Origin of the sequence: Yinghuangia sp. YIM S09857 (assembly GCF_051388915.1) — a bacterium.
In the GTDB taxonomy this organism is placed as follows: domain Bacteria; phylum Actinomycetota; class Actinomycetes; order Streptomycetales; family Streptomycetaceae; genus Yinghuangia.
On record NZ_JBPKBH010000005.1, the window covers coordinates 492232 to 549902 of the forward strand.

Here is a 57671-nt window from a genome sequence, read left to right on the forward strand (position 1 = left end):
CGCGGCCCGGGCGGTGGATCCGGTGGCGATGCCGTCGTCGACCACGACGACGGTCCGACCGCGCACATCGGTCCGGGTGCGATCGCCCCGATAGCGCCGGGCGCGTTCCTCCAGCACCCCCAACTCGCGCTCCCGAACGGCGCGCAACTCCTCCTCGGTGATACGCATACTGCGGACCACCTCGTCGGCGACCACCATCACACCGTCCTCGCCGACCGCGCCCATGGCCAGCTCGGGCTCGAACGGAACACCGAGCTTGCGTACGAGACACACGTCCAGCGGCGCGTCCAGTTCCTCGGCCACCTCGGCCGCCACCGGCACGCCCCCACGGGGCAGCCCCAGCACGACGACGTCCTCGTCCCGCAGATGCTCCAGCCGGGCAGCCAGCTCCCGCCCCGCCTCCCGCCGGTCACTGAAGATCACCGCAAACCTCCTCAGGGCCAAATCCCCGAGGGTCGTCACCTCTCCAGTGTCACACCATGGGCCCCGCTGAGAGGACGGAGTTGGAGACGTTCGGTTCTTGTGCTCCTGCGCTCGGTGGGGTGGTTGAGGTGACCGTGCGGGTGGGGCCACGCGGGCTGCGCGTGGGGCCACGCGGGCTGCGCGTGGGGCCACGCGGGCTGCGCGTGGGGCCACGCGGGCTGCGCGTGGGGCCACGCGGGCTGCGCGTGGGGCCACGCGGGCTGCGCGTGGGGCCACGCGGGCTGCGCGTGGGGCCACGCGGGCTGCGCGTGGGGCCACGCGGGCTGCGCGTGGGGCCACGCGGGCTGCGCGTGGGGCCACGCGGGCTGCGCGTGGGGCCACGCGGGCTGCGCGTGGGGCCACGCGGGCTGCGCGTGGGGCCACGCGGGCTGCGCGTGGGGCCACGCGGGCTGCGCGTGGGGCCACGCGGGCTGCGCGTGGGGCCACGCGGGCTGCGCGTGGGGCCACGCGGGCTGCGCGTGGGGCCACGCGGGCTGCGCGTGGGGCCACGCGGGCTGCGCGTGGGGCCACGCGGGCTGCGCGTGGGGCCACGCGGGCTGCGCGTGGGGCCACGCGGGCTGCGCGTGGGGCCACGCGGGCTGCGCGTGGGGCCACGCGGGCTGCGCGTGGGGCCACGCGGGCTGCGCGTGGGGCCACGCGGGCTGCGCGTGGGGCCACGCGGGCTGCGCGTGGGGCCACGCGGGCTGCGCGTGGGGCCACGCGGGCTGCGCGTGGGGCCACGCGGGCTGCGCGTGGGGCCACGCGGGCTGCGCGTGGGGCCACGCGGGCTGCGCGTGGGGCCACGCGGGCTGCGCGTGGGGCCACGCGGGCTGCGCGTGGGGCCACGCGGGCTGCGCGTGGGGCCACGCGGGGTGCGGGTGGCGTGCGTCGGCAAGCGGTCGCAGGGCCGGGGGTGGCGGAGCCAGGGGGCGGAGCCGGGGGTCGCGAGGTCAGCGGTGGCGGGCGGCTTGGCGTAGGTCGCGGGTCACGGCGGCTTCGGTGCGGAGCTCGCGGACCAGGGTGCGGAGGAGTGCGCGGCGGTCGGTGTCGCCGCGGCGGAGGGCGCCGAGGGCGCAGGCGGCCATGAACGCCGGGGTCATCAGACGGCTCGGCTTGCGCACGCGCGAGTAGACGTCCAGCAGCCGCCGGGAGCCGTGCGGCTCGGTGGCGAGCATGCGCAGCATCTGCTCCTGGAGGGGGTTGACCGGGTCCGCCCGTGCGAAGCGGTTGGTCCAGTGGTAGGTCTCTCGGCACTCCGCGACCAGCCGGCGCTCCCACGCGCGTACGACCGCGTCCAGCCGGCCCGGGTTGCCGAGCACCGGTGCGGCCGCCTCGCCCAGCAGGCGGCCGAAGCGCAGTGCGTCGCGGATCCCCTGCGCGGTGACCGGGTCCTTGAAGTGCCCGGCGTCCCCGGCCAGGGCCCAGCCGGGCCCGGCGGACCTGCGGAAGTACGAGGGCTGTTCGACGGACGCCACGATCTTCGTCGCACGCGCGGCACCGGCAAGTCGCTTGGCCAGACCGGGGATCGAGGCCACGGTGCGGTCGTACTCGCCCTCCAGGTCGAGGCGGAACGCGTCCGCCCGCTCCTTGGGCGGCATCAGGAGGGCCAGCACGAGCCCGCCGTCGGTGGGGAACGCCGTGCCCAGCTCCCGGCCTTCGAGCCACATCGCGGCGGTACCGCGCCAATCGTCGTGCGGGTCCTCGTAGTAGGCGTAGTACCCGGCCCGCTCGTTGGCGTTGGACAGGTACGGGACGTCGACGCCGAGCAGCCGGGCGACCGTCGACCTCCGGCCGTCCGCACCGATCACCAGCGGTGCCCGCAAGGTGAGTTCGCCCTTGGCGCCGCGCTCGGCGGCCCGAACGCCGATGACGCGGCCGTCCTTCCCGCGCACGAGCGAGGTGACCTTGACACCCTCGCGCACCTCGGCGCCGGCCGCCCGCGCGGTCCGGACCAGCGCGAGGTCGAGCCCCGGCCGCCGCACGCACATGCCGTACGCGATGCCGTCCACGGGCGAGTACGTGCCCCGCACCTCGGCCCCGGGCGATCCGATGTACGCGTCGAAGTGCCTGGGCGGGTCCAGCTCTTCGACGCGGTCGAGGGCCCCGAGCCGGGCCAGTTCGGCGACCCCGCCGGCGAACAGCAGGTGGGTGGAGACCGTGTCGGACGGGAACCTGCCGGCGTCGAGGGCGACCACCCGGCGCCCGGCCTTGGCGAGGGCGGTGGCGGCGGCCGACCCGGCGCAGCGGGCCCCGACCACGATGGCGTCGACGTGCTCTTCGCTCACGGGATCCCCCTGAATCGCGTTGCGGGAACGTGCCGTTGCGGACGTGCGGCGATCGGATCCGGCCGGTCGTGCGGAGCGAACTCAACCGACAGATCCGTCGGTTCCTGTGACGCTAGACCCGGCGTACCGCCCCGGACAAGCCCCCGCGCACGGCTACGCTGAGCGCATGGCAGCCCTCCCGCACCCGGACCGTCCCTCGGCCGCGGCCCCCGCCGCGCCGCCCGCGGCGGTGCGGCGCCGCATGCCGGGTCCGGCGCGGCGCCGCCGGATCGAGGACGCCGCGCTGGCGGTGTTCGGCGCGAAGGGGTACGGGGCCGCGTCCATGGGCGAGATAGCCGAGGCCGCGGGCGTCACGCGGAGCGTGCTGTACGAGCACTTCGCCACCAAGCGCGTGCTGTTCCTGACCGTGCTCGGCGAGCAGAACGCGTCCCTGGTCGCGCACATGGGCGCGGCCATCACCGGGCGCGGCGGGCGGCACACGCGCATGCGGGCCACCGTGGCGGCGTACTTCGACTTCGCCGAGGCCCACCCGGTGGCGCGGCGGCTGCTGTTCGACCAGACGGACGAGGGCGACCCCGAACTGAGCGCGGTGCGCTGGGGGATCCGGCAGACGCGCACCCGTTCGGTGATGGCCATGATGGCGCACGACACCGAGCGCGCCGGTCTCGATCCTCGCTCCCCCGAAGCGGAAGTGCTCATCGAGCTGCTGATCAGCAGCCTGGACGGGGTCGCCCAGTGGTGGGCGCACCACCCGGACACACCGCGCGCGACGCTGGAGGCGATGGCCGCGAACGTCCTGTGGGGCGGCCTGGAGCGGCTGAACACCCCGGACGACACGCCGCCGGCGTTCTCCGACCTCGACTGAGCGGCGGCCGCGCAGGGGCCGCCAGAGCGGCCGGAACCCCTCCCCCACGCCCGGCGAGATCCACTGACGCTCCGTCAAAAACAGGCAACGGTACATCTCTTGACCCGCTGTACCACGAGCGCGATAGTCGGCTCTGCGTCCTGTCGACACATGTGTCGGTTAGCACCGGTCCACGACAGCACTCCCGCACTCCAACAGCCGCACGGCACCAGCGCGGCCGTGGTGACGGCCGCGTCTTCGGAGGTCGTAGGAGAGACCGCTAGGAGGCCCCGTGTCCACGCACGAGCAGCACCTCCCGCACCAGGAGCAACCCCCGCCCACCCGCCGCACGTTCGTCGCCGGGGCCGTGGGCGTCGGCGCCGCGGCGACCGGGATCGGCGGTACGGGCGCCCTCGCGGCCCCGGCGTTCGGCGCACCTCTCGTCGCCGCCGCACCGGGCCGTCGCGTGGCCGTCCTCGGCGGGGGCATGGCGGGCCTGACCGCGGCCCACGAACTGGCCGAACGCGGCTTCCAGGTCACCGTCTACGAGCGCAAGTCACTGGGCGGCAAGGCCCGCAGCATCCCTGTCCCCGGCACCGGCGCGGGCGGCCGTCGGGACCTGCCCGGCGAGCACGGCTTCCGCTTCTTCCCCGGCTTCTACCTCAACGTGCCGGACACGATGCGCCGCATCCCCTTCCCCGGCAACCCGAACGGCGTGCACGACAACCTCGTGGACGCGCCCGAGGCGATCTTCGCGCAGGCCGGACGCCCCGACAACCGACTCGTCCTGCCCAGCGGCCTCGACGACCTGACCCCCGAGGCGATCCGCGCCGCCCTCAAGACCATGGCGAGCGTCGCCGGGCAGGTGCCCTGGTGGGAAATCGCCTTCTGGGCCGAGAAGATGGTCGTGTTCTTCACCAGCGGCGAACTGCGGCGGCGCCACCAGTGGGAGTACATGCCCTACTCCGAGTACCTCCAGATGGACCGGATGTCGGAGGCGTACCGCAACATCCTTGTGCGGTCCTTCACTTCGACGCTCGTCGCGGCCAAGGAGAACGTCGCCAGCACCCGCACCATCACCATGATGGTGGAGATCTTCCTGTGGACCATGCGCGGCCGCGGCAACGACGGCGCCCCCGACCGCGTCCTGAACGGCCCCACCAACGAAGCCTGGATCGACCCGTGGCACACCCTGCTCACGTCCCTGGGCGTCGAGTTCAAGGTGGGCTGGACCGTCACCGGCCTCGACTGCGCGGGCGGGCGCATCACCGGGGCGCGCGTGACCGACCCCCGGGGCGACGCGGGGACGGTCGAGGCCGACCACTACGTGCTCGCCGTCCCGGTCGAGCGGGCCGTACCGCTGATGAGCCCCGCGCTGGTCGCCGCCGACCCCGCGCTCGGCCGCCTGCGCCGCCTCCGGACCGACTGGATGAACGGCCTGATGATCTACCTCAGGCGCCGGACGCCCGTCACCCACGGGCACCTGGCGTTCATGGACTCGCCGTGGGCCGTCACCGGGCTCACCCAAGGGCAGTTCTGGCGCGAGGACTTCGCGACCACGTACGGCGACGGCAGTGTGCACGACTGCCTGTCGCTCGACCTGTCCGACTGGGACTCCCCCGGCATCGTGTACGGGGTCTCCGCGCGCAAGTGCACGCCCCGGCAGATCGTCGACGAAGTCCTCGCGCAGATCCGGGACAACCTCGACGACGGGGCCTCGCTCGTCCCCGACTCCGCGATCCACTCGTGGTTCCTCGACCCCGGCATCACCGGATCGGGCACCCCGGCCGTCGCGAACGACGAACCGCTGATGGTCAACACGACCGGTTCCTGGGACGACCGCCCGGAGGCGACGACGCGTATTCCGAACCTGTTCCTGGCCGGGGACTATGTACGGGTCTCGGTCAACCTGGCCACCATGGAGGGAGCGAACGAGGCGGGGCGCAAGGCGACCAACGGCGTGTTGGCGGCGGCCGGTTCGGCGGCGGCGCCGGTCCGGGTCCTGGAGATGTACCAGGAGCCCGCACTGGCCGGCTTCCGGCGGGCGGACGACGTGCGCTTCCGGCTCGGGTTGCCGAACGCGTTCGACGTGCTGAAGCCGTACTGGCCGTGACATCCCGCCCGGGGTGACGGGATCCGACGGAGGGACTGGCGGACCGTGCCGGAGACGAAGGAGCGGCGGGACGCCGCGGGGACGGAGCCCCGGGTGCGGCATGTCGCCGTGATCGGCGCCGGGTTCGCCGGGCTGTGCATGGCGATCCGGCTGCGGCAGGCGGGCGTCCAGGACTTCACGGTGTTCGAGAAGGCCGACGACCTTGGCGGCGTGTGGCGCGACAACACGTACCCGGGCGCGGGCTGCGACGTCCCGAGCATCCTCTACTCCTACTCCTTCGCCCAGCACGGCCGTTGGTCGCGCAGCTTCCCGCTGCAACGCGAGATCCTGGCGTATCTGCGGCGCTGCGCCGACGAGTTCGGGCTGCACGCGCACATCAGGCTCGGCACCGAGGTGGTGTCCGCCCGGTTCGACGAGACCGCCGAGGTGTGGCGCCTGCGCACCGCGTCCGGGGACGAGCACGCCGCCCGCGTCCTCGTCTCCGGCGTCGGCCAGCTCAACCGCCCGCGCCTGCCGGACATCCCGGGCCTGCGGACCTTCACCGGCACCGCGTTCCACTCCGCAGAGTGGCGGCACGACCACGACCTCACCGGCCGCCGCGTCGCGGTGATCGGCACCGGACCGAGCGCGGTGCAGTTCGTCCCGGAGATCGCCCGGCAGGTCGACCGGCTCTTCGTCTTCCAGCGGTCCGCGAACTGGGTGGTCCCCAAACCCGACCGCGAGTTCGGACTGCGCGAGCTGACGCTGCGTGACAAGGTGGCGCCCGTACGGCTGTTCCTGCGGGGGCTCACCTATCTTCGGGCGGAAACAGTCATCTACTGGGCCATCAGGGGCGGCAGGCTCGCCAAGCTCGCCGAGTACGTAGCCCGCAGGCACCTCGAAAAGCAGGTCTCCGAAACGGCGTTGCGCGCCAAGCTAACCCCGGACTTCCCGATCGGCTGCAAGCGCATCCTGATCTCGGACGACTGGTACCCCGCGCTCGCCCGCGACAACGTCGAACTCGTCACCGAGCCGGTCGGCCGCGTCATCCGCACCGGCATCGACACCCTCGACGGCGTCCACCGCCCGGTCGACACGATCATCTACGGCACCGGCTTCCTGGCCACCGAGTTCCTCAAGCCGATCGACATCGTCGGCCGCGACGGGGTGGCCCTCCAGGACGTCTGGAAGGACGGCGCGGCCGCGTATCTCGGCATCACCGTGCCCGGCTTCCCCAACCTGTTCATGCTGTACGGGCCGGGCACCAACCTCGGCCACAACTCGATCATCCACATGATCGAGTCCCAGGCGGCGTTCATCCTCGCCAGGATCCGCGAGGGCGGCGTGCACGAGGTCCCGCAGGCCGCGTACGACCGGCACCAGGAGCGCCTGGCCGCCGCCGTCGACAACACGGCCTTCGCCGCCGACTGCAACAGCTGGTACAAGGACGCCGACGGCCGCGTCACCACCAACTGGGCGCGACGAACGCTGACTTACCGCCTGGCGACGCGACGCGGGTGACCGGGCGACCTGGCCACTGGGTGATCGGGTGATCGGGCCACCGGGTGATCGGACGACCGGGCCACCGGGTCACCGGGGCACCGGGGCACCAGGTCACCGGGGCACCAGGTCACCAGTGCGGGGACGGGTGGATGCGCGCGTCCGCACCCGTGCCCCGCACCGGCCGATCGGCCTACCCGGCGGGCTACTTGCGGCCGAACCTGAACGTGACGTAGCGGTCGAGCGCCTTCATCGTCCCGGGGCCGCGCTTGAACGTCGTCGGGTCGAGAGGGGCCGAGAAGCGCTTGCGGGTGACCGCCTGCGCGCGGGCGAACTCCTTGAGGCCGTCCTCGCCGTGCGTGCGGCCGAACCCGCTCTCCCCGACTCCGCCGAACGGCAGCCCGGGCACCCCGGCGAACGCGATCACCGCGTTGACGGAGGCCATTCCGGTGCGCAGCCGCCGGGCGATCTCCGCACCGCGGCGCGCGCTCCCGGCGTAGACCGAGGCGGACAGCCCGTACTCGGTCGCGTTGGCCAGGCGTACGGCCTCGTCGGCGTCGGCGACGGTGCGGACCGTGATCGTCGGCCCGAACGTCTCCTCGCACACCGCGGCACTGTCCTCGGGAGCGTCGACGAGGACCACGGGGTCGATGAACGGCGGCTTGACCGAGTCGACGCCGCCGACCACGGCCGTGGCGCCCTTGGCGATGGCGTCCTCGATGTGGCGGCGGACGACGTCGATCTGGCCGGGCATGGTCATCGGCCCGTAGACGCGGTCCTCGGCGTCGGCGCCGGTCCTGAGCTCGGCCGCACCCGCGCGGATGGCGTCGATGAAGGCGTCCTCCAGGCCCTTGACGACGTACACGCGCTCGATGCCGACGCAGGTCTGGCCGGCGTTGGCCAGGGCGCCCCAGAGCGCGCCCTCGGCGGCCTTCTCGACGTCGGCGCCCTCCGCGACGATCAGGGCGTCCTTGCCGCCGCACTCCATGAGCACCGGCGTCAGGTTCTGCGCACACGCGGCCATGACCTTGCGTCCGGTCTCCGCGGATCCGGTGAAGGCCACCTTGTCGACGCGCGCGGAGCACAGCTCCGCGCCGGTGGCGCCGAAGCCGGTCACGACCCGGAGGACGCCGGAGTCCGCGTCGGGGTTGGCGCGGGCGAAGGAGTCGGCGAGGAACACCCCGGAGCCGGTGGTGAATTCGCTCGGCTTGAACACGACGGCGTTGCCGGCGGCAAGGGCGTACGCGATGGACCCCATGGGCGTGAACACCGGGTAGTTCCACGGCCCGACCACCCCGACCACGCCGAGCGGGTGGTACTCGACGGTCGCCGTCTGGTTCATCATCGCCAGGCTGCCGCGCACGCGGCGGCGGCGCAGCACCCGGCCCGCGTGGCTCGCTGCCCAGGTCAACTGCTCCAGCGCGAGCAGGACTTCGAGGAACGCGTCGTCGCGCGGCTTGCCGTTCTCCTCGTGCACCAACTCGCACAGGGCGTGGCGGTCGCGGGCGATCTCCGCGGCCCAGGCACCGAGCCGCCGCTTGCGCTCGCTCGGCGTGAGCGCGGCCCACCACTCGGCGCCCCGGCGGGCCCGCGCGACGGCGTCCGCCACTTCGGGCACGCCGTCGACCGGGTAGCGGGCGATCTCGGCCCCGGTGGCGGGGTTGAGCGAGGGAAACGTTTCGCGCACCGGCCCGACCGTCGGCGACTCGATGGATGCGGTCATGACGTGGCCTCCTCGGATGCCGCGGTGGGGACGGACGGTCCGACGGGCACCGCGGTGCGCTCGTTGTCGGTGGCTGTGTCGGTGGTGGGGTCGGCCGCGGGGTCGGTTCCTGGGCCGTCGTCGGGACCGGGGGCGGGGTCGCCGTCGGGGTTGCCGGAATCGGCACTCGGCGCGAGCGCAGCCGCCGCGGCCGCATTCGCGCGCTCGCGCAGCAGATTCTTGTTGACCTTGTTCGCCGCGGTCAGCGGCAGTTCGGCGACGAACTCCACGGTGCGCGGGCACTTGTAGCCCGCGATGAGCGCGCGGGTGTGCTCGCGCAGCTCCTGTACGCCGAGTTCGGCGCCCTCGTGCAGCACGACGACCGCGTGCACGCGCTCGCCCCAGCGTTCGTCCGCCACGCCGACGACCGCGCACGTGGCGACGGCCGGGTGCGCGCCGACGGCGTTCTCGACCTCGGCCGAGTACACGTTCTCGGCGCCGGTCACGATCATGTCCTTGAGCCGGTCGACCACGGTCACGTAGCCGTCCTCGTCCATGAACCCCAGGTCGCCCGAGTGCATCCAGCCGCCGCGCAGCGCCTCGGCGGTCTCCTCGGGGCGGTTCCAGTAGCCGATCATGATGTGGTCGCCGCGCGCGCAGATCTCGCCGACGACGCCGCGCGGGACCTCGTTGTCCCCGGGGTCCACGATCCGGCACTCGTTGTGCGGCAGCGGACGGCCCGCGGAGCGCAGGCGGCGGGGGATGCGCTCCTCGTGGTCCTCCGGCAGCAACATGGTGACGAGGGGCGACAGTTCGGTCTGGCCGTAGGCCTGGCAGAGCCGCGCGCCGGGCAGCGCCGCCGAGGTCCGCTCCAGCAGCGCGTCGCTGATCGGCGAGGCGCCGTACGACAGGAAGCGGATGGAGTTCAGGTCGTGCTTGGCGAAGTCCGGGTGGTCGAGCACGATCTGCACCATCGTCGGCACCAGGAAGATCTCCGTGATGCGGTGCGCCTCGATGCCCTCCAGGACCGCCTTCGGCTCGAAGAACGGCAGCAGGACCTGCTTGATCCCCATCACCGAGGCCATCAGCCAGCTGCCGAAGCCCGCCATGTGGAACATCGGCGCGGCATGCAGCACCGCGGCGTCTTCGCCGTCGCGCAGGCGCGCGGTGGCCACCAGGCCGCCCATCGCGGACGTGAGCAGGTTGGTGTGGCTGAGCATGACGCCCTTGGGGAAGCCGGTCGTCCCGCCGGTGTAGAAGATGCCGGCGAGGTCGCCGCCGGTGTGCCCGGCGTCGGGGACGGGGCCGGACGCGGCGAGGAGGTCGTCGTACGCGAGCATGCCCTCGGGGGTGGGCCCGGCACCGAAGTGCACCACTGTTTCCAGGTGTTCGCTCAGCTCGCGCAGCTTCGGGACGATGGGGGCGAACACGTCGTCGACCACGAGCAACGTCGTCTCGGAGTCGTCGAGCGAGTACGCGATCTCGATCGGGCTCCACCGGATGTTGACCGGGTTCAGCACCCCGCCCGCCCAGATCGTGCCGGCCAGGACCTCGATGTAGCGGATCGAGTTGAGCGACAGGATCGCCACGCGCTCGCCGTCGCGGAGCCCGAGGGATTGCAGCGCCCCGGCACTGTGGGCGACGCGGTCGCGCAGTTCGCGGTACGTGACGGTCACGGCACCCTCGACGAGCGCGGGCTTGTCGGGGTTCTGCTGTGCGTGGCGGTGCAGAGGCTGAATGATGCCCATGAGCTCCCCTGATGAGGTCGGAAGAGGGAACTTGCGTGGGGCGGCAGGACCGCGTGGGGTCGTTCCACTAGCACTAGCGCTCGCTCAGCACAGCAAACCGCAGGCCGGACCTGCTGGCAACAGGCCCGGCCGGTGTGTCGTCGAAGCGGTTCAGCAGTCGCGCAGCAGCGGCGACTGGTTCAGCAGCTGACCGCGGACCGACGTGAACGCGCGGTACCTCGCGGAGTCCTCCGCACCTGCGGGGAACACCCCGACGCGATGGCAGTTCTGGAACGCCAGCTTCACACCGTGGTGCCGTTCCAGCGCACCGCGGATGGCGTCGCTGGCGAGCGCGCGCAGCAATTGGCCCCGCGCCTCCTCATTTGGCGGCGGCACCTGGTTGTCGGCGAACTCCCCGCCGTCGACGTCGAGCCGGACCACCAACTCGGCGACCAGGTCCCACGCGTAGGGCAAGGAGGTGCGGATACATTCGACGAATTCGGCTTCGTTGACGTCCCCGGCTTCGGCCTGCGCCAGGAGACCGGGCGGCACATCGAGCGACATACTGAACTCCCTCCCACCAACTGGCTTACGGGCCAGAAGGCTTGACTCACCGTAAGTCAGTCGGCACGGGATGTACCAGAGCCTCGGGACGGCCGGGCCGCGCAGGGGCCCTGCCGGGCCGGACGCCGGGCCACTGCGCCGGACCCGGCCGGGGGCCACAGCACCGGGCCACAGCACCGGGCCCGGCCGGGTCCGGCGCCGGCCGGTCCCGGACGGTGAGCGCGCGGGAGGCCGGTGTCGCCCCGCCCGTTAGGCTGACCCCATGCGTCTCGTCATCGCCCGCTGCACCGTCGACTACGCGGGACGGCTCTCCGCCCACCTGCCTTCCGCCCAGCGCCTGATCATGGTGAAGGCCGACGGGAGCGTGTCGATCCATGCGGACGACAGAGCGTACAAACCGCTCAACTGGATGAGCCCGCCGTGCACCCTCAAGGAAGAGGAAGGCACCTGGACGGTGGTCAACAAGGGCGGCGAGAAGCTGATCATCACGATCGAGGAGAAGCTGCACGACTCCTCGCACGAACTGGGCGTCGACCCGGGCCTGGTCAAGGACGGCGTCGAGGCCCACCTGCAAGAACTGCTCGCCGACCGCATCACCACCCTCGGCGACGGCTGGACCCTCGTCCGCCGCGAGTACCCGACCGCCATCGGCCCGGTCGACATCCTCTGCAAGGACTCCGACGGTGGCACCGTCGCCGTCGAGATCAAGCGCCGCGGCGAGATCGACGGTGTCGAACAGCTCACCCGCTACCTCGAACTCCTCAACCGCGACCCCCTCCTGGCCCCCGTCAAGGGCATCTTCGCCGCCCAGGAGATCAAGCCCCAGGCCAAGGTCCTCGCCACCGACCGCGGCATCTCCTGCGTCGTCCTGGACTACGACGCCCTCCGCGGCGTCGAGGACGACAAACTCAAGCTCTTCTGATCCGTGTCCCGCCGTCCCGCCCGCCTCGGCCGCGAGGTCCACAGCAGGGCGACGGACATCCCGACCAGCAGCGCCATCGCGCCCAACGTGAAGGCACTGCCGGTCACCTGCTGCAAGCCGTGCAGCCGCATCTCCCGGCCCTGCGCGTACGGCGCTTGCCACACCACCCCGCTGGGCACGGCCTGCCCCAGTCCCCCTCGGTGCACCGGCGGCGCGGCCGCGAGCAGGAACATGGCCGCGGGCAACGGCCAACGGTGCCTGCCGCGTTGGGCGTACGCGGCGGCGACCACGAATCCGGGGACGATCCACACCCAGTGATGCGTCCAGGAGATCGGCGAAACCAGCAGCCCGGTGAGCCCGCACACGGCCACCCCGGCCAGATCGTCGCCCCGGCGGTACAGCACCACCGCGGTCGCCAGGCCGAGACAGCCGACGACGGCCGCCACCAGGAACCACAGCGCCGAAGGGGGCGCCTCCGCGTGGGCGAGCCGGGCGAGCGCACCGCGCAGCGACTGATTGCCGGGGAAGGGCACCAGCCCGATGCGGCTGTTGTCGAGGAAGAGTCCGCCCCAGTAGCGGGCGGACTCACCGGGCAGCACCGCGAACGCCAGAGCCACGCTGCCCGCGAACGCACCCAATGCCGTCACCCCCGCTCGGACCCGACCCGTGAGGAACAAGTAGCCCACGAAGATCAGCGGGACGAGCTTCAAGGCGGCTGCCAGCCCGATCCCCACACCCTGGTACCTCGTCCCTGACGCCTTGGCCAGGTCGAACAGGACGAGAGCGAGCAACAGCAGATTGACCTGCCCGAACCGAAACGTCTCCTGCACGGGATCGGTCCACAGCAGAAGCGCGAACGTCGCCAGAGCCAGGCCCAGCCGAGTGCGCCGTTCGGCACGTCCCGCCATCGACCAGGACCACCAGGCGCACAGGAACAGCAGAACGAGGTTGCCGACCAGCGCCACGCCTTTGAGCAGGCCCAGGGGTATGACAGCCAACGGAACGAAGACGAGAGCGGCCCAGGGGGTATACGTAAAGGGCAACCCCGCGCCTCCCACCCGAACGTCGTAGAGGCCCCCGCCTCCCTCAAGCACCGCCTCGCCGCCCGCACGGTAGACCTTCAAGTCCCCCATCCACCACATGGCGTCGGGGCGCGTGAGAGCGAGGACGAGGTACGCCCCCAGCGACACAGCCGCCGACACAACCGCCACCCGCAGCAACCAAGGCCGACCGCCCGAGGCGGAACGCGGATCCGGAGCCGACGTCGGCACAGAAGCAGTTCGCGAAAGCGGCATCCTTGATCCAACCATGCGGATTCGACGACCGCCGTCGCATTGCCGCTGCGTTACGACGCGCTCTGCGCCCGGGCATCGGCGGAACGGCGGAACGGCGGGACTTGATCCGGCGAAGGCACTGCGGCGTCACTGCTCCCCCGGCTCGTTGAGCAACGAGACAGCACGCGACGCTCCCGCAGCGGCCGGCGTACGCGATTCCGAAGTTCGCAACAGAGTGAACGGAGCTGATGTGGCCATCGAGCGCTGCTCGCATCGCTGCTTCGCTGCTTCACCGGTTCGGCAGTTGCACGCGAACGACGATCAACTTTTCGGCTAATCACCGGATTTGCCCGTACCGGATCGCTGGAGGGTGGGTAGCCTGGTTTTCGGACAGGCGAGTTCGACCGAGGAGGGCCACAAGTGGCCGACGAGGCGCCCTCGTTGTTTTCCTGGCTGCGCAGCCAGGTACAGCGGCGGCCCAAGGGCGATGGGGACGACACACCGGGCTCGGGGGGCGGCCTCCGACTGTCCCGCGGCATGTGGATCGCGGTGGCACTCGCGATCGTCGTGGTGATCGCGGTCCTGACCTCGGGCAACGGCGGTACGCCCACGACCAACGCCGCGGACTCCGCTTCCCCGGACGCGGATTCGGCGGCGCCGGGCTCCCCGGGAGCCGGCTCCGGATCGCCGGACACCCAGGCGGGCCGCGCACCCGGCGACCAGTCCGGCGACGACGCGGGAGCACCGGGCGCGGCGTCCGCGACAGCCGAGCACGTCGCCCAGGGCAAGACCGCGTACACGCGCAACCCCCAGGGCCTGATCGTCCGTTCGTCCCCCGCGCACACCGGCGACTTCGTCGTGCGGATCGAGTACGACAACCCGGTCACGCTCATCTGCCACACCACGGGCCCGAAGGTATACGGCCGCAACGGCCTTGCCACCACGCTGTGGGACAAGGTCACCACACCGGGCGGCAAGACCGGCTACGTACCGGACGTATGGGTGCTGACGGAGGCCGAGGTCACCGAACTCGTCGCCCCCTGCTGAGATTTCAGCGATACGGCACGGGACCACCGGGCGGGCCACGGCGGTTGGCGCGCGAACGCAGGAAGACCCACGCGATCAGACCCAGCAGCACGACGCCGCCGACCAGCACCCCGACGACCGGCAGAAGCGAGTCGGAGCCTTCGTCGCCGTCCGACTGCGCGGCGCGGTCCGGCGCAGCCGGAGTGCCGGAAACCGGAGCCGGTTGCACGGACGGTACCGCGGAGGTCGGCGGCGCAGGGGACGCACTCGGCAACACGCCGCGCTTCCCGACGAGCGGATTGACGTCACGCGGCCCCGGATCCCCGGTCCAGTTGAGCGCATTGCGAGCACTGACGTTGCCGTAACCGAGCGCGTCGTTGGGCACCGGCCCTTCGAGCGGCTTGTTGGCGGAGTCGATGAGGACTCTGATGATCTGGTTCGCGGTGTATTCGGGATGCTGCGCCCACAACAACGCAGCAACGCCGGAGGTGAGAGCGGCGGACGCCGACGTCCCGTCGGCCAGACAGTAGCGGCTTGGGCTCGTGCAAGCCGCCGGTACGTCCTCCGCTGGGCCCGCGATCGAGATCCACGGCCCAGTCATCGCACCGGACCAGACGGTACCCCCGTTGCTGTATCCGCCGGTCCCTAGCACGCCTGGATAGGCGGCGGGGAACGGCAGCTCGGGCCTGGGCTCGGCGTTCAGGTTTCCGCCCGCCCCAACGATGAGCTTTCCGCGGCTCAAGGCGTATGCGTAGGCCTCGTCCGAAGCCGCGTTCCAGTGATCGACGCTGGAAATGTTGATGATCTTGGCGGAAGAGTCGGCCGCCTCGCGAATCGCCGCGTCGAAGGGAAGCGGCGGACCGCTAGAGGGAGTGTCGACGTTGTAGGAGACCACTCTGGCCTTGGGAGCGACGCCGAAGACTCCATGGCCGTTGAGGCCACGGCCCGTACCAACGATCAGTGAGGCGATGCCTGTGCCGTGCCCGTTGGGCTCATCGGTGTCGCCAGGGCCATAAGGTTCAGCGATGATCTGGCCCGAGAGATCGGGATGTGAAGCATCCACTCCGGTATCGATGACGGCAACGGTCACTCCTTGTCCCTGAGATGCCCGCCACGCCTCCTCGATCTTCCATTTGTCGAGATACCACTGCTTGGGACGAACCGGCTCCACGACCGCGTGGGCCGAAGTCACGGACATCGGCGCCGCGGTTGCCAGCAAAATGACCGTGGCTAATCCGCCCACAAGCTTGATTCGGCGTAGCGATCGCGAATGCACGCCTCAGCCAATCACCGGGGGCACCGCACCGCCTGGCGGCCCGCCGCCCCACGTCTCTTCGTCCTCTTCCAGGTAGTCGGCCCGCCGGCGGCGAGCACGTTCGTCCGCTCCTGCCGCCGCCCCAGTGCCCATGACACCCCCGATGGGACGGCTCGGATGTTGACCCGCAGTACCCGGTGCCGCCCCGGTCGAGTTGGCAGACGGCTGTCCGGTACCAGTACGCAGACCCGAGCCGCCAGGAGAGAACTGTCCCTTGCTCGCGGGTGCGCCCCCTGTGTTCCCGCCTACTACGCCCCCTGGGGCCCCGATGGGCGGGCGGGCACCCGCGCTCCTTCCAGTAGAGCCGACCGTCCCTGCCGGACCACCCGCTCCAACGCCACCCATAGGTACACCCGTGCGGGGGCTCGTCGTGGCACGTGCCTCACCGGCACCGGTCATCTGCCCGGGGCGTGCTGTTCCTCCCTCAACACCGCCTGTGCGCAGCCCGGATGGTCCCCCGGGGCGGCCGCCCGGGGTAGTTCCCGGACGGACCTGGCCACCGGTGCTGCCTCCCGTAATGGCCGGTGTGCTGCCACGCAGCGTCCCGCTCTTGGACCCACCCGGCCTGCCGCCAACTGGTCCCACGGTCGACGGAAGGTTCGCTACCGGAGAACCGCTTGGGTTGGGACCAGAGCCTGGCACCACTTGGCTCGGGGTGGGGGGCTGAACCCGCGAAACTCCCGGAGTCTGCCCCAACAGGTTCGATCCGGGTGGCAGGGTTCCCGAAGCAACCTGACCAGCTGTGACGACAGGCGGGGGGCCGGTGCTCTGCGGCGGCGGCCAAGCGCCCACCGACGAGTGCACAGGAGCGGTGTAGGGCGTGGCCGTTCCGCCCCCGGACGGCCCGCCCGCCAAAGATGTCTGGCTCGCCGCAGCGACACTGGCAGCGGCCGCGACTCCTGCCGCCCCACCAATGTCCTCCATATCGGTGGACGGCACCTTCCCGACTCTGATCATGTCCGGCGGGGGGCGGAACTGGGGTTTGGGCAATCGTCCGATCTCCTGTGCCGAGGCGATGTACGTCGAAGCCAGCGTGCGCAGTTGGGCCGCTGCCTCCAGCCTCGGGCCGTCGACTGCCGCCTTGGCCTGGTCGTGGGCCGTTACGCCGGTGACCGGGTCGAACATGCCGCCCGCCGTGGGGTTGTCCTCCAGCGCCTTCAGGACCGCGACGTCCTCCGGGGAGATCTTCGGCAGCGAGTTCTTCGTCTCGGTCAGCTTGTTCCCGGCGATCTCGATGCTGTGTCCGATGCCCCGTGTGAAGTCCGCCAGTTGGAAGCTGGACGTCACCAGATCGGACGTCCACGACTGGAACTGCTGGGCGGAGGACCCCTCCCACGCGACGTGGTCGGACTTCAGCTTCAGTCTCTCCGCGGCCTCCTGAATCTTCTCCGCCGCATTGGCCAGGCTACGGCCGACCCCGGCGACCTTCTCGCCCTGCCCCGGAGCGAGAAGGCCCAACAGTTGTTCGTGGGTCATGCCCTCGAAGTTCGTGTACTGCCAGTCCACTTGGCGTCAACTCCCCCGTCGAGAATTGCGGTCGTCAGCCGTCCTGTGCCGTGGAGCCCGCGGGTGTCACGGCCGGGGCGGGGGCCTGCGGCGGCGGTGCCTCCGCGTTCCACGGCCGCGAGCCGGGCTTGTCGCCGTACAGCAGCTTCGAGAGCTTCTGGCGTTGCTCGTCGTCCGCCTCCGCCGTCTTGTCGCCGATCATCTTGATCGTGAGCGCCAGTGCCTCCATCTGCCGGTGGAGCATGCGCAGGAAGTCGCTGATGTCGGAGGCCGCGAAGGCGAAGGTCAGGCCGATCGCGTACGCCTCGTTGAACCCCGTCCCGTGATCCGGACCGGCAAGGCTGATACCGCCGAACTTGCTCATCGCCCCGGTCTCGGTCAGCAGGTCGTCCAGAGCCGAGCGCACGCTCGTCTCGAACTCGGTGAGCGACGCCAGGTCCATCTTCAGCTTGTTGACGTACGCCTGTTCCGCAGGCGTCAGATACAAGGTGCTCGCCTCCCCCGTCGGAAGCATCAGTACCACGCGCAGCCGCGCACCTGGAGTCTAGCCAACCAGCGCGACGTTTCGGCGAATCGCGTCACGTCCCGACCGCGTCGGCGTCCACGTCAGCCAGTTCGGAACTGGTCGCCGTGGTCGGTGCGCTCGTGGTGGGTGTTGCGGTCGTCGGAGTGCTCGTGGCCGATGTGGGTGGGGTCGTCTTCGTGGACGAAGGCGGCGAACTCTCCGGCGGCGGGTCCTGGGTCGGCGGATTCACCGGTCCCGGTCCCGGCCCCGGGTTCTGGCCCGGCGGGGTGGCCGGTGGCGTGGTCGCACCCCGGGTGGTCGCCGTCGCGGACGGCGACTTGCTGGCCGGGGTGCTGCGTATGCCGCTCGGCGTGGCCGATTCAGATGCGCCCGTCGTGGCCGCCGCCGATCCGCGGCCGCCGTGCGAGGCCGGGGGAACCGGCGCGCCGTGGGGCGAACCTCCGTTCCCCACCGGCACGTCCGAGACGCTCACCGTCCCATCCGTGCCCGGACCGCCGCCGCTGCCCGGTTCGTCGCTGCCGAAGGCCACGACCACCGCGAGCGTCACCACCAGCACCCCGGCCGCGCCCAGCGTCATGACACCGCGCTTGCCCGCCATCGAGGCGGACATCGCGCGACGGCGCCCGAGCGCCGCGGACCCGAGGTCCGGGGCCGAGAACGCGCCGGGGCGTTCGCCCGACAGCACGAGGATGCGCCGGTCGGCGGCCAACCCCCGTTTGTCGGACGCGTCGCGCGACCGCATCGCCGCGGTCGCCTCCTCGCGTGCCCGCTGCACATCACCGAGACACAGCGCGAGTACGGCCAACTCGTGGCGGAACCACGCCTGTTCGCCCACCGCGCCGGACGCGGCGGCAGCCGCCGCGCCGATCTCCAGGCAGTCGCGCCACGCCTCGAACCGCAGTGCCGACGCGAACGCCGGTGCGGCGGCCCGCGCCAGCACCCGCACGGAACTCAGCTTGCCCAGCCGCTCGACCTCGCGCAGGCACGCGAGGATCACGTCCGCTTCCTCCGCGACCTGGACGGGCGTCACCGTCGGATGCGAGGCCCACCACGTGAAGTGCTGGATCGCCGCGACCGCCCACGAGGACGGGCCGCGCATCACGCCCACCGACTCGTCGACCACACCGCCGGCCAGGCGGTGGCGCCGGTTCTCGACCACGACCAGCCCCGCGGACACGAGTTCGGCCGCGGCACCGTGCGCGTCCACCGCACCGGTCAGCGCGGGCAGGTGCGCGGGATCGGGCAGGACGCCGTCCAGCGCCGCGCCGAGCCGCAGCACCTGCTGCGCCGGGCGCGACAGCAGCGGGACGAGTCGCGGGACGAAGAGCCGGGGTTCGCCCGGTGACGGCAACTCCGGTATGGGCAATCCGAATTCGTCGTCGAAGTCGGCCGCCGGCCGGACCACCCCGGTGCCGAGGCGCGCCAACAGCGCACCGGCCTGGGCGAAGCGGCCGGGATGCCCGTCCACCTCGAACCAGAGCGCGGCCGCCCAGCCCAGTTCCTCGTCGTCCAACTCCCGTCCGGCCGCCCGCGCGAGCAGGGCGAACGCCGCTTCCTGCGGGAGGCCGCCGAGAGTGATCTCGAAGAACGGCGTGTCCGTGCGTACCGCCGTCTCGGCGTCGGCGGAGGACTTCGACGCCACGAGGAACACGCATTCGGGCGCGATGCGCAGCAGTTCCTCGGTCTCGCCGGGCGACAGGTCGAGATCGTCAATGACCACCAACGCAGCGACACCGGACAGCAGTTCGGCCTGGAAGGCACGTGTGGGACGGTACCGCTCGCCGGTGAAGCACGCGTCGTGGAACTGCTGGAGCAGGTCGTCGAGCCCGCGTCCGTGGCCGCTCAGCACGACCACGCCGTCAGGCGCCCCGGCGGCGTCGCCGGACGCCAGGTATTTCAGCAGCGTGCTGCGGCCGATTCCGGCCGGTCCACCTACGCGAACCGATGTGCCCCGTGCGAGCAGTCCGCGCAGTTCCGCGATCTCGGCCTGGCGTCCCAGTGGCGGATACCCGGTCGACCGCGGCGCGACCGGCGCGCGGACCGGTACCGGTCGAGACGTCGCGGGCAGCGGCACAGCCTCACTGCCGTCCGGTCCGCCGACCGTCAAAAGGTGGTCGCCCACGGCCAGTTGCACGACGGCGTTGGGACCGGAGGGAACGGTGTCGTGCGCATACGCTCCGAACGACGGGCCCGTCGGCGCGCCCGAAGCACCCTTAGGTGCCTCGGAAGTTGGGGCCGTGCGCTCCCCACGCACCTCGTCACTTGCACCCAACTCGGGCTCAGGGACGGGCTGTTCATACATGTTGCCGTGGCCGTTCAAGCCATCCGGCGAGTGCCCGTTGGGAGCTGCCCCGTTCGACGCCTCCCCTTTCGACGCCGCCCCATTCGGCGCAGCCCCATTCGACTCTGCCCCGTCGGACGCGGCCCCGTTCGACCCGTGGCCATGGGACGCATGCCCGTTCGACCCGCCACGGCCATTCGGGCCGTGCTCGTCCCCCATGAACGAACCGGTACCGAACCGCTCGAACACCGGTCCGTCGGACGGTCGTTCATCGAACCACGAACGCCCGCGGAACTCCGGTCCACGCTCGTCCTCGTCGCTCTCGCCATCGTCGAACCGGGCCAGACGCCACGGGTATTCCACCCGTCCGGGCCGCCGTTCCCGCCGCGGCAACGGCGCGCTGTCCGGCGACCCGCGGCGGACACGCGACGTATCGATCTTCGAGTCGGTCGCCGGGTCGTCGCCGGTGTCGGACGCATCGGCGGCTGCGGCCTCCGCCGCACCGCCCGCGCCCGCATCCGAATCCCGGTAGGCATCCACATACGAATCCGCATCCGCATCGTGCGTGCGCGCGTCCTCGGCATCCTCCCCGTCCGCCGGCAGCCCCGACCCTCCGGCCAGGTCGCCGCCCAGCACGCCCGCGGGCCCGTCCGCCTCGACCGCCCGGCGCACCCGCTCGGCCCGGCCCATACGCTCGCCCCGTCGCGCCTCCTCCGCGGCCACGCCCTCTCCGGTGTCGAGCCCGTCGAGCGCGTGAAGCGCGTCGGCCGCGCCGACCGCCTCGACCGCCTCGACCGCCTCCGCAGCTACCGACTCGGCCGCTCCGTCCACGGGCGCGCCCTCGTCGCGCGTCCCGGTCGCGGCAGCGCCCCTGCCCTGCGGGGCCGGGCGTTCGTCCCCGACTCCCCGCGGGGTTGCGTCCATGACTCTCCTCAGTCCCCGTCGCGCTCGGTGCAACCGCCCCCTGCCGGAGTTCTCCCGGCCGCCCAGTCCGTACCGGGGGGTACGGCCTGAATGTGGATCATCAGTGTGCCGCGCCTCCCCAGTGGCCGCCACACCTTCTCAGCGTGCCATCGCGATGTGGCTGCGGTGCCGCCCGAGGCGAAACCTTCTCCCACTCTCCACAACGCGCGTAGCCGTATCCGGTCACCTGACCTGACAAATCACCACCAAAGCCGTCAACTCTCCTGAATCAACCGCCGACACAAGCGGACGCCGGACATTCTCACGGCAATCAAACGCTCGACTCAACCGGCACGCCGCATTCCGCTATGTCCACGGCGCCGAAACCCCGGGCGCAAGCGGACCTCACGCGGACTGCACGCGGACCAAACGCGGACCAGACTCGAACCGGCCAGAAACGCCGAACGGCGGCCCGCGCACGTTCCCAACCGTGGGACGTGCACGGACCACCGCGGCGTTCAAGCATGATCCCGCCGAAGGGACATCGGACGCCGGCGGATCCCGTCGCGCCCGCCGGCCCACCCAAGCCCCGCGCTCACACAGCCAGTTCGTTCGCCTTGCGGATCTCGGTGACGATGCGGGCCATGATCTCCGTGATCCCGAAGTCCTTGGGCGTGAAGACGGCCGCGACGCCCTGCGCCAGCAGCGCCGCCTCGTCCGCGGCGGGGATGATGCCGCCGACCACCACCGGGACGTCGTCCAGCCCCGCCGCGCGCATGCGCTCCAGGACGTCGGGGATCAGCTCCAGGTGCGAGCCGGACAGGATCGACAGGCCGACGCAGTGCACGTCCTCCTCGACCGCCGCCGCCACGATCTGCGCCGGGGTGAGCCGGATCCCCTGGTAGACCACCTCGAAGCCGACGTCGCGCGCCCGCACCGCGATCTGCTCGGCGCCGTTGGAGTGCCCGTCCAGCCCCGGCTTGCCGACCAACAGCCGCAGGCGGCCGCCGAGTTCCGCGCCGGTGGTACGCACCGACTCACGCACGGCGGTCAGTTCCGCCCCGCCCTCCTGCACGCCGACCACCCCGGAGACCCCGGTCGGGGCGCGGTACTCGCCGAACTCCTCGCGCAGCGCCCCCGCCCACTCGCCCGTCGTGACCCCGGCGCGCACGCACTCCAACGTCGCCGGCATGAGGTTCACCGCCGCGTCCGTGCCGACCGACTTCCACGCCCGCGCGTCCACCCGCAGTCGGTCCAACGCCGCGTCCGCGGCCGCCTGGTCGCGCCCGGCACGCCAGGCGCGGACCGCGTCGGCCGCCGCGGACTCCACCGCGGCGTCCGGCACGAAGATCGCGGTGTCCAGGTCGGCGGTCAGCGGGTTCGGCTCGGTGGTCTCGAACTTGTTGACGCCGACGACGATTTCGTCGCCCGACTCGATGCGCCCCCGGCGCGCCGCGTGCGAGGCGACCAACTGCGACTTCATGTACCCGGACTCGATGGCCGCGACCGCGCCGCCCATCGCCTGCACGCGGTCGATCTCCTCCTTGGCCCCGGCGACCAGTTCGGCGACCTTGCGCTCGACCACCACCGAACCCCTGAAGATGTCGTCGTACTCCAACAGGTCCGACTCGTACGCCAGAACCTGCTGGATACGCAGCGACCACTGCTGGTCCCACGGCCGCGGCAAGCCCAACGCCTCGTTCCACGCCGGGAGTTGCACCGCCCGCGCCCGCGCGTCCTTCGACAGCGTGACCGCGAGCATCTCCAACACGATGCGCTGTACGTTGTTCTCCGGCTGTGCCTCGGTCAGGCCGAGTGAGTTGACCTGCACGCCGTACCGGAACCGCCGGTGCTTCGGGTCCTGCACGCCGTAGCGCTCGCGCGTCAGTTCGTCCCACAGCTCGACGAAGGCGCGCATCTTGCTCATCTCCTCGACGAACCGCACGCCGGCGTTCACGAAGAAGGAGATGCGCTGCACGACCTCGCCCATGCGCTCCTGCGGCACCTGCCCGCTGTCGCGCACCGCGTCCAACACCGCGATCGCGGTGCACATCGCGTACGCGATCTCCTGCACCGGCGTGGCCCCGGCCTCCTGCAAGTGGTAGCTGCAGATGTTGATCGGGTTCCACTTGGGGATGTTCGAGACGGTGTACGCGACCGTGTCGGTGATCAGCTTCAGCGACGGCCCGGGCGGGAAGACGTACGTCCCGCGCGACAGGTACTCCTTGATGATGTCGTTCTGCGTGGTCCCCGCCAGCTTGGCGATGTCCGCGCCCTGTTCCTCCGCCGCCACCTGGTACAGCGCGAGCATCCACAGCGCGACCGCGTTGATGGTCATCGACGTGTTCATCCCCTCCAGCGGGATGCCGTCGAACAACTGCCGCATGTCGCCGATGTGCGAGACCGGTACCCCGACCTTGCCCACCTCGCCGCGCGCGAGCTCGTGGTCCGGGTCGTAGCCGGTCTGCGTCGGCAGGTCGAACGCCACCGACAGACCGGTCTGGCCCTTCGCGAGGTTGCGCCGGTACAGCGCGTTCGACTCCTTGGCCGACGAGTGACCGGCGTACGTGCGCATGACCCAGGGCCGGTCGCGCGCCGGCCGGTCGGGGGCAGCCTGCACGGGCTGGGAAGGCTGAGCTGAGGGCGTCTGGCTCGCCACGGGGGACCTCCGGGAGGGTTCCGGGCCCCGACGGCCGCGACGGCTACCGGCCCCGCACTCTCCGGGGTCCGGCGCGCGCCGCACCGGCGCGGCCCTGCTTACCTCGGAGTGTACTGACGGGTAACGCGCCTTGGGCAGGGTGTGTCCCGCCACATGTCAGGCGGCGACGGCGTTCTCCAGGATGAGGATGCGGTGCAGGCGGGTGATGACGAGGACGCGGTGCACGGGTGGTGTCACGCCGCGCAGGACGAAGCGGCGCTCGCGGCGGCCGGCGCGGCGGTGTATGGCGACCAGCAGGCCCAGGCCGGTGGCGTCGAGTGAGCCGACGCCGGAGACGTCGAGGACGAAGTCGCCGCCCGCCCCGTCCACGGCGGCGTGCAGGCGCTGCCGGACGTCGGCCGCGGTGTGGACGTCCAACGTGCCGCGCAGGTGCATTTCGCCGGCGTCGCCCCAGACATGCATGTCGCCTCCTCCGATCGGGGACTGCTCGCAGGGTCTCTCGTATTTCTTTGGAGTCCTCATCAGACCATCGGGGTTGCCGATTGCTCCGAATTCTTGAGGAAATTCACCCCTTTCAGCGACAAAGGCCGGTCCGGATTCATTCCCGGACCGGCCTTCGCCGACGTGTCGCCTACATCTCATCTGCCGCGGCGCGGTTCCGCGCAAACTGACCTTGCCAAAATCCCGGCAATCCCGGCAACCGAATAGATCGAAAAGCCGGACGGCCCGCGGGCGCGGCGACGAATATGGGTGACCGGTATAAACGACCCACGACGCGCACCGGGCCGCGGCTGCCCGAGCCGACCCGCGCCGAAACCCGAGCCGACGCCAGCGCGGCCCCACCCCGACGCCCGAGCCCACGCCAGAGCAGCCCCGCCCCGACACCCGTGCCCACGCCAGAGCAACCGCCCCGACAGCCCTACTCGTACGAGTAGAAGCCCTTGCCGCTCTTCCGCCCCAGGTCGCCCGCGGTGACCATGCGGTTCAGCAGCTCCGGCGGCGCGAACTTCTCGTCCTTGGTCTCCTCGTAGATGTTGCTCGTGGCGTTGCGCATGATGTCGACGCCGGTCAGGTCGATGGTCGCCAGCGGGCCCATCGCGTGGCCGAAGCCCAACTTGCACGCGACGTCGATGTCCTCCGCGGTCGCGACACCCGCCTCGTACAGGCGCACGGCCTCCGTCGTCAGCGCGGTGATCAGGCGCGTCGTGACGAAGCCCGCGACGTCGCGGTTGACCACGATGCAGGTCTTGCCCACGCCCTCGGCGAACGCCCGGGCCACGGCCAGCGTCTCGTCGGACGTCTTGTAGCCGCGCACCAGCTCGCACAGCTGCATCAGCGGCACCGGCGAGAAGAAGTGCGTGCCCACGACCTGCTCGGGGCGCGACGTCACCACCGCGATCTGGGTGATCGGGAGCGCCGAGGTGTTGGACGCCAGCACGGCGCCGTCCTTGGCCACCCGGTCCAGCTCGCGGAACACCTCCTGCTTGATCTCGATCTTCTCGAAGACCGCCTCGACGACCAGGTCCGCGTCCGCGACGGCCTCAAGGTCCGTGGTCACGGTGAGCCGCGCGAGCGCCGCCTCGGCGTCCTCCGCCGACATCCTGCCCTTGGCCACGAACTTCTCGTACGAGGACCGGATCCCGCCCTGCGCGCGCTCCAGTGCGGCGTCGGTGACGTCCCGCAGCGTGACCTCGTATCCGGCCTGGGCCGACACCTGGGCGATGCCGGCTCCCATGAGCCCGGCGCCGATGACGGCGATCTTCTTCGTCACGTCGAACCTCTCTCGTACATGCGAACGTGCCCCCGTCTCCGACGCGGCCGCCGATGCCGTCCGGCCGCGGTGACGGGCACTCCTCCTCGCGAGGGTAACGGCCACTCGATCGGCCTCCGCCGCTGGTCCCTCGCAGGCATGGTGCGGCAGTCTTTGGAGGGGAGGCGAAATGGACCGTTCGTACCTGCTCACGCCGCTGGTGGGCTGCGCCGTCATGGTGGTGATCGCGCTGCTGCTGCGCTGGGCGTTCGGGCGCGGGCACTCGCTCGTCCAACGCGTTCCGAAGCAGGGTACGGAGGACGACTACGGCCTGCTGGTCGCCGTCGCCGCCCCCTCCGACACGACCCACGGCCGGCGCCTGTGCCGCGCGCTGACCGCCGACGGGATCCGCTGCACCCTCGTCGAGACCACCGACGGCCTGCGCGTCATGGTGTGGCCGCCCGACGAGGAGGCCGCCAGGCTCGCGCTGACGCGCTATCCGGACTGACGCCCGCCGACGAGGGTCCACCCCCGCCTGACGGGCCGTCAGTTGGCCGTACGAGCCCCTCAGAACCGCGGTTCGGGCTCCGGCTCGCGCAGCAACGAGCCGCCCAGGGCGGTGATCTGGTCGACCAGGTCGTCGTACCCCCGGTCGATGTGGTGCACCCCGCTGACCAACGTCTCCCCGTCCGCGACCAGGCCGGCCAGCACCAGCCCCGCGCCCGCGCGCACGTCCGTCGCCAGCACCGGGGCGCCGGAGAGCCGCTCCACGCCGCGCACGATCGCATGGTGGCCGTCCGTGCGGATCGACGCACCCAGGCGCAGCAGCTCCTGGAGGAAGACGAAGCGCGCCTCGAAGATGTTCTCGGTGATCATCGCGTGCCCGTCCGAGACCGCGTTGAGCACCGCGAACTGCGGCTGCATGTCGGTCGCGAAGCCCGGATACGGCAACGTCACCACGTCGACGGCCCCCGGCCGCCGGTCCATCACGACGCGGAAGCCGTCGTCGGTCGCGGTGACCGAGGCGCCCGACACCGTCAGCTTGTCGAGGGCGATCTCCAGGTGCTCCGGCCGTGCGTTCCGCACCGTCACGTCCCCGTGGGTGACCGCCGCGGCCACCGCGAACGTCCCGGCCACGATCCGGTCCGGGACCGTGCGGTGCACGACCGGCGACAGGCCCTCGACGCCGTGGATCTCGATCGTCGAGCTGCCCGCACCGTCGATCTTCGCGCCCATCTCGGTCAGCATCGTGCAGATGTCGACGATCTCGGGCTCACGCGCGGCGTTGTCGATGACCGTGGTGCCCTTCGCCAGCACCGCGGCCATCAGGATGTTCTCGGTCGCGCCCACGCTCGGGAAGTCCAGCCACACCGGTGTGCCGACCAGCCCCTTGGGCGCCTTCGCGATCAGGTAGCCGTGCTCGTTCTCGACGGTTGCACCGAGCTTGACCAGCCCGTCTATGTGCATGTCGAGGCCGCGCGAACCGATCGCGTCGCCCCCCGGGAAGGCCACCTGCACCTCGCCGCAGCGGGCGAGCAGCGGCCCGAGCACGCAGATCGACGCGCGCATGCTGCGGACCAGGTCGTAGTCCGCCTCGTGACCCGGCGACGCCGGCACCGCGATGCGCAGCGTCCCGCTGGTCTCCCCCTCGACCACGCAGCCCAGGCGGCGCAGCAGTTCGCTCATGATCTGCACGTCGAGGATCCGGGGCACCTCCTCAAGGGTGGTCTCCCCCTCCGCCAGCAGCGCGGCGGCCATCAGTTTGAGCGCGCTGTTCTTGGCGCCCGTGATACGCACCTCGCCGGCGAGCCTCGCCCCGCCGGTCACCCGGAACCTGTCCATCACGGCATCGTAGGGTCTCCCAGGAGCCCCACCGAACACGTGTCGCAACCTGGTGACACCCCCGCGTTCGATTGCTGACACGCCGCGTAGGTTTGGGACATGGTCAATCTGACACGCATCTACACGCGCACCGGCGACGACGGCACGACGGCGCTCGGGGACATGAGCCGGACGTCCAAGAACGACCCCCGGCTCGCCGCGTACGCCGACGTCGACGAGACCAACGCGGTCATCGGGGTGGCGCTCGCGCTGGGGGCGCTGGAGGAGGACGTCGTCACCCTGCTCACCCGCATCCAGAACGACCTGTTCGACGTCGGCGCGGACCTGTGCACGCCCGTCGTGCCGGACCCGAAGTACCCGCCGTTGCGCGTCGAGGAGTCGTACGTCGACGCGCTGGAGGCGGCGTGCGACCGCTACAACGAAGAACTCCCCAAGCTGCGCAGCTTCATCCTCAACGGCGGTACGCCCGGCGCCGCGCTGCTGCACCAGGCCCGCACGGTGGCCCGCCGCGCCGAGCGCAGCACGTGGGCCGCGCTGGAGACGCACGGGGACACCATGAACGCGCTCACCGCGAAGTACCTGAACCGGCTCTCCGACCTGCTCTTCATCCTGGCCCGGCACGCCAACCGCGAGCAGGGGGACGTGCTGTGGGTGCCGGGCGCGAACCGCTGACTTTTTGGGCGGCTGAAGCACAAACTCCGCGGCTGTGCTCGTTCCTCGCTCCGCCGCGGAGTCCGCAATTCCGCCTTGGACCTGCCGCCACCTGCGGTCGCCGACGCTCCCTCCGGCGCCGCCAGGTCTACCTGGCACGCTGAAAGTGGGCCCGGGGCGTCAGGCCACGTTGACGCGTTGGCCGGGTGGGGCGGCTTCGAGCCAGGCCAGGAAACCCGTCAGGGCGTCCTCGCTCATGGCCAGTTCGAGCAGGACGCCGTTGTGGCTGCACACCAGCACCACCGAGCCCGCCAGCAGCGCCAACTCCTCCTGGCCGACGGGCAGCCGCCGCTCGATCACCACGATGTCGTGGCGCTCCAGGACGCGGCGCGGGCGCGGGGCGTACGAGAACACCCGGAACCACTCGATGCGGTCGCCGCTGTAGCGGGCGATGCCGAAGACCCAGCCCTTGCCGTGGTCCAGGGGCGCCGCGCGCGGCGGCTCGGCCGGGTCGCCGGGCTCCGGGGGCTGGGGTGCGGGCGAAGAACCGTGCCCCGCCGGGGGCGCGTCCGCGGCGGGAGAATCAGCAGCGGCGCCCTCCGGGACCGAACTCCCGGACGACGCCGCGGCGGGCCCCGCCTCCCCGGTGTCCGGGGAGGCGGCGCGTACATCTGGCAGACGGCGCAGCGAACAGTCGAACGTCCCGCCGGGACGCTGGATCAGTCGGCGCCGTACGGCGAACGCGCCGATGGCGGCGGCGGTCACCACGACGACGGCCAGGACGACCGTCAGCAGCACGAGGACCATCTCGTCAGACCTCCTCGTGTTCCGCGTGCGGGTCTCGGCCGACGCCTGGGTTCGAGCGTCAGTGCCCGACGCCTACGCCGGCCACGCGCAGGCGCGTGTCCGCCCGGCGCTCGGCGGCGAGGTCCTTCTCGTGACCGGCCCGCTCCAGAGCGCGCTGGGCACGGGCGACGTCGATCTCGTCGGCGAGCTCGACGATCTCCGCGAGGAGCGAGAGCTCGTTGTTCGCGTAGGAGACGAAGCCGCCGTGGACCGCGGCGACGATGGTGGTGCCGTCCGCCTGGCGGATGGTCACCGGGCCCGACTGGAGCACTCCGAGGACCGGGGTGTGTCCGGGCTGGATACCGGTGTCGCCGTCGGAGGTCCGGGCGACCACGATCGTGGCCTCGCCCGACCACACCTTGCGGTCGGCCGCGACCAGCTCGACGTGCAGCTCAGCCAACGTGGCTCCTCAGGTCGTACGGACGGACGCCGCGCGCCTGCCCGTGTCCCGCGCACCGGTTCTCCGGCGCGGGATGCTGTCAGAATATCGGTCCCGCGGACCCCGATTCCAACCGGGACCGCGGCCCCCGGGCCCGCCTGGGCGAATCCGGGTCGGTGGACCCGGTGTTGAACCCGGCGTCGGACCGGGTGTCGAACCCGGTTGCGGACCCCGCCGCGCAGGGCGAGGGACGGCCCGTACCGGACCGCCCCTCGCACCTCACGACAAGCCGCCGGTCCCGCTCAGCCCTTGGCGAGCTCGGCGATCTTCTTCTCCAGGTCGTCGAGACCACCCAGCATGAAGAACGCCTGCTCCGGCGCGTGGTCGTACTTGCCGTCCGCGATCGCGTTGAACGCCTCGATCGTCTCGGAGAGCGGCACGTCCGATCCGTCGAGACCGGTGAACTGCTTCGCGACGTGGGTGTTCTGCGACAGGAACCGCTGGATGCGGCGCGCACGGTGCACGACGAGCTTGTCCTCTTCCGAGAGCTCGTCGATGCCGAGGATCGCGATGATGTCCTGGAGGTCCTTGTACTTCTGGAGGATCCCCTTGACACGAGTCGCGCAGTCGTAGTGCTCCTGCGAGATGTACCGCGGGTCGAGGATGCGGGACGACGAGTCCAGCGGGTCCACGGCCGGGTAGATGCCCAGCTCCGAGATCGGACGCGAGAGCACCGTCGTGGCGTCGAGGTGCGCGAACGTCGTCGCCGGGGCGGGGTCGGTCAGGTCGTCCGCGGGCACGTAGATCGCCTGCATCGAGGTGATCGAGTGGCCGCGGGTCGAGGTGATGCGCTCCTGGAGCACGCCCATCTCGTCCGCCAGCGTGGGCTGGTAGCCCACCGCGGAGGGCATGCGGCCGAGCAGCGTGGAGACCTCGGAGCCGGCCTGCGTGAAGCGGAAGATGTTGTCGATGAACAGAAGCACGTCCTGCTTCTGCACGTCGCGGAAGTACTCCGCCATCGTCAGACCCGACAGGGCGACGCGCAGGCGGGTGCCCGGCGGCTCGTCCATCTGGCCGAAGACCAGCGCGGTCTTGTCCAGAACGTCGGATTCCTTCATCTCGTCGATGAGGTCGTTGCCCTCACGGGTGCGCTCGCCGACGCCCGCGAACACCGACACACCGTCGTGGTTGCGCGCGACACGGACGATCATCTCCTGGATGAGGACCGTCTTGCCGACGCCCGCACCGCCGAACAGACCGATCTTGCCGCCCTTGACGTACGGGGTCAGCAGGTCGATGACCTTGACGCCGGTCTCGAACATCTCGGTCTTGGAGTCGAGCTGGTCGAAGGCCGGGGCCTTGCGGTGGATCGGCCACCGCTCCTCGACCTTGAACTCCGACTTCGGCACGTTCAGCGGCTCGCCGAGGGCGTTGAACACGACGCCCTTGGTGCCCTCGCCGACCGGTACCGAGATGGCCGCGCCGGTGTCGGACACGACCGAGCCACGGGTGAGGCCGTCGGTCGGCTGCATCGAGATCGCGCGGACCATGCCGTCGGCGAGGTGCTGGGCGACCTCAAGGGTGAGGAGCTTCTTGCCCTCGCCCTCGCCCTGACCGGTCAGGTCGACCTCGACGTGCAGCGCGTTGAACATCTCCGGCATCGCGTCGACGGGGAACTCCACGTCGACGACCGGGCCGATGACCCGGGCGACACGGCCCGTGGCCAGGGCCGGCGTTGCAGTGGCAGTCATAGTCATTCACTCCCCGCGGTCGCGTCGGCCAGGGCGTCCGCGCCGCCGACGATCTCGCTGATTTCGTTGGTGATCTCGGCCTGACGGGCGTTGTTGGCAAGCCGCGTCAGAGTACGGATGAGCTCTTCGGCGTTCTCGGTCGCCGACTTCATCGCCTTGCGCCGGGCCGCGTGCTCGGAGGCCGCGGACTGGAGCAGGGCGTTGTAGATGCGGCTCTCGACGTACCGCGGCAGCAGCGCGTCGAGCACACCCGCGGCCGAGGGCTCGAACTCGTAGAGCGGGAAGGCTCCGCCGGCCGGCTCCTCGTCCGAGTCCTCGACCACGAGCGGGAGCACCCGCTTCGCGACCGCGTTCTGCGTCAGCATGGACTCGAACTCGGTGCTGACGATGTGGATCTCGTCCACACCGCCGTCCTCCGTCGGCAGGACGAACGCGTCGATCAACGCGCCGGCCACCTTCTTCGCGTCGGTGTACTCCGGGTTGTCGGAGAACCCGCTCCACTCGCCCGCGAGCGCGCGGTTGCGGAACCGGTTGTAGCCGATGCCCTTGGCACCGATGACGTACCGGTCCACGTCCTTGCCCTCGCCGCGCAGCAGCTCGATGAGCTGCTCCGCGGCCTTGATGGCACTGGAGTTGTACGCGCCCGCGAAACCGCGGTCACTCGTGACCAGCAGCACCGCGGCGCGGCTCGCGCCCGGCTTCGCCTCGGTCAGCGGGTGCTTCGCGTTGGAGAAGGTGGCGACCGCGGAGACGGCGCGGGTCAGCTCGTCGGCGTACGGCTTGGCCGCCGCGACGCGCTGCTGCGCCTTGACGATCCGCGACGCCGCGATGAGCTCCTGGGCGCGCGTGATCTTCTTGGTCGCCGACACGGAACGGATCCGACGCCGGTAGACCCGAAGTTGGGCTCCCATGGGTCAGGTCTCTCCGTTCTCAGTTGCCGGACTTGACGTGGCGCTTGATGGTCTCCTGGCCGACCTCGTCCTTGTCCATGCCGTCGACCGGCACCTCGGTGACCAGCGGCGAGCCGTCGGCCAGGGTGTAGGTCTGCTTGAACGCGGCGAGGGCGTCGATCATCGATTCGATGGTGGAGTCCTCGAGCTTGCCGGTCTCCGCGATGGTGGTCAGGATCTCCTTGCGCGAGATGCGCAGGTTGTCCAGGAACTCACGCTCGAAGCGGCGGATCTCCTCCACCGGGACGTCGTCCAGGCGGCCGGTGGTACCGGCCCAGATGGAGACGACCTGCTCCTCCATCGGGAACGGCGAGTACTGGCCCTGCTTGAGCAGCTCGACCATCCGCGCGCCGCGCTCCAGCGAGGACTTCGAGGCGGCGTCCAGGTCGGAGCCGAAGGCGGCGAACGCCTCCAGCTCGCGGTACTGGGCGAGCGACAGGCGGAGCTGGCCGGAGACCGACTTCATCGCCTTGGTCTGCGCCGAGCCACCGACCCGGGAGACCGAGATACCGACGTTGACCGCCGGGCGGACGCCCTGGTTGAACAGGTCCGACTCCAGGAAGCACTGGCCGTCGGTGATGGAGATGACGTTGGTCGGGATGTACGCCGACACGTCGTTCGCCTTGGTCTCGATGATCGGCAGACCGGTCATCGAGCCCGCGCCCAGGTCGTCGGACAGCTTGGCGCAGCGCTCCAGCAGGCGGGAGTGCAGGTAGAAGACGTCGCCGGGGTACGCCTCGCGGCCCGGCGGGCGGCGCAGCAGCAGCGACACGGCGCGGTACGCCTCGGCCTGCTTGGTCAGGTCGTCGAAGACGATCAGGACGTGCTTGCCCTGGTACATCCAGTGCTGGCCGATGGCCGAGCCGGTGTACGGCGACAGGTACTTGAAGCCGGCCGGGTCGGACGCGGGGGCCGCGACGATGGTCGTGTACTCCATCGCGCCGGCCTCTTCGAGCGAGCGGCGCACGCCCGCGATCGTCGAGCCCTTCTGGCCGACGGCGACGTAGATGCAGCGGACCTGCTTCTTCGGGTCGCCCGACTTCCAGTTCTGGACCTGGTTGATGATCGTGTCGACGCAGACCGCGGTCTTGCCGGTCTGGCGGTCGCCGATGATCAGCTGGCGCTGGCCGCGGCCGATCGGGGTCATCGAGTCGATCGCCTTGATGCCGGTCTGCATCGGCTCGTGGACCGACTTGCGCATCATGACGCCGGGGGCCTGGAGTTCGAGGGCGCGGCGGCCCTCGCTCTCGATCTCGCCCTTGCCGTCGATCGGGTTGCCGAGGGGGTCGACCACGCGGCCGAGGTAGCCGTCGCCGACCGGCACCGACAGAACCTCGCCGGTCCGGCGGACCGTCTGGCCCTCTTCGATCGAGCTGAAGTCACCGAGGATGACGACACCGATCTCGCGGACGTCGAGGTTCAGCGCGAGGCCGAGGGTGCCGTCCTCGAACTTCAGGAGTTCGTTGGCCATGACCGAGGGCAGGCCCTCGACCTTGGCGATGCCGTCCATGCACTCGCTGACCGTGCCGACTTCCTCGCGCGACGCCGTGTCCGGCTCGTACGAGTCGACGAAGCGCTCCAGCGCGTCCCGGATCTCCTCCGGCCGGATCGTGAGCTCCGCCATCTGGTGTCCCTGCTCTCCTAGGTGGTGGGGTTACGGTCCGCCGTCGGTGACGGCGATCTCGGAACCGCGATGCTGCTGTCTGTCGTTTACGCTGCTCGTCGACCGCGCGGTCAACGGACCAGTCGCCGCCCGGCCTCGTCGAGGCGGGTGGCCACGGTGCCGTCGATGACGTCGTCACCGATCTGCACTCGGACGCCCCCGATGACCTCTTCGTCGATCTCGACGTTGAGGTGCACCTGCCGGCCGTAGATCCGGCCGAGGGCCGCCGCCAGGCGGGTGTTCTGCTCCTCGGTGAGGGGCAGGGCCACCGTGACCAGGGCGACCACGCGGCGCCGACGCTCGGCGGCGAGCCGGGCGTACGCCTCGAGTCCCGCCTCCAGGCTACGGCTCCGCGGGTGTGCGACCAGGCGGGTCACCAGGCGCCGGGTGACGGGCTGGACCCGTCCCGCCAGCAGTCCGGAGACCAGCTCGGCCTTGCGACCGTCCGCGATGGACGGGTCGGCGAGCGTGGACCGCAGCTCGCGCTGTCCGGCCACGATGCGGCCGAAGCGGAACAGCTCGTCTTCGAGGTCGTCGAGGGAACCGTCCCGGTCCGCCCCGATGAGCTCGGCCTCGATCGACAGTTCGTCGATCGCGTCGACCAGGTCACGGGGGCGCGACCAGCGCGCCCGGACCAGGCCGCCGAGCAGATCGGCGGACTCGCCGCCGATCTGTCCGTCGAGGAGCTGGGCCAGGAAGGCGGCCCGTGACTCCCCGGACCGCGCCGGGTCCGTGAGGACCCGACGCAGGACCACCGTGCGGTCGAGCAACAGCACGACGGAGTGCAGGTCCTCGGCGAGCGCCGGCATGTCGGCGCCCGTCGACTGGGCGAGAGCGTCGAGGCGCTCGCGCGCCGCGGCGATCGATTCCCGGCTGGCGCCCTGCATCAGCGCACCTGCCCGGAGGTCTGCGCGGAGGTGCTCTCCGCGGCACGCGCGTCGAGCTCGTCGAGGAACCGGTCGACGATGCGGCGCTGGCGCGCCTCGTCCTCGAGCGATTCGCCGACGATCCGGCCCGCCAGCTCGGTGGCCAGCTTGCCGATGTCCTGCCGCAGCACCGTGGAGGCCTGCTTGCGGTCGGCCTCGATCTGCGCGTGGCCGGACGCGACGATCTCGTCCTTGATGCGGGCGCCTTCGGCGCGCATCTCGGAGAGTGCCGCGGCACCCTGCTCACGGGCGTCCTCGGTGAGGCGGCCGGCTTCGCGACGGGCGTCGATCAACTGGGCGCGGTAGCGCTCCAGTTCGGCCTGGGCTTCGGCCTGGGCCTCTTCCGCACGCGCCAGGCCGCCCTCGATGGCGTCCGTACGCTCTTCCAGCGTCTTCTTGATCTTCGGAAGGAGGACCTTGCCGAGGAAGAAGAAGACGATGAGGAACGCCACGCCACCGATGATGATTTCGTCGAGCGGCGGAAGAAGAGGGTTCATCTCCTCTTCGCCGCTGGCGATGTGGATCACGGTGGGAACCTCCGTTGGGAAGTGAAGCGTCACTTACCGAAGACGAACGGCATGACGACGCCGATGAGGGCCAGGGCCTCGGCGAGCGCGAAGCCGAGCAGCATGTTCTGACGGATGAGGCCGGTGGCCTCCGGCTGGCGGGCCATCGCCTGGACGCCGTTACCGAAGATGATGCCGATGCCGACGCCGGGGCCGATCGCCGCGAGGCCGTAACCGATGGAGCCGAGGCTGCCGGTAACTTCAGCGAGAAGCATTGGGGCTTTCCTTTTTTCGAGGCCGGTGGACTTTCCACCGGACGACGGTTGAGGAGGGGATGGTCTGGTGTCTCTCAGTGCTCGGCTTCGAGCGAGCTGGAGATGTACGAGGCGGTCAGGAGCGTGATGATGTACGCCTGTAGCCCCTGGATCAGCAGCTCGAAGGCGACCAGCGCCACGACCACGATGAACGAGGTCGCCGAGTACAGGGCGCCGATGGTCGGGCCGAGCAGGTACCAGGCCGCGACGCTGAAGGTCACGATCAGCATGTGGCCGGCGAACATGTTGGCGAAGAGCCGGACGGCCAGGGTGAAGGGCCGGACGATGACGTTCGACAGGAACTCGATCGGCGCGAGGAGGAAGTACAGCCACTTCGGCAGACCGGGCGGGAACATCATGTTCTTGAAGTAGCCCACGAAGCCCTGGTGCTTGATGCCCAGGTACATGTAGGTCAGCCACACCATGCCGACGATCGAGGCCGGGAAGGCGATCCGCGAGGTGACCGGGAACTGCGCGATCGGGATGATCGACATCAGGTTCATGATCCACACGAAGAAGAAGATCGAGACCAGGAAGGGGACGAAGTGGTCGCCCTTCTTGCCGATCGTCTCGCGGGAGATCTGGTCGCGGACGAACAGGTAGCCCAGCTCGCCGACGTTCTGGACGCCGCGCGGCACCAGCTTGGGCTTCGCGAACGCGCTCCAGAAGAAGCCGACCACGATGAGCACCGAGATCAGGCAGAGCAGCATCGGCTTGGTGAAGTCGAAGCTGCCGATCGAGAAGATCGGCTTGAACTCGTAGATGTTCAGCCCGGGCGAGGGGAAGCCGCAGCCGGCGTCAAACAGGTGACAGCTGCTGGCGAGCTCGACGTCAGCGGCAGCCACCATCGACTCCTTCGTCGTGAAGCATCTTTACGGCAACCTCAGTGTGTCGGCGCGGTGGGGAACCGCGGAGCGGCACGCAGCAAGGCCCGGTCAGGACCTGCCGTGGCGGACATACACAAGAACCAGGGCCAGAGCGACTCCGACGATCACGCCGATCGGCAGGAACAGCGTGGAGTGTCCCGTCCACCGGTCGATCAGCCAGCCCAGCCCCCCGTAGAAGGCCATCCCGCCAAGGATGTAGCTGATGCTCGACCATGTGGCATCGGTCAGACCGCCGTCCTTCGGTCCCCTGTCCCGGGAACTTTCCGGACCGCTCGATCGTCCACTCTCGCTCATGACGCACCGGACGATAGCAGGAGGCCCTTGGGGTTACCGCACCCGGGCCGTCGATCTTGGACAGCACCCTGGACCAGCCCTGGGACGGGACGATGAACGCGGGGCGAACGCGCCGTGTCATACGTCATCGCTTCCCGTCCGGTTCGACGTACGCGATCTTCAGTTTGCTGAAGACGCGGACCTGCGCGGCGATCCACACGAGGGTCGCGGCCAGGATCACCAGGGCGAAGACCTTGGTGTCGAACCAGGTGGCGTCGGCGAAGGCGAACAGCAGGATCGCCACTCCGCCGACCTGTGCGAGGTAGGTCAGCATCGCCATGTTCATGATCATGAACGGGTTGCCGTTGGTGATCTTCCCGATGGCGATCTGGCCGAGCGAGAAGAAGACGAGGACCACGGCGGACGCGAACGCGGCGCCGATCAGCCCCTCGGTTCCGGCGACAATCGTGCCCACGATCATCGCGACGATCGCGACGGCGGCCGTGGGGATGGCCGAGCCGCGCAGAAGCCGTGCGTCATTGGCCTGCATGTCGGTGTCTCCGGCAAGAGTCGGGAGTGCTGGGATCTCACCAGGACGGCCTGGGCTCGACGTGCCCCGGACTTGCGATGTTCAGCGGGGGTCTGAGCTTGACTCCCGTGTGTCCATCGGCCCTTATCCCTGGTTCGTGAACGCTATCACAAACTATTTGAGCAGAGCTTTACCCAGCCCTGTGCCCAACCTCACAGCGGTCCCCTCTGGGCCCGTGAGCCGCTTCGCGCTACCGGGCGCGTGGCCGATTCCGGTCCGTGCCAAGGCTGTTCGCCGGATGCGTCGGTGGCGAGGAGGGGATCGTGAGCTATGTCCTGCTCTCCCCCGGCGGCCCTCCGACGGCCTCGGCCACGGTAGCGGGGCGGGACCACTGCGTACAACCAGCGGGGCACGTGCGGGCGGAACCACGGGAGCAGCAGCACGATCAGGCCGAAGGCCATGAAGCCCAGGCCCGCGTACACGATGGGGCGGCGGGCCGGGCGTACCGAGATGAGCACGGTGAACGACGCGATCAGGCCCGACCAGAAGTACATGATCATGACGGCCCGGCTGTGCGAGTGGCCGATTTCCAGCAGCCGGTGGTGCAGGTGGCCCTTGTCCGCGGCGAACGGCGACTGCCCCGCCCAGCCGCGCCGCGTGACGGCCATCACCAGGTCGATCAGCGGCACGATCAGCACCGCGAACGGCAGCACCAGCGGAATGTAGACAGGCACCAACTTGTGCGTCGCGAACGTCTGGGATCCACTTTGCGCGGAGATCACATCGGGATCGAGACGACCGGTCAGCGTGATCGCGGCCGCGGCGAGCATCAGGCCGATCAGCATCGAGCCCGAGTCGCCCATGAAGATGCGCGCGGGGTGCAGGTTGTGCGGCAGGAAGCCCGCGCACACGCCGATCAGCAGCGCGGTGAACATCGTGGGCGCGGCGGCGCCGTCGATGCCGTAGCCGAACCAGAGGCGGTAGGCGTACGCGAAGAACGCCAGGCCCGCGATGCACACCATCCCGGCCGCGAGGCCGTCGAGCCCGTCGACGAAGTTCACCGCGTTGATGGTGATCACGACGACCGCGATTGTCAGGATCGCGCCCTGCGTCGGGCTCAGGCTGTAGGTGCCGTGGCCGGGGATCGGCAGCCACAGGATGACGATGCCCTGCCACACCATGACGCCCGCGGCGAGGGCCTGGCCCAGCAGCTTGATGACGGCGTCGACGCCCCACTTGTCGTCGATGACGCCCAGCAGGCAGATCAGCGCGCAGCCGGACAGCAGCGCCTGCACGTCGGTCGAGTCGGTGAACACGACTTCCATGCCGGGGAGCTGACGGGCGATCAGCAGCCCGGCGCACAGGCCGCCGAACATCGCCATGCCGCCGAGGCGGGGGGTCGGCTCCTTGTGGACGTCGCGCGCGCGGATCTCGGGCATCGCCCCGGCGGCGATCGCGAAGCGTCGTACGGCGCCGGTGAGCAGGTACGTGACTGCTGCCGAGACGAACAGCGTCAGCAGGTACTCGCGCAAGACTCAGCCACCGTCCCCGGACTCTGCATTTCGCCGCACACGCAGCACACTAGAGGTCATCGACTTCCCGGCGGGAAACGATCGCACAGTGGACACCCTGCGGGCCACCGGCACCGCGCGCCCCGGACGCCACTTCCGCCTCTGTGCGCTCTGCGCTCACGATAGAACCACCGTTCCGGCACTCGCCCTTCAGGGGACCCATTGCTCCGTCAGGGGCACACCGCCCCTACGGACCAATCCGGCGCGACGGCACAGCGGCGGAGGAAGCATCCGACACAGGGACAGACGCTGCCAGGCGTCCGGCCGGTTCACCGGAACTGAGCCACGGTCCGGGCCACGGTCCGGGTCACCGTTCGGGGTACGCGGGATGCGTCGCGACGAGGTCCGCGACCGCCGCCGCGATGTCCCGCGCGGCGCTGCCGTCGGTGTCGCGCACCGCCCGTCCGACCAGCGTCGCGATCTCCTTCATGTCACCCTCCGTCATCCCCTGCGTGGTCACCGCGGGGGTGCCGACCCGGACGCCCGAGGCGATCATCGGCTTGGCCGGGTCGAACGGGATGGCGTTCTTGTTGAGGGTGATCCCGGCCCGCTCGCAGCGGGTCTCGGCGTCCCGCCCGCTGACTCCCAGACCGCGCAGGTCGAGCAGCGCGAGGTGGGTGTCGGTGCCGCCGGACACCGCGCGCATCCCCTCGGCCTCCAGGCCCGTGGCGAGGGCCTGCGCGTTGGCCACGACTTGGCGTGCGTACGACGCGAAAGCCGGTTGGGCGGCCTCGCGCAGAGCGACCGCCTTAGCCGCTACGGCGTGCATGAGCGGGCCGCCCTGACAGAAGGGGAAAACCGCTTTGTCGATTCGGTCGGCCAACTCCTCGCGGCACAGGATCATGCCGCCGCGCGGGCCGCGCAGGACCTTGTGCGTCGTACAAGTGACGACATCGGCGTACGGAACGGGCGACGGGACCGCGCCTCCGGCCACCAGACCGATGAAGTGTGCGGCGTCGACGACCAGATAGGCGTCCACTTCGTCGGCGATTTCTCGAAAGAGCGCGAAGTCGACAAGTCGCGGATAGGCCGTCGCACCGCAGATCAGCATCTTCGGCCGGTGGCGCAGCGCCAGGTCCCTGACCTGGTCGTAGTCGATCGTTTCGGCCTTTTCGCGCACACCGTAGGCGACCGTGCTGAACCACCTGCCGGAGAAGTTCACGCGTGACCCGTGGGTGAGGTGGCCGCCGTGCGGCAGCGACATCGCGAGCACCGTGTCGCCCGGGACGAGGAGGGCCGCGTACGCCGCCAGGTTCGCCGACGCGCCCGAGTGCGGCTGGAGGTTGGCGTGCTCGGCGCCGAACAGCTCGCGGGCCCGGCGCAGCCCGATCTCCTCCGCGCGGTCGACCTCCGCGCAGCCGCCGTAGTAGCGCCTCCCGGGATACCCCTCGGCGTACTTGTTCGACAGCGTGCTGCCCAGCACGGCGAGCACAGCGGGTGACGTGAAGTTCTCGCTCGCGATGAGCTGGAGTCCCGCCCGCTGGCGCGCCAGCTCGCCCAGGACCACGTCGGCGATGTCGGGGTCGGTCCTCTGGAGCAGCGGGAAGTCCGGGCCCCAGAAGGGGACGTCGGTCGTGCCCATGGCACAACTCCTTTTGACGGAGGGAGGCACCCTCCACTGTAGGTCGGAGAGACCTACATCACATCCCTGTCCGCGCCGTCAGCGCGGTCAACATGGGGTCGATCGCGGTGTTGATCTCGGACGCGCAGGCCCGGAAGACGTTCAGCGGCGAACCGTAGGGGTCCGCGACCTCGTCCCACTCCGGGCCGGGGGCGGCCATCCGGCCGCGCAGAGCGGCGGCGGCCCGGACCAGGAAGCGGCCCCGCTCGACCAGGTCCCCGTCGGGCACCGCGGAGTGCTCCAGGACGGCGACCAGACGGGTGAACTCCTTGAGCGTGAAGGTGCGCAGGCCGGACGCGTGCCCCATGGACACCACGTGCGCGCGGTGGTCCAGGGTCGCGGTGAGCACGAGGTCCGCCTCCGCAACGTGCTCGTCCTGGAGCTCGCGCCCCTTGAAATCCCCCGGGTCGCCGCCGAACTCGCGTACCACCTCGGCGGCGAACGGCTCCATCGAGGCGCCCTCGTGGCCCCAGGTGCCGGCGCTCGCCACCTCGATGCGGTCGCACTCGTACGAGGCCAGCCGCCGCGACAGGCCCAGCCGCGCCAGCCGCTCCGCGATGGGGGAGCGGCAGATGCTGCCCGTACAGACGAACAGGATGCGGAACGGGCCCGCACCTGCCATCACGGGCCCGGGTGGGGGCGGCGTCAATTGACGCCCTCCAAATCGGGCACGACTTCGCGCAGGGTCTCCAGGGACAGCGCGCCCTCGCGGAGCAGGCGCGGGCGGCCGGCGGTCAGGTCGATGATCGAGGACGGCACGGTCGCCGGGCACGTGCCGCCGTCGAGATAGACCGAGACGGACTCGCCGAGCTGGTCCACCGCCTGGTCGACGGTCGTCGCGGGCGGGTTGCCGGAGCGGTTGGCGCTGCTGACCGCCATCGGGCCGGTCTCGTTCAGCAGTTCGATCGCGACGGGGTGCAGCGGCATCCGCACGGCCACGGTGCCGCGCGTCTCGCCGAGGTCCCACTGCAACGAGGGCTGGTGGAACGCGACGATGGTCAGCGCCCCCGGCCAGAAGGCGTCGACCAGCTCCCAGCCCAGCTCGGGGAAGCCCGTCACCAGCCCGTGCAGGGTGGTGGGAGAACCGACCAGCACGGGCGAGGGCATGTTGCGGCCGCGCCCCTTCGCGTCCAGAAGCGCCTTGACGGCGTGCGGGGAGAACGCGTCGCCGCCGATGCCGTACAGCGTGTCGGTGGGCATGACCACCAGCTCGCCCCGCTTCACGGCACTGGCCGCCTCGCGCAGCCCCAGCCCGCGGTCCAGCGTGTCGGAGCAGTCGTAGCGTCGGCTCATCGGGCCCGTCCCTCCAGACTGTGCCGGCCCGGGGCGCTTCCCCGGACCCCCGGACCCCCGGCCGTCACGCGCCCTCTTTCCGGGCCGTGGTGAACCGCGGGCGGTTGTTGAGGTCGCGGTGGTCGGCGGCGTCGACCCAGCCGGATTCCTCGTTGAAGATCCACGGCACGGTGCCGCCCTGGGTGTCCGCGTGCTCGACCACCACGACGCCCCCCGGCCGCAGCAGGCGGTACGCGGTGCGCGACAGCCCGCGGATCACGTCCAGGCCGTCCTGGCCGGAGAACAGCGCCATCTCGGGGTCGTGGTCGCGGGCCTCCGGGGCGACGTTCTCCCACTCCTCCAGCGGAATGTACGGCGGATTGCTGATCACCAGGTCGACCGTCCCGCTGAGCTGCGGCAACGCCGCGAGCGCGTCGCCCTGGTGCAGGTTCACGCGCGACCCGGCGGCGTTGCGCTCGGCGAACGCGAAGGCCCGCTCGTCCAGCTCCACCGCGTGCACCACCGACCGGGGCACCTCCTGCGCCACCGCGAGCGCGATCGCGCCCGACCCGGTGCACAGGTCCACCACCAGCGGCTCGGCGACGTCCATCGCGCGCAGCGCCTCTATGGCCCAGCCCACCACCACCTCGGTCTCCGGGCGCGGCACGAACACTCCCGGCCCCACCTCCAGTTCGAGGTAGCGGAAGAACGCCCGCCCGGTGATGTGCTGCAAGGGCTCCCGCGCCTCGCGGCGCGCCACCGCCTCCCAGAACCGCGCGTCGAAGTCCCCGTCGCCGACGGTGTGCAACTCGCCCCGCTTGACGCCGTGCACGTACGCGGCAAGCTCCTCGGCGTCGAAGCGCGGCGAGGGCACGCCCGCGTCGGCCAGTCGCAGGGTGGCCTGGGCCACCTCGGCGAGCAGCAGGTTCATCTTTCTCCGTCCGCAGTCCCGTGTGCACGGGGGAAGCCGTAGAGGCGTGGATGTGGGCCGCCGACGCGCCGCCGGCTCAGCCGCTGTGTGCCAGTCTGGCGGCCATGTCGGCGTCGACGCACGCTTGCACCACCGCGTCGAGGTCGCCGTCGAGCACCTGGTCCAGGTTGTACGCCTTGTAGCCCACCCGGTGGTCGGAAATCCGGTTCTCCGGGAAGTTGTACGTGCGGATGCGCTCGGACCGGTCGACGGTTCGCACCTGGCTTCGGCGCGCGTCCGCGGCCTCCTTCTCGGCCTCCTCCTGCGCCGCGGCCAGCAGCCGCGATCGCAGGATACGCATTGCCTGCTCCTTGTTCTGCAACTGGCTCTTCTCGTTCTGGCAGGACGCCACCACGCCGGTGGGCAGGTGCGTGATGCGGACCGCCGAGTCGGTGGTGTTGACCGACTGGCCTCCCGGGCCGGACGAGCGGTAGACGTCGATGCGCAGGTCGTTGGGGCTGATCTCGACGTCGACGTCCTCGGCCTCGGGCAGCACCAGCACGCCCGCGGCCGAGGTGTGGATGCGGCCCTGCGACTCGGTCGCGGGCACCCTCTGCACGCGGTGCACGCCGCCCTCGAACTTCAGCTTCGCGAACACGCCCTCGCCGGGTGCCGGGCTGCCCTTGGCCTTCACGGCGACCGAGACGTCCTTGTAGCCGCCGAGGTCGGATTCGTTGGCGTCGATGACCTCGGTCTTCCAGCCCGCGCGCTCGGCGTAGCGCAGGTACATGCGCAGCAGGTCGCCGGCGAACAGCGCGGACTCGTCGCCGCCCTCGCCCGCCTTGATCTCCAGGATCACGTCCTTGTCGTCCGCGGGGTCGCGCGGCACGAGGAGGTGGCGCAGCTTCTCGGCGAGTTCCTCGCGGCGCTGCTCCTGCTCGTCCGCCTCGGCGGCGAAGTCGGGGTCCTCGGCGGCGAGTTCGCGGGCGGTGGCGATGTCGTCGCCGGCCTGCACCCACGAGCGGTAGGTGTCGACGATGGGGCTCAGCTCGGCGTACCGCCGCCCGAGGTTGCGCGCCCGCGCCTGGTCGGCGTGGACCTGCGGGTCGGCGAGACGGCGCTCCAGATCGGCGTGCTCGGCGAGCAGTTCGTCCATCGCCTCGAACACAAGGGCTCCTGTCAGTGGACCGCGGCGGGTCAGCGTGCGGATGGGCCGGAAACGACGGGGTGCGGGAGGACGCGCGGATCGGCGCGCGGGACCGGGGCGGTGACGGCGTGCGAAACGGCGCGTGCCGGACGACGCGGGGCCGGACGGCGTGCACGGAGGACGTGCGCGGGACGCCGGGCGCGAAAGGCGCGGACAAACGAACGACGCCGGAGGGAGTGTGCGGAGCTCGGTCGAGCCCCGCGCACCCCTCCGGCGTCGAAGGTCGCTACTTGCTGCCCGCGCCGGGGCCCTTGCCGAAGCGCTTCTCGAAGCGGGCGACGCGGCCGCCGGTGTCGAGGATCTTCTGCTTGCCCGTGTAGAACGGGTGGCACTGCGAGCACACGTCGGCGTTGATCTTGCCGCTCGTGGCGGTGCTGCGGGTGGTGAACGTGGCACCGCAGGTGCAAGAGACGACGGTCTCCACGTACTCCGGGTGGATCTCGGGCTTCACAGGGGTCTCCTTGACGAATCGGGAGGGCACCGGGTCGCCACCGTCAGGAAGGGGCGGACGTGAACCGGGGCCGACATACCAGTGTGCCAGCAGCGGGCGGTACGACCAAAATCGGGTGCCCCGCACACGATTGCGCCGTCGACTGCGCAGTCGCTTGAGCAGTGACTTGGGCGGTCGATCGGGCGGTCGATCGGGCACCCGGTGGGGCGCCCGTCCCGCCTTCCGGTACGCGCCGCGCACACGCGGAGGGCCCCGCCGCCGCGCGGGGCGGTCGGCGGGGCCCTCCGTCGTGACGGTGGTTCCCGGGAACCGCCGTCACGACGGAGGACCCCGCCGACCGCCTCGCGCGGCGGCGGGGCCCTCCGTCGTGACGGTGGTTCCCGGGAACCGCCGTCACGACGGAGGGCCCCGCCGCCGCGCGAGGCGGTCGGCGGGGCCCTCCGTCGTGACGGCGGTTCCCGGGAACCGGCCGACGGACGGACCGTCAGTCGTTCGGCATCGGGGTCGTCTTCTGGATCTGCATGAGGAACTCGGCGTTGCTCTTCGTCTTCTTCATCTTGTCCTGGAGGAGCTCGATCGCCTGCTGCTGCTCCAGCGCGTGCAGCACGCGGCGCAGCTTCCACACGATCGCCAGTTCCTCCGGCGCCATCAGGATCTCCTCCTTGCGGGTGCCGGACGCGTCCACGTCCACCGCGGGGAAGATCCGCTTGTCGGCGAGCTTGCGGTCGAGCTTGAGCTCCATGTTGCCGGTGCCCTTGAACTCCTCGAAGATCACCTCGTCCATGCGCGAGCCGGTCTCGACCAGCGCGGTCGCGAGGATGGTCAGCGAGCCGCCGTTCTCGATGTTGCGCGCGGCGCCGAAGAAGCGCTTCGGCGGGTAGAGCGCGGTCGAGTCGACACCACCGGACAGGATGCGGCCCGACGCGGGCGCCGCGAGGTTGTACGCGCGGCCCAGACGGGTGATCGAGTCCAGCAGCACGACGACGTCGTGGCCCAGTTCGACGAGGCGCTTGGCCCGCTCGATGGCGAGCTCGGCGACGATCGTGTGGTCCTCGGCCGGCCGGTCGAAGGTCGAGGAGATGACCTCGCCCTTGACCGAGCGCTGCATGTCGGTGACCTCTTCGGGCCGCTCGTCGACGAGGACGACCATGAGGTGGCACTCGGGGTTGTTGTGCGTGATCGCGTTGGCGATCGACTGGAGCACCATCGTCTTTCCGGCCTTCGGCGGCGAGACGATGAGGCCGCGCTGGCCCTTGCCGATCGGCGCGACCAGGTCGATGATCCGGGTCGTCAGGATGTTCGGCTCGGTCTCCAGGCGCAGGCGCTCCTGCGGGTACAGCGGCGTCAGCTTGGTGAAGTCCGGGCGCTGGCGGGCGTGCTCGGGCTCGGAACCGTTGACGGTGTCGAGCCGGACGAGCGCGTTGAACTTCTCGCGGCGCTCGCCGTCGCGCGGCTGGCGCACCGCGCCGACGATGGCGTCGCCCTTGCGGAGGCCGTTCTTGCGGACCTGGGCGAGGGAGACGTACACGTCGTTCGGGCCCGGCAGGTAACCGGAGGTCCGGACGAAGGCGTAGTTGTCGAGGATGTCGAGGATGCCCGCGACCGGGATCAGCACGTCGTCCTCGGCGACCACGGGCTCGTTCGCCTCGAAGCCGTCGCGGCCGCGGCGCCGGTTGCGGTCGCGGTAGCGGCCACGACGACGGCGACCGCCGCCCTCGAAGTCGTCGTCGTCCTGTGCGCCCAGGTTCTCGCCGCGGTTGTCGCCGCGGTTGTCGCCGCGCTCGGCGTTGCCGGCCCGCTCGCCGCGCTCCCCGCGGTTGCCGCGCTCGGCACGGCCGGCACGCTCACCGCGCTCGGCACGCTCGCCGCGTTCGGCGCGCTCACCGCGCTGGGCGTCGCCGTCACCGCCCCGCTCGCGACGACCCTGGCCGCGCTCGCGGCGGTCGCGGCGGCTCTCGCGCTCGCCGCCCTCGCCGCGTCCGCCACCCGCCTGGGTGTCGTCGGCGGACGCCTCGGCGTCCTTGTCGGCGGCGGCACGGCGGCCCTTGGCGGGCTGCTGCTCGTCCTCGGCGGCCTCGGCGCGGCGCGAGCGCGTGGTGGGCGCGCCCTCGTTCGCGGACTGGCCGGGGATGTCGATCGACTGCTGCGCGACGTCGGTCACGCCGCGGCGGGCGGCCCGGCGGGTACGCGCGGGCGCCTCGGCCTCGGCGGCCGGCGCGGATTCCGCGGCGGGCGCGGACTCGGCGGCGGCCGGAGCCTCCTTGGCGGGGGCCTCGGCGGGCGCGGCGGGCGCCTCGGCGGCGGCCTTCGCGGCCCGCGTGCCGCGCGAGGCGGCGGCCGGTGCGGGGGCGGCCTCGGCGGACGACGGCTGCTCGCCGCCGCCCTGCTTGGCCTGGATGGCCTCGATGAGCTGGCTCTTGCGCATCCGGCCGGTCCCGCTGATCCCGAGACCGGCGGCGACCTGCTGCAACTCCGCCAGCACCATGCCGTTCAGGCCGCCGCCGGCGGCGCGGCGGCGCCGCGGGGCGGCGGCGGTGGCGTCACTGGCGGCGGCCCCGGCCTGGTCTGCGGCCTGGTCCATGAGATCGGTGGTGTCGCTCACGAAGGGTCCTTCCCTGGAGCGGGCGTCGGCCTTGATACGGCGCGGCGACCGGTTGTGCTGTCCGGCCCGGGTCCCGGGCCCTGGTGGTCCGGGTACGGATCCGGTGCGGTGGTCCGCCTTGCGGCGGGAATCGTCGAAACTGCGTCCGGCGCGGTCGGGATCGGGCTCACGATCATCTGCGGGGAGTTAGTCCTCGGGGCCCCGGGAATTCTCGCGGTACGGCGTCGGGGGGACGCCGATCGGTTTCGGGGAGCCACGTTTCGTCACGAGGGACAGGCAGGAGGGGGAGCTCCCGTAGGACCGTGGCCACGGAAAACGAAACCGGGCACCGAACTGGCCCGGCCCGATGAGGGCTGGACTCCTGGTGCGGTGGTGACATTAACACTACCGGACCCACACAACATTCCCCCACCCCGTGGCGCCTCCGAGTCGGTGTGTCGGCCATTTGGACAGACCCGCCAAAGCAATTCCGGCCGAAGCCGGGCCGCCCTGGGCGGCGGGCCATTCCGGCCGAACAACCCGCAGGCGAACCGCGTCGCGGGTACGGCACCCTTGCCAACGAGCAACCATCTCGTGGGTTACCCGCGGGGTAACCCGGGTGGATATCCGCACAGTTTCTCGAAGTGGATCTCCGTGTGGATCTCCGCGCGGGCGGCCGTCCCGGGCACCGGTGGACCAGTCCACCGGGTGCCCCACCGACATGCCTACCCGGCCGCCGACAGCCGTACGCCCAACCGTGTGCACGGCCGTCCCCGCGGCCGTACCCGCAGTGCTGCCACACGAGTTGCTACCCGAGCGGGAGGACGCCGGCCCCCTCCGCATCGACGTCCAGCCGGGTCGCGACCCAGCCGGAGTCGGCGGCGCCGATGACCTCGTCCACCCTTTCGGCGGTCACCAGGGCGAGCACCGTGGGGCCTGCCCCGGAGATCACGGCGGCGTGTCCCTGACCTCGAAGTTTACCGACCAGCTCGGCGCTGTGGGGCATCGCGGGCGAGCGGTAGTCCTGGTGCAGCCGGTCCTCGGTGGCGGGGAGCAGGAGGTCCGGACGGGTGGTGAGCGCGGTCACCAGAAGGGCGGCACGGCCCGCGTTGATCGCGGCCTCGGCGTGCGGCACCTGGGCGGGCAGCAGCCCGCGGGCGACCTCGGTGGACAGCGGGGTGGACGGCACGAAAACGACGGGCGCTATGTCGGCGTGCGGCAGGGCGCGTACCGCGTGCGGACCGTCCTCGTCGGTCCACGCGGTGGTGAAGCCGCCGTACAGGCAGGCCGCGACATTGTCCGGATGGCCTTCGAGCGCGGACGCGACGCCGAGCGCGGCGGCGTCGTCCAGGCGCTCGGCCCCGCCTATGGTCAGCGCCCGGGCGGCGATGACGCCCGCGCAGATGGCGGCGGCCGACGAACCGAGGCCGCGGCCGTGCGGGATGCGGTTGGCGCACACCACTTCGAGCCCGGCGGGGCGTCCGCCGAGGGCTTCGAAGGTGGCGTGCAGGGCGCGTACGACAAGGTGGTTCTCGTCGCGCGACAGATTGTCGGCGCCCTCGCCCGCGATGTCGATCGAGAGCCCTCGGTCGGCGATGCGGACGACGACGTCGTCGTAGAGGCCGAGGGCGAGCCCGAAGGCGTCGAAACCGGGGCCGAGGTTGGCACTCGTCGCGGGAACACGCACCCGGACGGGGGCGGCGCGGAAAGCAGGACCGGCCATCAGGTGTGGACACTCCTCCTCGTGGGGTCCCGGCAGACGCCTCGAAGGACACGGTGAATGGTGGGCCGCGTCCGGCACTGGGGGATCGGCACTGGGGACGGCGGATACGACGGGCGCGGACCGTACGGACGGTCGCAAAGCCGCGTCAGGGGTTCAGCGTAGCGAAAGGACGTTTGCCTGCGGCACGCCGCGCCCACGCGATTTCCCGGATTTCCCACCCGGCACCCATCTCGACGCGGCGGCAGAGCGGCAGGTCAGGGCTTCTCCGGGACTGGGCACGAGGTCGCAAGGACGTGTCCCGCCACCCGCACGCCCGCCCCGCACGAGACCTGCGGACCTCCCGCAACCGGGCGCCCGGGAAGGAATGAGCCCGCGGTCACGGCGCACAGTCCCGCACAGGACCTGCACTCTTCCCCAACCGGGAGCCCGCGGTTACCGCACACACTCCCGCCACGCCTGCGCCCTCGCGCGGTGGTCACCAGGCAGGGCGGGCCCCGCGAGTTCGCAGGGAGTCACGGCCGCCTCGTCCACGGCAACCGCAGCCTCCCGACCTTCCCGTCCGCCTCCTTGGGGGGGGGGGGGGGGGGGGGGGNGCGGTGGTCACCAGGCAGGGCGGGCCCCGCGAGTTCGCAGGGAGTCACGGCCGCCTCGTCCACGGCAACCGCAGCCTCCCGACCTTCCCGTCCGCCTCCTTGGGAGGGCGACGCGTGTGCGCGTCGCCCTCCCAAGGTCAGGTGCGGGGGGTGCTTTCCGGCCATCGCCGTTCCGCGGTTCGCGCGGGGCGGTGTCGGCCGGGGCCGCCTCGCCGGTCGCCGCAGGTGTCAGGCGTCACGCGTCGAGGCCGAACTCTGCCGCCGCGGCGCATGTCGGCCGGACGCCGCCTCGCCGATCGCCCGAGGCGTCAGGCGTCGAGGCCGAGCTGTGCCGCCGCGGCTCCCGCGTCGACCGGGACGACGATCGGCTTCGGGGCGCCCGCGACCGCCCAGTCCGGGTCCTTGAGGCCGTTGCCGGTCACCGTGCAGACGATGCGCTGCCCGGGGTCGACCAGCCCGAGCTCCGCGGCCTTGAGCAGGCCCGCGACGCTCGCGGCCGACGAGGGCTCCACGAAGACGCCCTCCTGCGAGGCCAACAGCCGGTACGCAGACAGGATTTGACGGTCCGTCACCGAATCGATGTGGCCGCCGGACTCGTCGCGCGCGGCGAGCGCGAAGTCCCACGAGGCCGGGTTGCCGATGCGGATCGCGGTCGCGATCGTCTGCGGCGAGGTGACCGGCGCGCCGTTCACGATCGGCGCCGAACCGGCCGCCTGGTAGCCCCACATGCGCGGACGACGGGCCGCGAGGCCGTCCTTCGCGTACTCCTGGTACCCGCGCCAATAGGCGGTGATGTTGCCGGCGTTGCCCACCGGCAGCACGTGGATGTCCGGCGCGTCGCCGAGCATGTCGACGATCTCGAACGCCGCCGTCTTCTGCCCCTCGATGCGCACCGGGTTGACCGAATTCACCAGTGCCACCGGGTACTTGTCGGCGAGATCGCGCGCCAGCGTGAGGCAGTCGTCGAAGTTGCCGTCCACCTGGAGGATGCGCGCGCCGTGCACGAGCGCCTGGCCCATCTTGCCCAGCGCGATCTTGCCGGACGGCACCAGCACCGCGCAGACCATGCCCGCCCGCACCGCGTACGCCGCCGCCGACGCGCTCGTGTTGCCGGTCGACGCGCAGATGACCGCCCGCGCGCCCTCCTCCTTGGCCCGCGAGATCGCCATCGTCATGCCGCGGTCCTTGAAGGACCCGGTCGGGTTGGCGCCCTCGACCTTGAGATGCACCTCACAGCCCGTGCGCTCGGAGAGCACCTGGGCCGGCACGAGCGGCGTGCCGCCCTCGCGAAGGGTGACGACGGGGGTCGACGCGGACACCGGGAGGCGGTCCCGGTACTCCTCGATGACACCCCGCCACTGACGGGTCTGTCCGGCGCGTACGGTCCCGTTCTGGGCGCCGATCTCGGTCCCCGGGTTCACCGCGTTGTCCACCGCGCTCACGGTCGTCATTCCCCTTCCACCCGCATGATGCCGGCGATGTCACGGACGATGTCGAGTCCGCGCAGTTCGGTGACGGTCGCCGAGAGGGCGGCGTCGGTCGCACTGTGCGTGACGATGACGAGTGTCGCATCACCGTCGCGGCCCTGCTGCCGGACGGTGTCGATCGACACATCGTGCTTGGCGAACACGGCCGCGACCTGGGCCAGCACGCCGGGTTTGTCCGCGACGTCGAGGTTCAGGTGGTAGCGGGTGACCGCCTGCCCGACGGGCCGGACCACGAGGTTGGCGTACGCCGACTCCCCCGGCCCCGTGGTCTCGGAAAGCTTGTTGCGGCACACGGCCACCAGGTCGCCGAGCACCGCGCTCGCGGTCGGCGCGCCGCCCGCGCCCGGGCCGTAGAACATCAGGCTGCCGGCCGCCTCGGACTCCACGAACACCGCGTTGTACGCCTCGCGTACCGACGCGAGCGGGTGCGACCTCGGGATCATCGCCGGGTGCACGCGCGCGCTGACGGACGTGCCGTCGGCGCTGCGCTCGCAGATCGCGAGCAGCTTGACCACGCTGTCCATGCTCTTGGCACTCGCCACGTCGGCCGCGGTCACCTCGGTGATGCCCTCGCGGTAGACGTCCGCGGCGGTCACCCGGGTGTGGAAGGCCAGCCCGGCAAGGATCGCGGCCTTCGCGGCGGCGTCGAAGCCCTCGATGTCCGCGGTGGGGTCCGCCTCGGCGTACCCGAGCTGGGTGGCCTCGTCGAGCGCCTCGGCGAAGCCCGCGCCGGTGGAGTCCATGCGGTCGAGGATGAAGTTGGTCGTGCCGTTGACGATGCCCAGCACGCGGTTGACCTTGTCGCCCGCGAGGGATTCGCGCAGCGGGCGGAGCAGCGGGATCGCGCCCGCGACGGACGCCTCGTAGTAGAGGTCGACGCCGTACTTGGCGGCGGCCGCGTGCAGCGTCGCGCCGTCCTCGGCGAGCAGCGCCTTGTTGGCCGAGACGACCGAGGCGCCGTGCTCCATCGCGGTCAGGATGAGGGTGCGGGCGGGCTCGATGCCGCCGATGACCTCGACGACGACGTCGATGTCGTCGCGTTTGACCAGCGACTCGGCGTCGGTCGTGAACAGCTCGGGGTCGATGCCGGGACGCTCGCGGCCGGCGCGGCGTACGGCGACGCCGGCCAGCTCGACGGGGGCTCCGATGCGGGCGGCGAGGTCCGTCGCGTGCGTCGTCATGATGCGGGCCACTTCGGAACCCACCACACCACAACCGAGCAGCGCCACCTTGAGCGGCTGCGTACGCATCATCCGACCTCGCTTCATCAAGGACTTCTCGTCTATCTCAGGGTGCCTCCGCCGTGCGGGCGGTGCGGCGCCCTTGATCCGGCCAGTCTCGCCGGGATCACCCGCCGATCCCACGCCCGTCCAGGATCCGAGACGGGAATTCTTGTGCGGGACACCCCGGGGTCACGCGAGATTTTCCGGTCCGGCGGGCGTTCCGCGGGGTGCGGCGGCGGCTGGTGTCCGGGGCGGGCCGGGCCATCGGCGGCAGCGGGTGTCCGCCGCGGGCCCGGTCAGCCGACGTCCAGCCTGAGCAGGTCTTCCTCCGTCTCGCGGCGCACGACGACGCGGCCCTGGCCGTCCTTGACCGCGACCACCGCGGGGCGCGTCACGTGGTTGTAGTTGCTCGCCATCGACCGGCAGTAGGCCCCGGTCGCGGGCACCGCCACCAGGTCGCCGGGGGCGAGGTCGGCGGGCAGGTAGGCGTCGCGTACGACGATGTCGCCCGACTCGCAGTGCTTGCCGACGACGCGCGACAGCATCGGCTCGGCGTCGCTGCTGCGGGACACGAGGGCGATGTCGTACTCGGCGTCGTACAGCGCCGTGCGGATGTTGTCGGACATGCCGCCGTCGACGCTGACGTAGGTGCGCAGCCCTTCGAGCGGCTTCACCGTGCCGACCTCGTAGAGCGTGAACGTGCTCGGGCCCGCGATGGCGCGTCCCGGCTCGACCGACAGGCGCGGCACGCGCAGGTTCGCGGCGGCGCACTCGCGCTCGACGATCGCAGTCAACTGCTTGGCGATGTCTGCGGGTTGCTGCGGATCGTCGGCGCTCGTGTACGCGATGCCGAGGCCGCCGCCGAGGTCGATCTCCGGGAGCTCGACGCCGTGCTCGTCGCGGATCGCGGCGAGCAACGCGACGACGCGCCGGGCCGAGACCTCGAAGCCCGCGGTGTCGAAGATCTGCGAGCCGATGTGCGAGTGCAGGCCCAGGAGTTCGAGGGAGCCGAGCTTGAGGACGCGGCGTACCGCCTCGGCGGCCTTGCCGTCGCTCACCGACAGCCCGAACTTCTGGTCCTCGTGTGCTGTCGCGATGAACTCGTGGGTGTGCGCCTCGACTCCTACGGTGACGCGGACCAGGACCTTCTGCGTCACGCCGCGGCGCTCGGCGGCGAAGGCGACGCGGGCGATCTCCTCGTACGAGTCGACGATGATGCGTCCGACGCCCGCCTCGATCGCCCGGTCGATCTCGGCCGCCGACTTGTTGTTGCCGTGGAACGCGATGCGGGCGGGGTCCATGCCCGCGCTCAGCGCCACGGCCAACTCGCCGCCCGAGCACACGTCGAGGTTCAGGCCCTCCTCAGCGATCCACCGCACGAGCGCGCGGCAGAGGAACGCCTTGCCGGCGTAGAACACGTCGGCACCCTCGAACGCGTCCTTCCACGCCCGGCAGCGGGACCGCAGGTCGTCCTCGTCCAGGATGTAGGCGGGGGTGCCGAATTCCCGTGCCAGGTCCCGGACATCGAGACCGGCCACGGTCACGGCGCCGTCATCCGCACGCTTTGTCGTCAGCGACCACACCTTCGGGTCGAGCGCGTTGAGGTCCTCGGGCGCCGGGAGGGCGTGGCCCTCGGGCAGGACGTCGGCATGCCGGGGACCGGCGGGGTGTGCGGACCTGCTCATGGTGCGGATGCTCCCCTGTGCGGTGCTATGTGTTTGCTTCGCTTGCCCGTGCTCGCGCGCCGACCCGGGACCTCTCGGGCCTCTCGGGGCCTCGGGCCTCTCGGGGCCTCGGGGCTTTCGGGACCTCGGGGCTTCGGTTTACAGCCTCTCGGGAGCCGAAACCCCAAGCAGATCAAGGCCGTTCGCAATCGTCGTACGCGTCGCCTCGACCAGCCACAGCCGCGCCCGGTTGAGGTCGGTCGGCTCGTCGTCGCCGTACGGCAGCACGCGGTTGTCGTTGCTGTCGTTGAAGCGGTGGTACGCCCCGGCCAGTTGCTCCAGATAGCGCGCCACGTGGTGCGGCTCGCGCCACTCCGCCGATTTCACGACCACCTGCGGGAACTCGCCGAGGACGCCCAGCAGCGTCGACTCCAGCTCGTGGTTGAGCAGTTCGGGCTTGAAGGCGTCCGCGGAGCCCTTGTCGACCCCGGCCGCCGCCGCGTTCCGCATGATCGAGCAGGTGCGCGCGTGGGCGTACTGCACGTAGTACACCGGGTTCTCGCGCGCGGCGCTCGTCAGCAGGTCGATGTCGAGGGTCAGCGTCGAATCCGTCGAGGACCGTGCCAGCGAATACCGGGCCGCGTCGACACCGATCCACTCCACTACGTCATCAATGGTGATGATGTTGCCGGCCCGCTTCGACATGCGGACCTCCTCACCGCCCCGCAGCATCTTCACGAACTGCCCGATGAGCACCTCGATGTTGTGCTCCGGGTCGTCGCCCGCACACGCCACGATGGCCTTGAGCCGCCCGACGTACCCGTGGTGGTCGGCACCCAGCATGTAGACGCAGACCTCGTTGCCGCGGTCGCGCTTGTCCAGGTAGTAGGCGGCGTCCGACGCGAAGTACGTCGTCTCGCCGTCGCTCTTGATGAGCACCCGGTCCTTGTCGTCCCCGAAATCCGTGGTCCGCAGCCAGATCGCGCCGCCGTCGTCGAACACGTGGCCCTGCGCGCGCAGCCGCTCGATGGCCTTCTCCACGGCGCCGGAGTCGTGCAGGCTCTTCTCCGAGAACCACACGTCGAAGTGCGCGCCGAACTCCTCCATGGACCGCTGGATCTCCGCGACCATGAGCCGCAGGCCGACGGCCGTGAAGACCTTCTTCTGCTCGTCCTCCGGCTTCGTCAGCACATCCGGTTCGGCGGCGACGATGTCCGCGGCGATGTCGTTGATGTACGCGCCGACGTACCCGTCCTCCGGAACCGGACGCCCGTTCGCGGCCGCCATCAGCGAAGCCCCGAACTTGTCGATCTGCACACCGGCGTCGTTGATGTAGTACTCCGTACTCACATCCGCGCCGGCCGCCCGCAGGATCCGCCCCAGCGAGTCGCCGACCGCCGCCCACCGCACGCCGCCGATGTGGATCGGCCCGGTCGGGTTCGCCGACACGAACTCAAGGTTGATCTTGAGCCCGCGCAGCCCCTCCCCGCGCCCGTACGCCGCACCGGCCTCGACGATCGTCCGCGCCAGCGCCCCCGCGCTCGCGGCGTCCAGCGTCACGTTCAAGAACCCGGGACCGGCCACGTCCACCGACGCGACCCCGTCCACCGCCGCCAGCCGCGTCGCCAGGATCCCGGCGACGTCCCGCGGCGGCTTCCCCGCGCGCTTCGCCAGCTGCAACGCCACGTTCGTCGCGTAGTCCCCGTGGTCACGGTTCTTCGATCGCTCGACCGTCACCTGTTCGGGCACCGCAACATCCAGCTCGCCCGCCTCTACAGACGCACGAACCGCCGACAACACAGCCTGGGAAAGTTCTTCGGGGGTCACGGAACCCAAGCCTAAGCGACCTCGTCCCCCCGACGCCCCTCGGTATCCACAGCCTCGCCCCACCATCCCCCGAACGGACGGGCCGACGTACACGCACCCGAGGAGCGAAGCAGTCGCGAACCCCCGCACCGTGAGCAGGTTCTCACTATGGGGCGTCTGCGAGCGAAGTCAACCGAACGACAACCCCCGAACCACCCTTATCAACTGGTCCGGATCGAACGGCTTCGTCAGGTACGCGTCCACCCCGGCCTCCCGGGCCCGCGCGATGTCCGCGCTCTGGGCACACGCACTTATCATCACGATCTTCAGATGCCGGGTCCGCGGATCCGCCCGCAGCCGAGCCGCCGTCCGGATCCCGTCCAGCCGCGGCATCATCACATCCAGAGTCACCAGATCAGGCCGCACATCGTGCACCTTCCCCAGGCACTCCTCACCGTCCACCGCAGTGGAGACCTCGAAGCCCTCCATCTGCAAATTCACGCTGATCAGCCGCCGGATCACCTCGTCGTCGTCCACGACAAGCACCCGCCCGGCCCGAACCCCCGGCCTACCGCCCACCCCAAGACCCTAAGCCGCCGCCCCACCCCGCCGCGCCAAAACCCGACTTCCCACCCCACCTTTAACCCCCCACCCCCTCCGCGCGCCCCACCCCCGCCCCCACACCCCCAAAACCCCGGCGCACCCACCCCGATCAAACTGGTAGTGTTCTCGCACATCGAGCCCCTGTAGCTCAGGGGATAGAGCAACGGCCTCCGGAGCCGTGTGCGCAGGTTCGAATCCTGCCAGGGGCACCCCAAGCTCGATCACCGCCAGCAGCCAAAACCGTGGTTGACCTGGCGGTTTCGCCTTTCCGGCGACGATTCAAGATCCCAGGCGTACGCCACTTCGTGCCGCCCGAAGCAGCCGTAGGACAGTGATCGCGATATATACGCGCAATGATCTTGGGCTCGTTTCCGCAGGTCACGCCCTGCATTCGGCGTCAGCGCGATATGACCGCAGACAGCCGTAAGGGCCCCGGAAGAGATCCAGGGCCCTTGCTTGGTTCGGTCGTTGATCACTCACTGTCCTCAAGGTCGTCCGCGTCACCGTCGTCCCCGAGCGCTTCCGAGATGCGCCTGTTGATCGTGTCGCGCTGCCCATCGATGCACTTGGCGTAGATCGACAGCAGCACATCAACTGAGTGCCCGAGCCGGTTCGCGACCTCTGGGGCCGGGACTCCGGAGTTGAGCCACAGCGACGCGCACGCATGCCTCAGGTCGTACGGCCGCGCAGCGAGCGGCGAGGCGACCTGGTCAGGCGTGAGCGCGATGCCGCGGGCCGCGCGCCAGGTCCGGTAGTACGTCGAGGAGGCCAGGACGCTGCCCCTCTCACTCGGGAACAGTCGACCGTCCTTGTGCGTCCCGAACGTGTCGATGTGCTGGCGCAGCATCCGGACGAGGAGGGGCGGGATGGGCACGGGCCGTGTGTCCTTCTCACCCCGTTGCTTCAGACCGCGGTTGTCGTGGCTCTCGCCCGAGTCGGTCCAGAGCTTGCCGACGGTCGGTCGCGTGCGGTGCAGCGTGATCAGACCCCAGCCGGTCGCGGGGAGTTCGCAGTCTTGGCGTCGCAGGCCGACCGCTTCAGCCGGCCGCGTCCCCGCGTAGTACATGACCCCGAAGAACGCGACGAGCTTCCTACCGCCTGCCCGCTTGTGGCCGCCCACGTACGACAAGGCCGTGAGCAGTTCCCGCGCCTGTTGCGGGTTGGCCACTGAGCGCCGGTCCACGACCTCCGTGAGCTTGATGCGCTTGCGCTTGACCTTGTCGATCGGATTGGCCGCCAGGTGCTCCAGCTCTACGGCGTAGTCGAGGACGTTGTAGAGCACGGACCGCTTGCGCCTGGTCGTCTCGGCCGCCGCCGCAGTCCCGTCGAGCTTCCGGCCCAGCGCGTCCAGCACATCGTGAATGTGCTTGGCCTCCTTCAAATCGGCGACCGGCAACGAGGCCTTTTCGAGCCAGGCAATCGCCCTGGCCACGTCCCCGGGACGCTCCGCACCGCGGCACGGCGGAGGCAGCAAGTACCGACGCATGGCATGCCGCAGGAGTGTGGTGTCCGGTCGGCCGCTGACATCGCGGACGAACGCCGGCAGCGCGGTCATGAGCGTTTCGGTCATACTGGCCCTCGACTTCGCCGCCGCGTCTGGCCACTTCATATCCATGTAGGCGAGCGCGAACGACAGGAACGACGCCGCCGCTTTGGCCTCTGTCATCGAGTCGGGAAGGCCGGTCGTCGTGTCGAAGGGCTCTCCGTCCTCAGTCGCCCGAAGCAGCCGCGCCCGGAAACGGTCCGCCAGCCCCTTCGTGGTGAACGTCCGCGAAAACGGCTTGGCGTCAACCTTCCAGCGCAGTTGATACGTGGGCTTCTTGGCCGTCTTGTTCAGCACAGCCGACCAGATGCGGACCCGATAGGACTTGTTGCCGCTCACGCCGCACGCTCCATCCGATTGTCGAGCCACGCCACGAAGTCATCACGTCGCACGCGAAGTTCGCCGTTCGGGAGCCTGAGGCACTGCGGGGCAGTCCCCAGTTCGCGCCAGCGGTAGAACGTACGGCGCGACACGTCGTTCAGCTCCGCCAACACCTCCGGCACCGTCATCAACTCGACCCGCGCTGTCATCTTCCGAACTGTCATGCCGCCCTCCCCCGAG

General features: G+C 70.9%; 49 protein-coding genes and 1 tRNA gene (1 of these 50 running past the window's edge). 9 read left to right on the top strand and 41 right to left on the bottom strand.

Features of this window, described 5'->3' with window-relative positions; all coding sequences use genetic code 11:
• Window positions 1–423: phosphoribosyltransferase (locus tag ACRX5S_RS13580; protein WP_436773138.1), on the bottom strand; the 423-nt coding region annotated here is incomplete at its 3' end.
• Window positions 424–1412: 989 nt separating this feature from the next.
• Window positions 1413–2747: an NAD(P)/FAD-dependent oxidoreductase gene (locus tag ACRX5S_RS13585; RefSeq protein WP_436773139.1), complete on the bottom strand. Its 1335-nt coding sequence runs from the start codon at window positions 2745–2747 to the stop codon at window positions 1413–1415.
• Between the two features lie 166 nt (window positions 2748–2913).
• On the opposite strand from ACRX5S_RS13585, the gene ACRX5S_RS13590 reads away from it, so the two are divergent.
• The 3 genes from ACRX5S_RS13590 (at window position 2914) to ACRX5S_RS13600 (ending at window position 7204) form a co-directional block, all read left to right on the top strand.
• Window positions 2914–3612, top strand: a complete 699-nt coding sequence (locus ACRX5S_RS13590; RefSeq protein ID WP_436773140.1) for a TetR/AcrR family transcriptional regulator — start codon at window positions 2914–2916, stop codon at window positions 3610–3612.
• 271 nt (window positions 3613–3883) lie between these two features.
• Window positions 3884–5704 (top strand): hydroxysqualene dehydroxylase, encoded by a 1821-nt coding sequence (locus ACRX5S_RS13595; RefSeq protein WP_436773141.1) that lies wholly within the window; start codon window positions 3884–3886, stop codon window positions 5702–5704.
• Between the two features lie 45 nt (window positions 5705–5749).
• Entirely contained in the window at window positions 5750–7204 is a 1455-nt protein-coding gene (locus ACRX5S_RS13600) for a flavin-containing monooxygenase (protein ID WP_436773142.1), read from the top strand.
• A 184-nt stretch (window positions 7205–7388) separates the two neighbouring features.
• Here the strand turns inward: ACRX5S_RS13600 and ACRX5S_RS13605 are convergent, their stop codons facing one another.
• From ACRX5S_RS13605 to ACRX5S_RS13615, 3 genes are all read right to left on the bottom strand, one after another.
• Window positions 7389–8906, bottom strand: a complete 1518-nt coding sequence (locus tag ACRX5S_RS13605) for an aldehyde dehydrogenase family protein (RefSeq protein WP_436773143.1) — start codon at window positions 8904–8906, stop codon at window positions 7389–7391.
• Window positions 8903–10633 carry a long-chain-fatty-acid--CoA ligase gene (locus tag ACRX5S_RS13610; protein ID WP_436773144.1) on the bottom strand — a complete coding sequence of 577 codons (1731 nt, stop codon included), beginning with the start codon at window positions 10631–10633 and terminating at the stop codon, window positions 8903–8905. The genes ACRX5S_RS13605 and ACRX5S_RS13610 overlap by 4 nt, the downstream gene beginning before the upstream one ends.
• Window positions 10634–10783: 150 nt before the next feature.
• Window positions 10784–11176, bottom strand: coding sequence for an SCO5389 family protein (locus ACRX5S_RS13615; RefSeq protein ID WP_436773145.1), 393 nt, complete (start codon window positions 11174–11176; stop codon window positions 10784–10786).
• A gap of 262 nt (window positions 11177–11438) precedes the next feature.
• On the opposite strand from ACRX5S_RS13615, the gene nucS reads away from it, so the two are divergent.
• Window positions 11439–12098 (top strand): endonuclease NucS, encoded by a 660-nt coding sequence (nucS, locus tag ACRX5S_RS13620; RefSeq protein ID WP_436773146.1) that lies wholly within the window; start codon window positions 11439–11441, stop codon window positions 12096–12098.
• Here the strand turns inward: nucS and ACRX5S_RS13625 are convergent.
• Window positions 12050–13408, bottom strand: coding sequence for a glycosyltransferase 87 family protein (locus ACRX5S_RS13625; RefSeq protein ID WP_436773147.1), 1359 nt, complete (start codon window positions 13406–13408; stop codon window positions 12050–12052). The genes nucS and ACRX5S_RS13625 overlap by 49 nt on opposite strands.
• A 384-nt stretch (window positions 13409–13792) precedes the next feature.
• Between ACRX5S_RS13625 and ACRX5S_RS13630 the strand changes: the two genes are divergently transcribed.
• Complete coding sequence (locus tag ACRX5S_RS13630) at window positions 13793–14419, top strand: hypothetical protein (protein ID WP_436773148.1); 627 nt, start codon at window positions 13793–13795, stop codon at window positions 14417–14419.
• Between the two features lie 4 nt (window positions 14420–14423).
• Here the strand turns inward: ACRX5S_RS13630 and ACRX5S_RS13635 are convergent, their stop codons facing one another.
• The gene (locus ACRX5S_RS13635) at window positions 14424–15488 is read right to left on the bottom strand and encodes a S8 family serine peptidase (RefSeq protein WP_436773149.1); all 1065 of its coding nucleotides are present in this window, start codon (window positions 15486–15488) and stop codon (window positions 14424–14426) included.
• A gap of 1207 nt (window positions 15489–16695) precedes the next feature.
• On the opposite strand from ACRX5S_RS13635, the gene ACRX5S_RS13640 reads away from it, so the two are divergent.
• Entirely contained in the window at window positions 16696–17094 is a 399-nt protein-coding gene (locus ACRX5S_RS13640) for a hypothetical protein (RefSeq protein WP_436773150.1), read from the top strand.
• Window positions 17095–17253: 159 nt separating this feature from the next.
• Here the strand turns inward: ACRX5S_RS13640 and ACRX5S_RS13645 are convergent, their stop codons facing one another.
• The 5 genes from ACRX5S_RS13645 to ACRX5S_RS13665 all read right to left on the bottom strand — a co-directional run bounded on the left by ACRX5S_RS13645 (window position 17254) and on the right by ACRX5S_RS13665 (window position 25359).
• Complete coding sequence (locus ACRX5S_RS13645) at window positions 17254–17706, bottom strand: hypothetical protein (protein ID WP_436773151.1); 453 nt, start codon at window positions 17704–17706, stop codon at window positions 17254–17256.
• A 91-nt stretch (window positions 17707–17797) separates the two neighbouring features.
• Window positions 17798–20950, bottom strand: a complete 3153-nt coding sequence (locus tag ACRX5S_RS13650; RefSeq protein WP_436773152.1) for a hypothetical protein — start codon at window positions 20948–20950, stop codon at window positions 17798–17800.
• A 574-nt stretch (window positions 20951–21524) separates the two neighbouring features.
• Complete coding sequence (locus ACRX5S_RS13655) at window positions 21525–23504, bottom strand: protein meaA (RefSeq protein WP_436773217.1); 1980 nt, start codon at window positions 23502–23504, stop codon at window positions 21525–21527.
• Between the two features lie 240 nt (window positions 23505–23744).
• A complete protein-coding gene (locus tag ACRX5S_RS13660; RefSeq protein ID WP_436773153.1) occupies window positions 23745–24050 on the bottom strand; it encodes an STAS domain-containing protein in 306 nt (101 codons plus the stop codon).
• A gap of 457 nt (window positions 24051–24507) precedes the next feature.
• Window positions 24508–25359, bottom strand: coding sequence for a 3-hydroxyacyl-CoA dehydrogenase family protein (locus ACRX5S_RS13665; RefSeq protein WP_436773154.1), 852 nt, complete (start codon window positions 25357–25359; stop codon window positions 24508–24510).
• A 169-nt stretch (window positions 25360–25528) separates the two neighbouring features.
• Here ACRX5S_RS13665 and ACRX5S_RS13670 point away from each other — a divergent pair, with 169 nt between their 5' ends.
• Window positions 25529–25846 carry a hypothetical protein gene (locus ACRX5S_RS13670; RefSeq protein WP_436773155.1) on the top strand — a complete coding sequence of 106 codons (318 nt, stop codon included), beginning with the start codon at window positions 25529–25531 and terminating at the stop codon, window positions 25844–25846.
• Between the two features lie 59 nt (window positions 25847–25905).
• Here the strand turns inward: ACRX5S_RS13670 and murA are convergent, their stop codons facing one another.
• On the bottom strand, window positions 25906–27180 hold the full coding sequence (murA, locus tag ACRX5S_RS13675) for a UDP-N-acetylglucosamine 1-carboxyvinyltransferase (RefSeq protein ID WP_436773156.1): 1275 nt from the start codon (window positions 27178–27180) through the stop codon (window positions 25906–25908).
• Between the two features lie 99 nt (window positions 27181–27279).
• Between murA and ACRX5S_RS13680 the strand changes: the two genes are divergently transcribed.
• Complete coding sequence (locus tag ACRX5S_RS13680; protein WP_436773157.1) at window positions 27280–27852, top strand: cob(I)yrinic acid a,c-diamide adenosyltransferase; 573 nt, start codon at window positions 27280–27282, stop codon at window positions 27850–27852.
• Window positions 27853–28011: 159 nt separating this feature from the next.
• Here the strand turns inward: ACRX5S_RS13680 and ACRX5S_RS13685 are convergent, their stop codons facing one another.
• The 25 genes from ACRX5S_RS13685 to ACRX5S_RS13805 all read right to left on the bottom strand — a co-directional run bounded on the left by ACRX5S_RS13685 (window position 28012) and on the right by ACRX5S_RS13805 (window position 55510).
• Complete coding sequence (locus tag ACRX5S_RS13685) at window positions 28012–28638, bottom strand: DUF2550 domain-containing protein (RefSeq protein ID WP_436773158.1); 627 nt, start codon at window positions 28636–28638, stop codon at window positions 28012–28014.
• Between the two features lie 58 nt (window positions 28639–28696).
• Window positions 28697–29077 (bottom strand): F0F1 ATP synthase subunit epsilon, encoded by a 381-nt coding sequence (locus ACRX5S_RS13690; protein ID WP_358347651.1) that lies wholly within the window; start codon window positions 29075–29077, stop codon window positions 28697–28699.
• Between the two features lie 281 nt (window positions 29078–29358).
• Entirely contained in the window at window positions 29359–30813 is a 1455-nt protein-coding gene (atpD, locus tag ACRX5S_RS13695) for a F0F1 ATP synthase subunit beta (RefSeq protein ID WP_436773159.1), read from the bottom strand.
• Window positions 30810–31718, bottom strand: coding sequence for a F0F1 ATP synthase subunit gamma (locus ACRX5S_RS13700; RefSeq protein ID WP_436773160.1), 909 nt, complete (start codon window positions 31716–31718; stop codon window positions 30810–30812). Before ACRX5S_RS13700 ends, atpD begins: the two co-directional genes overlap by 4 nt.
• Window positions 31719–31737: 19 nt before the next feature.
• Window positions 31738–33381, bottom strand: a complete 1644-nt coding sequence (atpA, locus tag ACRX5S_RS13705) for a F0F1 ATP synthase subunit alpha (RefSeq protein WP_436773161.1) — start codon at window positions 33379–33381, stop codon at window positions 31738–31740.
• 110 nt (window positions 33382–33491) lie between these two features.
• Complete coding sequence (locus tag ACRX5S_RS13710; protein WP_436773162.1) at window positions 33492–34307, bottom strand: F0F1 ATP synthase subunit delta; 816 nt, start codon at window positions 34305–34307, stop codon at window positions 33492–33494.
• Entirely contained in the window at window positions 34307–34873 is a 567-nt protein-coding gene (locus ACRX5S_RS13715; RefSeq protein WP_436773163.1) for a F0F1 ATP synthase subunit B, read from the bottom strand. Before ACRX5S_RS13715 ends, ACRX5S_RS13710 begins: the two co-directional genes overlap by 1 nt.
• A gap of 29 nt (window positions 34874–34902) precedes the next feature.
• Window positions 34903–35127 (bottom strand): ATP synthase F0 subunit C, encoded by a 225-nt coding sequence (gene atpE / locus ACRX5S_RS13720; RefSeq protein WP_345673097.1) that lies wholly within the window; start codon window positions 35125–35127, stop codon window positions 34903–34905.
• A gap of 74 nt (window positions 35128–35201) precedes the next feature.
• Entirely contained in the window at window positions 35202–36014 is an 813-nt protein-coding gene (atpB, locus tag ACRX5S_RS13725; RefSeq protein ID WP_358347634.1) for a F0F1 ATP synthase subunit A, read from the bottom strand.
• An 87-nt stretch (window positions 36015–36101) separates the two neighbouring features.
• Window positions 36102–36236 (bottom strand): AtpZ/AtpI family protein, encoded by a 135-nt coding sequence (locus tag ACRX5S_RS13730; protein ID WP_436773164.1) that lies wholly within the window; start codon window positions 36234–36236, stop codon window positions 36102–36104.
• A gap of 235 nt (window positions 36237–36471) precedes the next feature.
• On the bottom strand, window positions 36472–36876 hold the full coding sequence (locus ACRX5S_RS13735) for a hypothetical protein (protein ID WP_358347629.1): 405 nt from the start codon (window positions 36874–36876) through the stop codon (window positions 36472–36474).
• A gap of 191 nt (window positions 36877–37067) precedes the next feature.
• A complete protein-coding gene (locus ACRX5S_RS13740) occupies window positions 37068–38387 on the bottom strand; it encodes an MraY family glycosyltransferase (protein ID WP_436773165.1) in 1320 nt (439 codons plus the stop codon).
• A 346-nt stretch (window positions 38388–38733) separates the two neighbouring features.
• Complete coding sequence (gene glyA, locus ACRX5S_RS13745; RefSeq protein WP_436773166.1) at window positions 38734–40008, bottom strand: serine hydroxymethyltransferase; 1275 nt, start codon at window positions 40006–40008, stop codon at window positions 38734–38736.
• 58 nt (window positions 40009–40066) lie between these two features.
• Window positions 40067–40669, bottom strand: a complete 603-nt coding sequence (locus ACRX5S_RS13750; RefSeq protein ID WP_436773167.1) for a low molecular weight phosphatase family protein — start codon at window positions 40667–40669, stop codon at window positions 40067–40069.
• 23 nt (window positions 40670–40692) lie between these two features.
• Window positions 40693–41340 (bottom strand): L-threonylcarbamoyladenylate synthase, encoded by a 648-nt coding sequence (locus tag ACRX5S_RS13755; protein ID WP_436773168.1) that lies wholly within the window; start codon window positions 41338–41340, stop codon window positions 40693–40695.
• A 64-nt stretch (window positions 41341–41404) separates the two neighbouring features.
• Window positions 41405–42250, bottom strand: coding sequence for a peptide chain release factor N(5)-glutamine methyltransferase (gene prmC, locus ACRX5S_RS13760; protein ID WP_436773169.1), 846 nt, complete (start codon window positions 42248–42250; stop codon window positions 41405–41407).
• A gap of 76 nt (window positions 42251–42326) precedes the next feature.
• Window positions 42327–43397, bottom strand: a complete 1071-nt coding sequence (prfA, locus tag ACRX5S_RS13765; protein WP_436773170.1) for a peptide chain release factor 1 — start codon at window positions 43395–43397, stop codon at window positions 42327–42329.
• A 265-nt stretch (window positions 43398–43662) separates the two neighbouring features.
• Window positions 43663–43887, bottom strand: a complete 225-nt coding sequence (gene rpmE, locus ACRX5S_RS13770) for a 50S ribosomal protein L31 (protein WP_436773171.1) — start codon at window positions 43885–43887, stop codon at window positions 43663–43665.
• A 484-nt stretch (window positions 43888–44371) separates the two neighbouring features.
• On the bottom strand, window positions 44372–46489 hold the full coding sequence (rho, locus tag ACRX5S_RS13775) for a transcription termination factor Rho (protein WP_436773172.1): 2118 nt from the start codon (window positions 46487–46489) through the stop codon (window positions 44372–44374).
• Between the two features lie 787 nt (window positions 46490–47276).
• Window positions 47277–48191, bottom strand: coding sequence for a homoserine kinase (gene thrB, locus ACRX5S_RS13780; protein ID WP_436773173.1), 915 nt, complete (start codon window positions 48189–48191; stop codon window positions 47277–47279).
• Between the two features lie 901 nt (window positions 48192–49092).
• Window positions 49093–50235 (bottom strand): threonine synthase, encoded by a 1143-nt coding sequence (gene thrC, locus ACRX5S_RS13785; protein ID WP_436773174.1) that lies wholly within the window; start codon window positions 50233–50235, stop codon window positions 49093–49095.
• On the bottom strand, window positions 50232–51524 hold the full coding sequence (locus tag ACRX5S_RS13790) for a homoserine dehydrogenase (protein WP_436773218.1): 1293 nt from the start codon (window positions 51522–51524) through the stop codon (window positions 50232–50234). The genes thrC and ACRX5S_RS13790 overlap by 4 nt, the downstream gene beginning before the upstream one ends.
• A 266-nt stretch (window positions 51525–51790) precedes the next feature.
• Window positions 51791–53179 (bottom strand): diaminopimelate decarboxylase, encoded by a 1389-nt coding sequence (gene lysA / locus ACRX5S_RS13795; protein ID WP_436773175.1) that lies wholly within the window; start codon window positions 53177–53179, stop codon window positions 51791–51793.
• Window positions 53180–53317: 138 nt separating this feature from the next.
• A complete protein-coding gene (gene argS, locus ACRX5S_RS13800; RefSeq protein ID WP_436773176.1) occupies window positions 53318–54985 on the bottom strand; it encodes an arginine--tRNA ligase in 1668 nt (555 codons plus the stop codon).
• Window positions 54986–55153: 168 nt separating this feature from the next.
• Window positions 55154–55510, bottom strand: a complete 357-nt coding sequence (locus tag ACRX5S_RS13805; RefSeq protein WP_436773177.1) for a response regulator — start codon at window positions 55508–55510, stop codon at window positions 55154–55156.
• A 194-nt stretch (window positions 55511–55704) separates the two neighbouring features.
• On the opposite strand from ACRX5S_RS13805, the gene ACRX5S_RS13810 reads away from it, so the two are divergent.
• A tRNA-Arg gene (locus ACRX5S_RS13810) sits at window positions 55705–55776 on the top strand.
• 263 nt (window positions 55777–56039) lie between these two features.
• Here ACRX5S_RS13810 and ACRX5S_RS13815 read toward each other — a convergent pair.
• The 3 genes in view from ACRX5S_RS13815 to ACRX5S_RS13825 are tightly spaced (each overlapping or abutting the next) and all read right to left on the bottom strand, a layout consistent with a single transcriptional unit that may run on beyond the window.
• Window positions 56040–57449 carry a tyrosine-type recombinase/integrase gene (locus ACRX5S_RS13815; protein WP_436773178.1) on the bottom strand — a complete coding sequence of 470 codons (1410 nt, stop codon included), beginning with the start codon at window positions 57447–57449 and terminating at the stop codon, window positions 56040–56042.
• On the bottom strand, window positions 57446–57655 hold the full coding sequence (locus ACRX5S_RS13820; protein ID WP_436773179.1) for a helix-turn-helix transcriptional regulator: 210 nt from the start codon (window positions 57653–57655) through the stop codon (window positions 57446–57448). The genes ACRX5S_RS13815 and ACRX5S_RS13820 overlap by 4 nt, the downstream gene beginning before the upstream one ends.
• On the bottom strand, window positions 57652–57671 hold the end of the coding sequence (locus tag ACRX5S_RS13825; RefSeq protein ID WP_436773180.1) for a replication initiator. The gene runs 1549 nt beyond the window's last position; only the last 20 of its 1569 coding nucleotides appear in the window; the start codon falls outside the window, past its right edge; the stop codon is at window positions 57652–57654. The genes ACRX5S_RS13820 and ACRX5S_RS13825 overlap by 4 nt, the downstream gene beginning before the upstream one ends.

Coding starts and splice junctions, on each gene's coding strand:
- ACRX5S_RS13590 (WP_436773140.1), top strand. CDS start 2,914: ATGGCAGCCCTCCCGCACCCGGACCGTCCCTCGGCCGCGGCCCCCGCC.
- ACRX5S_RS13605 (WP_436773143.1), bottom strand. CDS start 8,906: ATGACCGCATCCATCGAGTCGCCGACGGTCGGGCCGGTGCGCGAAACG.
- ACRX5S_RS13610 (WP_436773144.1), bottom strand. CDS start 10,633: ATGGGCATCATTCAGCCTCTGCACCGCCACGCACAGCAGAACCCCGAC.
- ACRX5S_RS13615 (WP_436773145.1), bottom strand. CDS start 11,176: ATGTCGCTCGATGTGCCGCCCGGTCTCCTGGCGCAGGCCGAAGCCGGG.
- nucS (WP_436773146.1), top strand. CDS start 11,439: ATGCGTCTCGTCATCGCCCGCTGCACCGTCGACTACGCGGGACGGCTC.
- ACRX5S_RS13625 (WP_436773147.1), bottom strand. CDS start 13,408: ATGGTTGGATCAAGGATGCCGCTTTCGCGAACTGCTTCTGTGCCGACG.
- ACRX5S_RS13650 (WP_436773152.1), bottom strand. CDS start 20,950: ATGGACGCAACCCCGCGGGGAGTCGGGGACGAACGCCCGGCCCCGCAG.
- ACRX5S_RS13655 (WP_436773217.1), bottom strand. CDS start 23,504: ATGCGCACGTACGCCGGTCACTCGTCGGCCAAGGAGTCGAACGCGCTG.
- ACRX5S_RS13660 (WP_436773153.1), bottom strand. CDS start 24,050: ATGCATGTCTGGGGCGACGCCGGCGAAATGCACCTGCGCGGCACGTTG.
- ACRX5S_RS13670 (WP_436773155.1), top strand. CDS start 25,529: ATGGACCGTTCGTACCTGCTCACGCCGCTGGTGGGCTGCGCCGTCATG.
- murA (WP_436773156.1), bottom strand. CDS start 27,180: ATGGACAGGTTCCGGGTGACCGGCGGGGCGAGGCTCGCCGGCGAGGTG.
- ACRX5S_RS13680 (WP_436773157.1), top strand. CDS start 27,280: ATGGTCAATCTGACACGCATCTACACGCGCACCGGCGACGACGGCACG.
- ACRX5S_RS13685 (WP_436773158.1), bottom strand. CDS start 28,638: ATGGTCCTCGTGCTGCTGACGGTCGTCCTGGCCGTCGTCGTGGTGACC.
- atpD (WP_436773159.1), bottom strand. CDS start 30,813: ATGACTATGACTGCCACTGCAACGCCGGCCCTGGCCACGGGCCGTGTC.
- ACRX5S_RS13700 (WP_436773160.1), bottom strand. CDS start 31,718: ATGGGAGCCCAACTTCGGGTCTACCGGCGTCGGATCCGTTCCGTGTCG.
- atpA (WP_436773161.1), bottom strand. CDS start 33,381: ATGGCGGAGCTCACGATCCGGCCGGAGGAGATCCGGGACGCGCTGGAG.
- ACRX5S_RS13710 (WP_436773162.1), bottom strand. CDS start 34,307: ATGCAGGGCGCCAGCCGGGAATCGATCGCCGCGGCGCGCGAGCGCCTC.
- atpE (WP_345673097.1), bottom strand. CDS start 35,127: ATGCTTCTCGCTGAAGTTACCGGCAGCCTCGGCTCCATCGGTTACGGC.
- atpB (WP_358347634.1), bottom strand. CDS start 36,014: ATGGTGGCTGCCGCTGACGTCGAGCTCGCCAGCAGCTGTCACCTGTTT.
- ACRX5S_RS13730 (WP_436773164.1), bottom strand. CDS start 36,236: ATGGCCTTCTACGGGGGGCTGGGCTGGCTGATCGACCGGTGGACGGGA.
- ACRX5S_RS13735 (WP_358347629.1), bottom strand. CDS start 36,876: ATGCAGGCCAATGACGCACGGCTTCTGCGCGGCTCGGCCATCCCCACG.
- glyA (WP_436773166.1), bottom strand. CDS start 40,008: ATGGGCACGACCGACGTCCCCTTCTGGGGCCCGGACTTCCCGCTGCTC.
- ACRX5S_RS13750 (WP_436773167.1), bottom strand. CDS start 40,669: ATGGCAGGTGCGGGCCCGTTCCGCATCCTGTTCGTCTGTACGGGCAGC.
- ACRX5S_RS13755 (WP_436773168.1), bottom strand. CDS start 41,340: ATGAGCCGACGCTACGACTGCTCCGACACGCTGGACCGCGGGCTGGGG.
- prmC (WP_436773169.1), bottom strand. CDS start 42,250: ATGAACCTGCTGCTCGCCGAGGTGGCCCAGGCCACCCTGCGACTGGCC.
- thrB (WP_436773173.1), bottom strand. CDS start 48,191: ATGGCCGGTCCTGCTTTCCGCGCCGCCCCCGTCCGGGTGCGTGTTCCC.
- thrC (WP_436773174.1), bottom strand. CDS start 50,235: ATGACGACCGTGAGCGCGGTGGACAACGCGGTGAACCCGGGGACCGAG.
- ACRX5S_RS13790 (WP_436773218.1), bottom strand. CDS start 51,524: ATGATGCGTACGCAGCCGCTCAAGGTGGCGCTGCTCGGTTGTGGTGTG.
- lysA (WP_436773175.1), bottom strand. CDS start 53,179: ATGAGCAGGTCCGCACACCCCGCCGGTCCCCGGCATGCCGACGTCCTG.
- ACRX5S_RS13820 (WP_436773179.1), bottom strand. CDS start 57,655: ATGACAGTTCGGAAGATGACAGCGCGGGTCGAGTTGATGACGGTGCCG.